Annotated in this window: 59 protein-coding genes (1 of these 59 running past the window's edge); 26 read left to right on the top strand and 33 right to left on the bottom strand. The window is 45.7% G+C overall.

Annotated elements, in window-relative coordinates; genetic code table 11:
* A protein-coding gene (locus QUA54_RS25135; RefSeq protein ID WP_333416771.1) for an NACHT domain-containing NTPase crosses the window boundary here: on the bottom strand, positions 1 to 1563 show its 5' portion. 306 nt of this gene lie to the left of the window's left edge; 1563 of the gene's 1869 nt are visible here — the first part of the coding sequence; the start codon lies at positions 1561 to 1563; its stop codon lies off the left edge, out of view.
* Between the two features lie 205 nt (positions 1564 to 1768).
* Here QUA54_RS25135 and QUA54_RS25130 point away from each other — a divergent pair, with 205 nt between their 5' ends.
* The 6 genes from QUA54_RS25130 (at position 1769) to QUA54_RS25105 (ending at position 7401) form a co-directional block, all read left to right on the top strand.
* On the top strand, positions 1769 to 2524 hold the full coding sequence (locus tag QUA54_RS25130; RefSeq protein WP_333416770.1) for an ISAzo13-like element transposase-related protein: 756 nt from the start codon (positions 1769 to 1771) through the stop codon (positions 2522 to 2524).
* Complete coding sequence (locus QUA54_RS25125) at positions 2442 to 3092, top strand: ISAzo13 family transposase (protein WP_333416769.1); 651 nt, start codon at positions 2442 to 2444, stop codon at positions 3090 to 3092. The genes QUA54_RS25130 and QUA54_RS25125 overlap by 83 nt, the downstream gene beginning before the upstream one ends.
* 116 nt (positions 3093 to 3208) lie before the next feature.
* Positions 3209 to 3862, top strand: a complete 654-nt coding sequence (locus QUA54_RS25120) for a hypothetical protein (protein WP_333416768.1) — start codon at positions 3209 to 3211, stop codon at positions 3860 to 3862.
* A 243-nt stretch (positions 3863 to 4105) separates the two neighbouring features.
* Positions 4106 to 5764 carry an ABC transporter substrate-binding protein gene (locus tag QUA54_RS25115; protein ID WP_333416767.1) on the top strand — a complete coding sequence of 553 codons (1659 nt, stop codon included), beginning with the start codon at positions 4106 to 4108 and terminating at the stop codon, positions 5762 to 5764.
* A gap of 65 nt (positions 5765 to 5829) precedes the next feature.
* A complete protein-coding gene (locus tag QUA54_RS25110) occupies positions 5830 to 6381 on the top strand; it encodes an AAA family ATPase (protein WP_333204096.1) in 552 nt (183 codons plus the stop codon).
* Positions 6382 to 6390: 9 nt separating this feature from the next.
* Positions 6391 to 7401 (top strand): ABC transporter permease, encoded by a 1011-nt coding sequence (locus QUA54_RS25105; protein WP_333193258.1) that lies wholly within the window; start codon positions 6391 to 6393, stop codon positions 7399 to 7401.
* An 11-nt stretch (positions 7402 to 7412) separates the two neighbouring features.
* On the opposite strand, the gene QUA54_RS25100 is transcribed toward QUA54_RS25105, so the two are convergent.
* Complete coding sequence (locus QUA54_RS25100; protein WP_172191115.1) at positions 7413 to 7823, bottom strand: hypothetical protein; 411 nt, start codon at positions 7821 to 7823, stop codon at positions 7413 to 7415.
* A gap of 570 nt (positions 7824 to 8393) precedes the next feature.
* Between QUA54_RS25100 and QUA54_RS25095 the strand changes: the two genes are divergently transcribed.
* From QUA54_RS25095 to QUA54_RS25080, 4 genes are all read left to right on the top strand, one after another.
* Positions 8394 to 10262: an efflux RND transporter periplasmic adaptor subunit gene (locus tag QUA54_RS25095; protein ID WP_333416766.1), complete on the top strand. Its 1869-nt coding sequence runs from the start codon at positions 8394 to 8396 to the stop codon at positions 10260 to 10262.
* A 251-nt stretch (positions 10263 to 10513) separates the two neighbouring features.
* On the top strand, positions 10514 to 11731 hold the full coding sequence (locus QUA54_RS25090) for an ABC transporter permease (protein WP_333416765.1): 1218 nt from the start codon (positions 10514 to 10516) through the stop codon (positions 11729 to 11731).
* Between the two features lie 152 nt (positions 11732 to 11883).
* Positions 11884 to 13104: an ABC transporter permease gene (locus tag QUA54_RS25085; RefSeq protein ID WP_172191107.1), complete on the top strand. Its 1221-nt coding sequence runs from the start codon at positions 11884 to 11886 to the stop codon at positions 13102 to 13104.
* 320 nt (positions 13105 to 13424) lie between these two features.
* The gene (locus QUA54_RS25080; protein ID WP_333416764.1) at positions 13425 to 15152 is read left to right on the top strand and encodes a chemotaxis protein CheB; all 1728 of its coding nucleotides are present in this window, start codon (positions 13425 to 13427) and stop codon (positions 15150 to 15152) included.
* 110 nt (positions 15153 to 15262) lie between these two features.
* Here the strand turns inward: QUA54_RS25080 and QUA54_RS25075 are convergent, their stop codons facing one another.
* Positions 15263 to 18274 (bottom strand): glycerol-3-phosphate acyltransferase, encoded by a 3012-nt coding sequence (locus QUA54_RS25075; RefSeq protein WP_333416763.1) that lies wholly within the window; start codon positions 18272 to 18274, stop codon positions 15263 to 15265.
* A gap of 211 nt (positions 18275 to 18485) precedes the next feature.
* Here QUA54_RS25075 and psb35 point away from each other — a divergent pair, with 211 nt between their 5' ends.
* Positions 18486 to 18698 (top strand): photosystem II assembly protein Psb35, encoded by a 213-nt coding sequence (gene psb35 / locus QUA54_RS25070; protein WP_172191125.1) that lies wholly within the window; start codon positions 18486 to 18488, stop codon positions 18696 to 18698.
* Between the two features lie 444 nt (positions 18699 to 19142).
* Here psb35 and QUA54_RS25065 read toward each other — a convergent pair whose 3' ends face one another.
* The 5 genes from QUA54_RS25065 to QUA54_RS25045 form a co-directional block, all read right to left on the bottom strand.
* Positions 19143 to 19358, bottom strand: coding sequence for a hypothetical protein (locus tag QUA54_RS25065; protein ID WP_333416762.1), 216 nt, complete (start codon positions 19356 to 19358; stop codon positions 19143 to 19145).
* 41 nt (positions 19359 to 19399) lie between these two features.
* On the bottom strand, positions 19400 to 19729 hold the full coding sequence (locus tag QUA54_RS25060; protein ID WP_333416761.1) for a hypothetical protein: 330 nt from the start codon (positions 19727 to 19729) through the stop codon (positions 19400 to 19402).
* 130 nt (positions 19730 to 19859) lie between these two features.
* Positions 19860 to 20162: a transposase gene (locus QUA54_RS25055; protein ID WP_333416760.1), complete on the bottom strand. Its 303-nt coding sequence runs from the start codon at positions 20160 to 20162 to the stop codon at positions 19860 to 19862.
* A gap of 1101 nt (positions 20163 to 21263) precedes the next feature.
* Entirely contained in the window at positions 21264 to 21848 is a 585-nt protein-coding gene (locus tag QUA54_RS25050; RefSeq protein WP_333416759.1) for a DUF6658 family protein, read from the bottom strand.
* 500 nt (positions 21849 to 22348) lie between these two features.
* Positions 22349 to 23086, bottom strand: a complete 738-nt coding sequence (locus tag QUA54_RS25045) for a DUF2993 domain-containing protein (RefSeq protein ID WP_333416758.1) — start codon at positions 23084 to 23086, stop codon at positions 22349 to 22351.
* A gap of 273 nt (positions 23087 to 23359) precedes the next feature.
* On the opposite strand from QUA54_RS25045, the gene QUA54_RS25040 reads away from it, so the two are divergent.
* The 5 genes from QUA54_RS25040 to QUA54_RS25020 all read left to right on the top strand — a co-directional run bounded on the left by QUA54_RS25040 (position 23360) and on the right by QUA54_RS25020 (position 27962).
* Positions 23360 to 24772, top strand: coding sequence for a DICT sensory domain-containing protein (locus tag QUA54_RS25040; RefSeq protein ID WP_333416757.1), 1413 nt, complete (start codon positions 23360 to 23362; stop codon positions 24770 to 24772).
* Between the two features lie 108 nt (positions 24773 to 24880).
* Positions 24881 to 25474 (top strand): pentapeptide repeat-containing protein, encoded by a 594-nt coding sequence (locus QUA54_RS25035; protein ID WP_333416756.1) that lies wholly within the window; start codon positions 24881 to 24883, stop codon positions 25472 to 25474.
* A 127-nt stretch (positions 25475 to 25601) separates the two neighbouring features.
* Positions 25602 to 26357: a DUF2993 domain-containing protein gene (locus QUA54_RS25030; RefSeq protein ID WP_333416755.1), complete on the top strand. Its 756-nt coding sequence runs from the start codon at positions 25602 to 25604 to the stop codon at positions 26355 to 26357.
* Between the two features lie 669 nt (positions 26358 to 27026).
* Positions 27027 to 27317 carry a DUF1816 domain-containing protein gene (locus QUA54_RS25025; protein WP_333416754.1) on the top strand — a complete coding sequence of 97 codons (291 nt, stop codon included), beginning with the start codon at positions 27027 to 27029 and terminating at the stop codon, positions 27315 to 27317.
* A gap of 369 nt (positions 27318 to 27686) precedes the next feature.
* A complete protein-coding gene (locus QUA54_RS25020; RefSeq protein ID WP_333416753.1) occupies positions 27687 to 27962 on the top strand; it encodes a DUF1816 domain-containing protein in 276 nt (91 codons plus the stop codon).
* Between the two features lie 162 nt (positions 27963 to 28124).
* Here QUA54_RS25020 and QUA54_RS25015 read toward each other — a convergent pair whose 3' ends face one another.
* From QUA54_RS25015 to QUA54_RS24995, 5 genes are all read right to left on the bottom strand, one after another.
* A complete protein-coding gene (locus QUA54_RS25015; RefSeq protein WP_333416752.1) occupies positions 28125 to 29135 on the bottom strand; it encodes a J domain-containing protein in 1011 nt (336 codons plus the stop codon).
* A gap of 131 nt (positions 29136 to 29266) precedes the next feature.
* Positions 29267 to 29437: a hypothetical protein gene (locus tag QUA54_RS25010; protein ID WP_333416751.1), complete on the bottom strand. Its 171-nt coding sequence runs from the start codon at positions 29435 to 29437 to the stop codon at positions 29267 to 29269.
* Positions 29438 to 29470: 33 nt separating this feature from the next.
* Positions 29471 to 29701, bottom strand: a complete 231-nt coding sequence (locus QUA54_RS25005; protein ID WP_333416750.1) for a hypothetical protein — start codon at positions 29699 to 29701, stop codon at positions 29471 to 29473.
* A gap of 715 nt (positions 29702 to 30416) precedes the next feature.
* Positions 30417 to 31706, bottom strand: a complete 1290-nt coding sequence (locus tag QUA54_RS25000) for a glucose-1-phosphate adenylyltransferase (RefSeq protein ID WP_172190067.1) — start codon at positions 31704 to 31706, stop codon at positions 30417 to 30419.
* A gap of 300 nt (positions 31707 to 32006) precedes the next feature.
* Positions 32007 to 32207, bottom strand: a complete 201-nt coding sequence (locus QUA54_RS24995; protein WP_333416749.1) for a hypothetical protein — start codon at positions 32205 to 32207, stop codon at positions 32007 to 32009.
* Positions 32208 to 32409: 202 nt separating this feature from the next.
* Between QUA54_RS24995 and QUA54_RS24990 the strand changes: the two genes are divergently transcribed.
* Complete coding sequence (locus QUA54_RS24990; protein ID WP_333416748.1) at positions 32410 to 33876, top strand: glycoside hydrolase family 13 protein; 1467 nt, start codon at positions 32410 to 32412, stop codon at positions 33874 to 33876.
* Positions 33877 to 34009: 133 nt separating this feature from the next.
* Here QUA54_RS24990 and QUA54_RS24985 read toward each other — a convergent pair whose 3' ends face one another.
* The gene (locus QUA54_RS24985; protein ID WP_333416747.1) at positions 34010 to 34423 is read right to left on the bottom strand and encodes a fasciclin domain-containing protein; all 414 of its coding nucleotides are present in this window, start codon (positions 34421 to 34423) and stop codon (positions 34010 to 34012) included.
* A 165-nt stretch (positions 34424 to 34588) separates the two neighbouring features.
* Positions 34589 to 35014: a DUF2358 domain-containing protein gene (locus QUA54_RS24980; RefSeq protein ID WP_333416774.1), complete on the bottom strand. Its 426-nt coding sequence runs from the start codon at positions 35012 to 35014 to the stop codon at positions 34589 to 34591.
* 58 nt (positions 35015 to 35072) lie between these two features.
* Between QUA54_RS24980 and QUA54_RS24975 the strand changes: the two genes are divergently transcribed.
* Together QUA54_RS24975 and QUA54_RS24970 are read left to right on the top strand one after the other, a co-directional pair.
* Complete coding sequence (locus QUA54_RS24975; protein WP_281363560.1) at positions 35073 to 35207, top strand: hypothetical protein; 135 nt, start codon at positions 35073 to 35075, stop codon at positions 35205 to 35207.
* Positions 35204 to 35647 carry a hypothetical protein gene (locus tag QUA54_RS24970; RefSeq protein WP_333416746.1) on the top strand — a complete coding sequence of 148 codons (444 nt, stop codon included), beginning with the start codon at positions 35204 to 35206 and terminating at the stop codon, positions 35645 to 35647. The genes QUA54_RS24975 and QUA54_RS24970 overlap by 4 nt, the downstream gene beginning before the upstream one ends.
* Before the next feature lie 62 nt (positions 35648 to 35709).
* Here QUA54_RS24970 and QUA54_RS24965 read toward each other — a convergent pair whose 3' ends face one another.
* Genes QUA54_RS24965 through QUA54_RS24955 form a run of 3 tightly spaced genes read right to left on the bottom strand, consistent with a single transcriptional unit; the run spans position 35710 to position 38783 of the window.
* Positions 35710 to 36333 carry an Eco29kI family restriction endonuclease gene (locus QUA54_RS24965; protein ID WP_333416745.1) on the bottom strand — a complete coding sequence of 208 codons (624 nt, stop codon included), beginning with the start codon at positions 36331 to 36333 and terminating at the stop codon, positions 35710 to 35712.
* A gap of 38 nt (positions 36334 to 36371) precedes the next feature.
* On the bottom strand, positions 36372 to 37562 hold the full coding sequence (locus QUA54_RS24960; protein ID WP_333416744.1) for a DNA cytosine methyltransferase: 1191 nt from the start codon (positions 37560 to 37562) through the stop codon (positions 36372 to 36374).
* Between the two features lie 36 nt (positions 37563 to 37598).
* The gene (locus QUA54_RS24955; protein ID WP_333416743.1) at positions 37599 to 38783 is read right to left on the bottom strand and encodes a histidinol-phosphate transaminase; all 1185 of its coding nucleotides are present in this window, start codon (positions 38781 to 38783) and stop codon (positions 37599 to 37601) included.
* A gap of 183 nt (positions 38784 to 38966) precedes the next feature.
* Between QUA54_RS24955 and QUA54_RS24950 the strand changes: the two genes are divergently transcribed.
* Positions 38967 to 39251 (top strand): WGxxGxxG family protein, encoded by a 285-nt coding sequence (locus QUA54_RS24950; RefSeq protein WP_333301120.1) that lies wholly within the window; start codon positions 38967 to 38969, stop codon positions 39249 to 39251.
* 176 nt (positions 39252 to 39427) lie between these two features.
* Here the strand turns inward: QUA54_RS24950 and QUA54_RS24945 are convergent, their stop codons facing one another.
* The 9 genes from QUA54_RS24945 to QUA54_RS24905 all read right to left on the bottom strand — a co-directional run bounded on the left by QUA54_RS24945 (position 39428) and on the right by QUA54_RS24905 (position 46784).
* Positions 39428 to 40135: an ROK family protein gene (locus QUA54_RS24945; protein ID WP_172190058.1), complete on the bottom strand. Its 708-nt coding sequence runs from the start codon at positions 40133 to 40135 to the stop codon at positions 39428 to 39430.
* 32 nt (positions 40136 to 40167) lie between these two features.
* Entirely contained in the window at positions 40168 to 40860 is a 693-nt protein-coding gene (locus tag QUA54_RS24940; protein WP_333416742.1) for a YqiA/YcfP family alpha/beta fold hydrolase, read from the bottom strand.
* 354 nt (positions 40861 to 41214) lie between these two features.
* A complete protein-coding gene (locus tag QUA54_RS24935) occupies positions 41215 to 41700 on the bottom strand; it encodes a Spy/CpxP family protein refolding chaperone (RefSeq protein WP_172190056.1) in 486 nt (161 codons plus the stop codon).
* Between the two features lie 19 nt (positions 41701 to 41719).
* Entirely contained in the window at positions 41720 to 42166 is a 447-nt protein-coding gene (locus QUA54_RS24930; RefSeq protein WP_333416741.1) for a hypothetical protein, read from the bottom strand.
* Positions 42163 to 42753 (bottom strand): sigma-70 family RNA polymerase sigma factor, encoded by a 591-nt coding sequence (locus QUA54_RS24925; RefSeq protein ID WP_333416740.1) that lies wholly within the window; start codon positions 42751 to 42753, stop codon positions 42163 to 42165. Before QUA54_RS24925 ends, QUA54_RS24930 begins: the two co-directional genes overlap by 4 nt.
* A gap of 406 nt (positions 42754 to 43159) precedes the next feature.
* Positions 43160 to 43696 (bottom strand): opioid growth factor receptor-related protein, encoded by a 537-nt coding sequence (locus QUA54_RS24920; protein ID WP_333416739.1) that lies wholly within the window; start codon positions 43694 to 43696, stop codon positions 43160 to 43162.
* Between the two features lie 184 nt (positions 43697 to 43880).
* Positions 43881 to 45224: a glutathione-disulfide reductase gene (gene gor / locus QUA54_RS24915; protein ID WP_333416738.1), complete on the bottom strand. Its 1344-nt coding sequence runs from the start codon at positions 45222 to 45224 to the stop codon at positions 43881 to 43883.
* A gap of 183 nt (positions 45225 to 45407) precedes the next feature.
* Entirely contained in the window at positions 45408 to 46247 is an 840-nt protein-coding gene (locus QUA54_RS24910) for a DUF4231 domain-containing protein (RefSeq protein WP_333416737.1), read from the bottom strand.
* A 273-nt stretch (positions 46248 to 46520) separates the two neighbouring features.
* Entirely contained in the window at positions 46521 to 46784 is a 264-nt protein-coding gene (locus tag QUA54_RS24905; RefSeq protein WP_333416736.1) for a hypothetical protein, read from the bottom strand.
* 9 nt (positions 46785 to 46793) lie between these two features.
* Here QUA54_RS24905 and QUA54_RS24900 point away from each other — a divergent pair, with 9 nt between their 5' ends.
* Entirely contained in the window at positions 46794 to 47558 is a 765-nt protein-coding gene (locus QUA54_RS24900) for an ABC transporter ATP-binding protein (protein WP_333192977.1), read from the top strand.
* Positions 47559 to 47729: 171 nt separating this feature from the next.
* Here QUA54_RS24900 and QUA54_RS24895 read toward each other — a convergent pair whose 3' ends face one another.
* The 3 genes from QUA54_RS24895 to tadA all read right to left on the bottom strand — a co-directional run bounded on the left by QUA54_RS24895 (position 47730) and on the right by tadA (position 49799).
* Positions 47730 to 48110 (bottom strand): hypothetical protein, encoded by a 381-nt coding sequence (locus QUA54_RS24895; RefSeq protein WP_172190047.1) that lies wholly within the window; start codon positions 48108 to 48110, stop codon positions 47730 to 47732.
* 175 nt (positions 48111 to 48285) lie between these two features.
* Positions 48286 to 49011, bottom strand: coding sequence for a lysophospholipid acyltransferase family protein (locus tag QUA54_RS24890; protein WP_333416735.1), 726 nt, complete (start codon positions 49009 to 49011; stop codon positions 48286 to 48288).
* A gap of 287 nt (positions 49012 to 49298) precedes the next feature.
* The gene (gene tadA, locus QUA54_RS24885) at positions 49299 to 49799 is read right to left on the bottom strand and encodes a tRNA adenosine(34) deaminase TadA (protein ID WP_172190043.1); all 501 of its coding nucleotides are present in this window, start codon (positions 49797 to 49799) and stop codon (positions 49299 to 49301) included.
* A gap of 79 nt (positions 49800 to 49878) precedes the next feature.
* On the opposite strand from tadA, the gene QUA54_RS24880 reads away from it, so the two are divergent.
* Positions 49879 to 50475 (top strand): TerB family tellurite resistance protein, encoded by a 597-nt coding sequence (locus QUA54_RS24880; protein ID WP_333416734.1) that lies wholly within the window; start codon positions 49879 to 49881, stop codon positions 50473 to 50475.
* A 305-nt stretch (positions 50476 to 50780) separates the two neighbouring features.
* The gene (gene menB, locus QUA54_RS24875) at positions 50781 to 51614 is read left to right on the top strand and encodes a 1,4-dihydroxy-2-naphthoyl-CoA synthase (RefSeq protein WP_172190039.1); all 834 of its coding nucleotides are present in this window, start codon (positions 50781 to 50783) and stop codon (positions 51612 to 51614) included.
* 232 nt (positions 51615 to 51846) lie between these two features.
* Here the strand turns inward: menB and QUA54_RS24870 are convergent, their stop codons facing one another.
* On the bottom strand, positions 51847 to 52146 hold the full coding sequence (locus QUA54_RS24870; protein WP_333416733.1) for a hypothetical protein: 300 nt from the start codon (positions 52144 to 52146) through the stop codon (positions 51847 to 51849).
* Between the two features lie 513 nt (positions 52147 to 52659).
* Here QUA54_RS24870 and QUA54_RS24865 point away from each other — a divergent pair.
* From QUA54_RS24865 to QUA54_RS24855, 3 genes are all read left to right on the top strand, one after another.
* A complete protein-coding gene (locus QUA54_RS24865; RefSeq protein ID WP_333416732.1) occupies positions 52660 to 53883 on the top strand; it encodes a hypothetical protein in 1224 nt (407 codons plus the stop codon).
* A 269-nt stretch (positions 53884 to 54152) separates the two neighbouring features.
* Complete coding sequence (locus QUA54_RS24860; RefSeq protein WP_172190033.1) at positions 54153 to 54857, top strand: PspA/IM30 family protein; 705 nt, start codon at positions 54153 to 54155, stop codon at positions 54855 to 54857.
* A 299-nt stretch (positions 54858 to 55156) separates the two neighbouring features.
* Positions 55157 to 55939: a PspA/IM30 family protein gene (locus tag QUA54_RS24855; protein WP_333192968.1), complete on the top strand. Its 783-nt coding sequence runs from the start codon at positions 55157 to 55159 to the stop codon at positions 55937 to 55939.
* A 118-nt stretch (positions 55940 to 56057) separates the two neighbouring features.
* Here QUA54_RS24855 and QUA54_RS24850 read toward each other — a convergent pair whose 3' ends face one another.
* Together QUA54_RS24850 and QUA54_RS24845 are read right to left on the bottom strand one after the other, a co-directional pair.
* Positions 56058 to 56324 (bottom strand): transposase, encoded by a 267-nt coding sequence (locus QUA54_RS24850; RefSeq protein WP_333416772.1) that lies wholly within the window; start codon positions 56322 to 56324, stop codon positions 56058 to 56060.
* A gap of 45 nt (positions 56325 to 56369) precedes the next feature.
* On the bottom strand, positions 56370 to 56636 hold the full coding sequence (locus tag QUA54_RS24845) for a transposase (RefSeq protein ID WP_333416731.1): 267 nt from the start codon (positions 56634 to 56636) through the stop codon (positions 56370 to 56372).
* Positions 56637 to 56912 lie beyond the last annotated feature (276 nt).

The raw sequence follows: 56912 nt of genomic DNA, 5'->3' as shown, positions 1-56912 counted from the left end.
AGTAATATGGCTGACCAATTTTTGCCAATCTGCACGCTTAACAAACTTTTTCGCTGTGAAATACTCTTGAAATGTCAAATGAGAAAAAGAGTAGATTTTCTGCGCCCGTTCCACCAATAATCCATGTTGCGCCTCAATGGACTTCAAAACCGTCTCACTATCCAGTTGCAACGCCTCCGGGTCGTTTTGAGCATCGGGCCGATTGCGGATGTAATCAGAAATGTACTGTTCTAGCTGTTTCTGTTTAAAGAAATAGTCTCCCCGCTCAAAGGTAGTTAGGGCAATTTGACTGAGTAAATCTTTCTTGTGCTGCAATGATAAATTTTTATAAATCTGGTCTCGCTCTATGTTTCGCGTTTCATCCCATCGTTTCAGCAGGATATCTACTCCTTCTTCATAAAGTTCTGAACGTAAGCCGGGAAATTTGGCTGATTCTTCAAACACCAAACATAACAGCGTTAGCAGTAACGGATTTGTTGCCAGTTCTCGAATCCGGTTGTTTTTCCTAAGCTGTTGAATAAATTCCTCTGCTTTCGCTGATTCCTTAGCTTGAAACCATTTTCGGGCAAAGGTATCAATCTGCTCGTCATCAAAATCTGCGACTTCAACCTCTGTAAACTTCTCAAAAGTATAATCTTTTGCTGCAAGCCGGCAAGTTATTACTAACCGATTGGTGCGAAACTTGTCAGAAAAATCGCGAACTTGCTTGATGACACGGTTGTTATATTCATCTTTTACTTCATCCAAACCATCCAGTAAAACCATTGTTTTACCGTGCTTCAATAGAAGAACAGCTATTTGTTCATCCGAGACATCACAATCAGAAAGTATCTGGGTGATGTATTCCAGTAAGCTAGGTTTTCCTTCTGTTTCTGCAAACTGCTTGAGCGTGATAAAAATAGGAAGGCGATCAGATTGAAATTTACCTCGATCGCACTGGATTGCTAAATGCTTCACAAATGTGGTTTTTCCTGATCCTGGCTTACCCAGCACCATCAATTTTGAGTATTTCTCAACCGCTTCTAGTCCTGGTATTGTCTCAGTTACTTGGCCAAGTCCAAAGCGATCGAAGTTTTTCGGGTCAAAGTCTTGTCGAAGTTCATCAATTTCGCGCCGCCGATGACTGGTAATTTTTTCCAGAATATTGACGTTGGTGTAGAGGTCACTTACGTCAATGGGTTGCGACATGGTGAGCGATCGCATTGTACCGCACTGGTCATGAATCATCTCGCGACAATTCTGGCGCACCTCTTGCACCAAGTCATTTAACTCATCCTCTGACAGGTTAGAAGTTGGAGAGTCCGAAGCCTTGCATTTACGATATTCAGCAGTCAGAAAATTGAGCAAGCGACCATATTTACCTGAGCCTTTACCGTTGATACTGAACTTTTTGTAAACGTGGCTCATGCGATTGGTAAACGCACTGTTGCTGATATGGAGTTCAGTTGCTATATCTAACTCTGTCTTGTTACTGCTAAACCAGATTACAAAAGCATCCTTTTGCTCTGGCGAAAGCGCATACTTACGAGCCATCTCAATTAAAAAGTCACGCGGCATTGACATTGACTAACCTCTCTATTACCTGACCACGAACTCAGTATCTTCTATCTAGCCTTCAATCACAGTTAGGGCTGCTCTTATATTACTTATTGTGGAGCAAAAATGCTATTCAATAGCAGGCTGAAACTGAAGATTGTATATATGTCAGCCTAAGGAATGAAAATTTAATAACACAAGCAAGGTAGAATAAACAAATGAGTGAATATCAATGTACTTGACATTTCATTTTTATGGTCAAAAGTTCTACTTAGTCGATGTTCACCTTGTTTCTTTTGCTAATAATTGGTGGGTTGGTCTCAGTCATTTTCTTGTTGGTAAATTTATGTATTACTCCTCTGAAATTACTGCTCAGATGCGGAAACTTTATCAATCTTTGTCCGAAAAAGATCGACGAAGATATGCAGCAATAGAAGCCCTAAAAATTGGGGATGGTGGAATTAGTTACATATCCCGAATTTTGGCAGCAGACAGAAATACAATAGCCAAAGGCATTAAAGAATTAAAAAGTGAATCAGACACTACTTTTAATCAACACAGAATTCGTCGAAAAGGAGGAGGAAGAAAAACTAGCGAGTCTCTCATACCTGGTTTGAATGAAACTTTTTTAGAAGTCTTAAAAATGTATACAGCAGGCAGCCCAATGGATGAGAAAATTAAATGGACTAATCTCACTCAACAAGAAATAGTTGAAGGTCTGAAAGTTCATGGCATAACAGTCAGCGTAACGGTTGTTCAAAAATTATTAAAAAAGCACGGATATGTAAAACGTCAAGCTCAAAAAAAACAAACAACAGGAATAACAAAGAATCGTAACGAACAATTTAAAAATCTTGCCAAAATTACTGAAGAGTATGAATTACAGGGAAATCCTATCCGACCGTATGGATACCAAAAAAAAGGAATTTATTGGAAATTTATATCGCTCAGGAACTTTGTATACTACCGAAACCGTTACCACACTTGACCATGACTTTTTCAGTTTGGCTGATGGCAAAATAGTGCCTCATGGAATTTATGATGTGCAAAATAACCGAGGGTATCTAACCCTAGGTATTAGTAAAGATACGAGTGAATTTGCTTGTGAAGCAATTAAATCATGGTGGATAAATTACGGAATCTTTCTCTACCCTCAAGCCCATTCAATTTTGATTAAATGTGATGGAGGTGGTAGTAATAATTCCAATCATTATATCTTTAAATCGGACTTACAAAAATTAGTTAATGAGCTAAATATAGAAATTAGAATAGCACATTACCCTCCCTATACATCCAAGTACAATCCAATTGAGCATCGCTTATTTCCTCATGTAACGAGAGCTTGTCAAGGAGTGATTTTTACCAGCATTGAGTTGGTCAAAGAACTTCTGGAAAAAACCCACACAAAAACTGGACTTTCTGTGGTAGTAAATGTACTCGATAAAGTTTATAAAACTGGTCGAAAAGTAGCTGAGGGATTTAAGGAGACCATGAAAATTATTTTTGATGAATATTTGCCAAAATGGAATTACCGTGCTGTTCCGACAATTGAGTAGATAGTGAAGTTATTAAATTTTCATTCCTAAGTCAGTCTAAGTCAGCCTCAACGTGAGAGATATCTCCAAAGCTAAATTGCGAAATTGAATTTAGCAATTTTTGGGATATTCTGATCGTGAAAAGAACCAGGGCTAATGGACGGTTTGACTACCAAGATGAAAATGGAATTTTGCTACCAGCAGTTACCACGATACTTAAGGCTACACAGCCGCTTGAGTCTGTAGCTGCTCTTTCTAATTGGCGCAAGAAAGTAGGGAACACAGAAGCAAATCGCATTGCTGTAACCAGCCGTCGCCGGGGAGAACTATTGCATCAGTGGGTTAAGGATTATTTGCAAGGCTTATCTCCCACTGCTTCCAGCCTAATTCAGCCCTATTGTTATAGCGTTCAGCCTGTACTGGAGAAACTTAGCGATATCCAGTTGGTCGAGATAGTTGTGCCAAATTATGTGGAAGGATACGCCGGAAAAGTTGATTTAGTTGCCCGTTATCAAGGTGTTCCATGCACTATTGAGTGGACGACTGCTGAAGAACCTAAACTGCGAGTAGAAAAACTCTACGACAAGCCTTTACAGTTAGTTGCTTATGGTGGGGCAATTAATCGATGCTATGGTGAGACTCTGTTTGGTAATAAAATTGTTAATGCTTTGATTGTTGTGGCTCTTCCCAATGAAGATGCGGAAATATTTGTGTTGGAACGCGAACAATTGCTGGAATACTGGCAGAAGTGGTTGAAACGGCTAAAGTTTTTTGGAGAAAAAGCTACTTGATAGGTTCTGAAATAGTTAAGATAGAACTGGAGTTGGCCTGTTCTATTCCTCACTATGTTTAGGGTCTTGTTTTTGGGCGGATGCTGTGACTTAGCCGCTAGTGCTTGTGACAGTTGCGTAAGTCCTGATAGAATTTATTAAATTAACCGCAGAGAGCGCAGAGTTCGCAGAGGGAAGAGCCGGGGAGAATTACCATTTTATTATTACATGAGTACAATTTAGTATTAAACAGGAGCTATTGAGATGAGATTGTTAAAATCCTGGCGTTTAGTTTTATTAGGTTTAGTTTTTGGGATGGCTGTAATTCTCTCAAATTGCAGCACTACCTCAAACACCGTTAGCAATAATTCTCCAACTCCGACAACTCCTGCCGCAGTACCACCGGGAGCTTTAGTCTACGGTGCGGGTGGGCAGCCGGTCAATCTGGAACCGGGAAATATTACGGATGGCAATTCGGTGATTGTTATTGACCAAATTTACAATCGCTTGACTGATTTCAAACCGGGAACTGTGGAACTTGAGCCGAGTCTCGCTACTGAATGGTCAAGTTCTACAGATAGCAAAACTTGGACTTTTAAATTGCGCTCCGGGGTAAAGTTTCACGACGGCACAAAATTTGATGCGGAAGCTGTTAAGTTTAATGTGGATCGCTGGTGGGATGCGAAAAATCCTAACGGTTATCGAGAATCGGGCAAGACTTATCAAATTTGGAAAGATTTTTTTGGTGGCTTTAAGGGAGATAAAACTTCCCTGGTAAAAGATGTGGCAGTTGTTGATAAGTCTACAATTAAGTTTGTTTTAAATCAACCTTTTGCTGCTTTTCCCTCGGCGATTGGGTCTGGTTATTTCGGGATGGCGAGTCCGGCGGCGGTGAAAAAAGCGGGTGCTAAATACGGCACTCCGGGGTCGTTGGCGGTGGGTACGGGGCCTTTTGTGTTTAAGGAATGGCGATCGGGCGAGCGCATTGTTTTGGATAAAAATCCTAATTATTGGAAAAATGGCACGCCAAAAGCCAATCAATTGGTAATTCGTTTTGTTGACGATCCGGCGGCGAGATTGGCTCAATTGAGAGCGGGTCAACTTGATTTTACTGTGGATTTAACCCCGGATCAATTGAAAGAGGTTCAAGCAGATACTAATTTAGAAACAGTTGTACGACCTTCTTTTAATGTCGGTTATTTAGCCTTAAATCCCAGTTACGAACCTTTATCAAAACCGGAAGTGAGGCGGGCGATCGCCCAAACAATTAACAAGCCAGCAATAGTCCAAGCTTTCTGGGGAGAACTCGGAAAACACGACTCGGAATTTATCCCGCCTGCGCTGAATTGGGCAGAGTCCGATCGAGTTAAAGATTATGAATTTAACCCGCAGCAAGCTAAAGCAATGCTCGCCAAAGCCGGTTATCCGAACGGTTTTGATTTGGATTTGTGGTATATGCCCGTCAGCCGTCCCTATTTTCCCACGCCGAAGCCGATTGCTGAGGCTTTTGCGGCGGATTTGAGCGCGATCGGGATTCGGGTCAAATTGCTGACAAAGGATTGGTCTGCTTATTTAGCCGATCGGCTAAAACCTCCGGGCTTTCAAGCTTTTATGATGGGTTGGATTGGAGATTACGGCGATCCAGACAATTTTTATTATCCTCACTTCGGGCCTGGTTCCACGGGCGATTTGGGAAATTGGAAAAATCCGAAAGTTCTGGAACTTTTGGATCGGGGGAGGGCGAGTGGGGATAAAGCAACTAGGGCGAAAATTTATGCGGAAGTTAGCGAGATTTTGCATGGGGAAGCTGTGCGTTTGCCGATCGTACATTCGCAGCCGCTTTTAGGGAAACGCAAGAATATTCAAGGTTGGATTCCGAGTCCTTTGGGGTCGGAGTCTTTTGAGGAAATAAGCAAAAATTGAGAGTTTAGATCGAGACACCTCTCCGGGGTTATCATACTTTACATGAATTTAACTTAACAAACAGTATGGAGAGCAATCAGCAACCTGCAAATCATCAGCCACAAATTATTTTGATTACTGGGAACATGGCTGCCGGAAAATCAAGTGTCGCCCAATCACTTGCCGAACGGTTGCCCAAAAGTGTCCACCTTCGCGGCGATATCTTTCGTCGCATGATTGTGAACGGACAGGCGGAAATGGCGTTAAATTTGTCAGCAGAGGCATATCAGCAGCTTCAACTGCGGTATCACCTGGCAGCAATGGCAGCGCGACACTATCTCCAGGCTGGTTTTACGGTCGTTTATCAAGACATCATCATTGGTTCGGCACTGGCTGAGGTACTTGCCACTTTCCACGATGTGCCGTTGTCCGCGATCGTTCTGTGTCCCAAGGCAGAAGTTGTAGCGGCACGGGATGCAGCAAGAACGAAAACCGGATATGCCAACGAAACAATGGTTTATGCCTTCGATCGCATTCTCCGTACCGAAACTCCTCGCCTTGGCTACTGGCTGGATTCAACCAATCTAACGGTAGAAGAAACGGTCGATCGAATTTTGGCAAATTTGCAAGGTGAATGAGATCAACTGATGTTTCAATATATTGTTAAACGTTTGCTGGGACTCTTGCCAGTCCTTTTCGGAATCACTCTGCTCGTATTTATATTTTTGCATTTGATACCGGGAGATCCAGCTACAGTGCTTTTGGGAGAACGGGGAACTCCCGAACAGGTGGAAATATTGAGAGCGAGATTAGGTTTGAATCAGCCTTTACCTTTGCAATATTTGGCTTTTTTATGGAGTTTGCTCCGCTTTGATTTGGGAAATAGCATTATTAGCGGTATCCCGATAATTGATGAAATTAGAAGTCGCTGGCCTGCTACTTTTGAATTGTCTGTGGTGGCGATGTTGGTGGCACTTATTATCGGAATTCCGGCGGGGATTTTGGCTGCTGTTCGGAAAAATAGCTGGCTGGACAATTTTGCGATGAGTGGTTCGTTAATTGGCGTATCTTTGCCGGTGTATTGGTTGGGATTGATGTTGATTTATTTGTTTGCTGTTTATCTGAAATGGCTGCCTCCAAGCGGGCGGATTAGTGTAGATTTGGGATTCGGTTTTAAGTCGATTACGGGTGTTTATGTTTTGGATTCTTTGCTGAGGTGGGATTTTGTTGCTTTACGGGATGCGATCGCCCATTTAATCCTTCCAGCTTTGACTTTAGGAACTATTCCTCTGGCTATTATCGCTCGCATCACTCGTTCTGCGATGCTGGAAGTGCTTTCTCAAGATTACATCCGCACTGCGAGGGCGAAAGGATTGCCGGAATATTGGGTGATTTTGAAACACGCTTTGAAAAATGCGTTTTTGCCGATCGTTACAACTATCGGTTTGCAGTTCGGCACTCTTTTAGGTGGCGCTATTCTGACTGAAACGATTTTCTCGTGGCCGGGAATTGGTTCTTGGATTTACACTGGTATTCTGACGCGGGATTACCCAATTGTCCAAGGAGGAGTAATTTTTGTGGCTGTAACTTTTGTACTGATTAATCTGGCGGTTGATATTTCCTATGCTTTTTTCGATCCGAGAATTCAGTACCGTTAATGAAAAGGAAATCAGACACGAAATGCTTGTTTAACATCCGGCCGCAATAGGTAGTAAATGCTAGCCGCTGCAAAACCCAAAGTTAAAAAATTGACTGCTGTACCGCCGCTACCCAACATTTTGACAATTTGCGCGATGGTGGCGATGATGTGGACAATTAAGGTTCCTGTCCAAGCCCATTTTTTGAGTTGAAACAAACCCCAAGCTAAGAGTAAGGAGAGGAGGCCTAAAATAAAACTGAGCGCCGCAAAAATTGCAATGAAGCTGCCGATTACAGTGCCAACTTTCGCCCCGCCGACTGCCGCACCGAGACCGCCAAAAAGGCCGGCAAAAAGTAAGATGAACAAGCCGTCAAGGAGGCTGAATACGCCGCTAATTAGCTGCAAAATTGCCAAAACTGTAACGCTTTGAGGACGATTCATTGTTTTGATTTTCCATTTTTAACGGATTTGAAAAATATTTTAACCTGTTGTGGTCACAGGGCGGATATGGATTCAGGATTTACGCACCGCTACCTGGGAAACCGGGTTTCTGCGCGGATTCTTAGCGGGCAAACCTGTTATTTTTCGCAGAAGCCGGGTTTATGAGAGTAAGCGTCTTAATATTGTGCCATTATGAGCTTAGCACTGGCAGAGTCCGCTGCGATCGCTAACGCGAGTTCGCAATGACCTAATGACGGTCGATCGCCCGCTGTCCGATCCGCCTTTGTCGCTGGTGAGGAGCGCGCTTCTAGATCCCAAAAATGATATTATTTACTAAAATATATTTTTATTTGCCAGCAGCCAGGAGTGATTCTGTTTAGACCCACCTCTTTTAGCTGAAAAAACTTAACATTATTTAACAAGTTGCAAAGATTAGCTATAATTGTTTACAGGTGCTGGTTGGGGAACTTTTTTAAGTTCACCCGATCGGATGAGTCTGAAAGACGATGCCAAGCATCAGCAAAAATTTTACCTTTAAGGTAATCCTGAGATTAAATTAGGTGAGTCGGTATGATCGTTAGCCCTAAAAAGGAAACTGCTCAGGTCAAGGTGGAAGATACTCAGACTGTAGACACCAAGGCCGCAGAGACCAAAATTGCAGATAAAAAAACCGCCCAAAAGCAGTCTCCAAAGAAACCCGCGCGCAAACCGCAGCGGTGGGCGATTGGGTTGGTTGCAGCCGGGTTGCTAGCTGTACCGACCACTATATATGTAGCAAAAAGTCGATCGCAGCCCAAAGTAGATGCGATCGCCACTATGACAGTGCCGGTGGAAGCGCAAAACCTCACGGTGCGGATCACGTCCAGCGGGACGGTGCAGCCGGTACAGCGCGTGAATCTCAGCCCCAAAGGCTCGGGGCGCATAGCAGAATTGTTTGTAGAACAGGGCGATAAAGTCGAAGCAGGACAAATCGTTGCCCGCATGGAAAGCCGCGATGTAGAAGCTCAACTAGCTCAAGCTAAAGCCCGCGAAGCCAGCGCGCGAGCCAAACTCGCCCAAATCGAAGCCGGGAATCGATCGGAAGACATCGCCAGCGCCCGAGCGCGCTTAGATCAAGCCGAGGCCAGTCTCGCGCAACTCCAAGCCGGCAGCCGCGTTGAAGAAGTTGCAGGAGCCAGAGCTCGCTTGCAGCAAACTCAAGCAGGCTTGCAGCGACTGCGAGCCGGCAGCCGCGTGGAAGAAGTCAGCCAAGCGCGAGCTCGTTTAGCCCAAGCTCAAGCTCGTTTAGCAGATGCTCAAACCGGCAGTGTCAAACAAGAAATAGCCCAAGCACAAACGCAAATTGACTCGAGTAAAGCCCAAGCCGAACTAACCGCTCAACGGGTGGAACGCAATCGCCCGCTAGTGGAAGAAGGTGCTCTGGCTAAAGATAAACTCGATGAACTTATCAAAGAAAATCGCACTGCCCAAGCTAAATTAATAGAATCCCAAAGACGCCTGCAACAACTGCAAGAAAATCGGCTGTCGCAAATTCAGCAACTGCAAGCTGCTGTGCAAGTCGAGCAGCAAGCATTGAACCAATTGCAAAACGGCACGCGATCGGAAGAAATTGCCAAAGCCGAAGCAGAAGTTGCCGAAGCTAAAAGCAAATTAGCGCAAGTAGAAAACGGCAACCGTCCAGAAGAAATCGCCAAAGCCGAAGCAGCAGTTGCTGAAGCTAGAAGCCAATTGACCGCACAAGAAAACGGTTCTCGCCCGGAAGAAATAGCTCAAGCTCAAGCTGAATTAGCCGAAGCTCAAGCTCAAGTCCGCTTTCAAGAAGTGCAGTTAGAAGATACGAAAGTTCGCGCTCCTTTTGCTGGAATTATTACCCAAAGATACGCCATCCAAGGAGCTTTTGTAACTCCCGCAACTTCGGCATCGGAAGCTACTTCGGCAACTTCGACATCGATTGTCGCTTTAGCTAGAGATGTGGAAGTTTTGGCGAAAGTCCCGGAGGCTGATATCAGTCAAATTAAACCGGGTCAAGAAGTTGAAATAGTCGCCGATGCTTATCCAGATAAAGTGTTTAAAGGCCGCGTTAAGTTAATTGCGCCGGAAGCTGTTAAGGAACGGGATGTGACGCTATTTCAAGTGCGAGTTGCCATTGATACGGGCAAAGAGTCGCTGCAATCGGGGATGAATGTAGATTTGAGATTTGTCGGTCAAAAGCTGAGCAATGCTTTAGTTGTCCCTACGGTGGCAATTGTCACTAATAAAGGTCAAACGGGTGTGCTAGTTCCTGATGAGAAACAACAGCCGAAGTTTAAGCCTGTTACGGTTGGATCGACTATTGGCAACAAGATTCAGATTTTAGAGGGTGCAAAAGCGGGCGATCGCGTTTTTACCGAACTTCCTCAAGGTAAAAAGCTGGAGGATATTATCAAGAATCAGAAATAGGGCATAGGGCATAGGGCATGGGGCATTATTGATGTCGATCGCTCTAGGGTGTTTTCAAAGCCGGAGATCCCCCCTAACCCCCCTTAATAAGGGGGGGACAAGAGTATTCAAAGTCCCCCTTATTAAGGGGGATTTAGGGGGATCGAGACTTGACTACAAGCGAGATTTATTATGGGTTTAAATATTAAGTTGAGACCAATAATCCCAATTCCCTAATCTAAAATCTAAAATCTAAAATCTAAAATCGAATTATGGATATTGTTGAAAGCGTCAAAATGGCTGTCACAACTTTGATGGCCAACAAGCTTCGCAGCACCTTGACGATGTTAGGAATTATCATCGGCAATGCTTCGGTCATTTCGATGATCGGTATCGGGGAAGGAGCTCAAACATTTATCGAGGGACAAGTTAACTCTCTGGGTTCAAACTTGCTATTTATTATTCCCGGAAGTCCTGAAGCGCAAAGCCGCCCGGTGATTCCGCCCCAAACTTTAGTAGTGGAAGATGCAGAGGCGATCGCATCTCAAGTTCCTTCTGTCCAAGAAGTCGCACCAACTCTCAATGACAGTCAACTCGTTACCTACCGCAACAAAAATGTCTCATCTTCGATTGTGGGAACTACCCCAGAATTTCTGACAGTCAGAAGCTTTGATGTTGGTCAAGGTCGTTTTTTAAGCAAATTAGATTTAGAAAGAGAAGAAAATGTAGTAGCTTTAGGTTCAGAAGCAGCAGAACAATTATTTGGCAATACACAGGCAGTTGGTCAATACATTCGCATCAAAAACTCGACTTTTCAAGTGATTGGGGTCATGCAGGCAAAAGGTTCTAGTTTTGGCGACAATCAAGATATGAACGTTTATTTACCGCTGACAACAATGGCAAATCGCATCGTAGGCAGATCGTCTCCCTACGGTACAAAAGTAACATTTATTTCGGTTGCCATCAAGGATGAAACTATGATGCAAGCTGCGCAATTTCAAATAGAAAATTTGCTCAGATTGCGTCATAAAATTACTAAAGAGGATGATTTTACTGTTCGCAATCAGAAAGATTTAATGAATACTTTGGGCAGTATTACTGGTGCTTTGACGTTGATGTTGGCTTTCGTGGCGGCAATTTCGCTGTTTGTTGGCGGCATCGGGATTATGAATATCATGCTGGTTTCTGTTACCGAACGTACCAAAGAAATTGGATTGAGAAAGGCGATCGGAGCTTCTCAGCAAGATATCCTGATTCAGTTTATGATCGAGTCTGTGATTTTGTCAGCAGCAGGTGGGGCGATCGGTACTGGATTCGGTATCGGCGGCGTGCTTTTAGTCGCTGCTTTTACTCCTCTGCAAGCTAGTGTTTCCCTAGTGGCGATCGCACTTGCCGTCGGTGTTTCCGGCAGTATCGGCTTATTTTTCGGCATAGTACCTGCAAAACAAGCTGCTAAATTAGACCCGATTGTGGCATTGAGAAGTGCTTAATTAGTTTGTTGACGGTTGACTGTTGACGGTTGACTGTTGACGGTTGACTGTTGACGGTTGACTGTTGACTGTTGACTGTTGATTGTTGACTGTTGACTGTTGACTGTTGACTGTTATAAAAATAACTCATAACTAATAACTCATAACAAAGTATGAATTTTATTGAAAGCGTCAAAATGGCCGGCCAAACCCTGCTAGCAAACAAAATTCGCAGCAGTTTAACAATGATCGGGATGATTGTCGGCAACGCCTCAGTAATTGCAATGATTGGCATTGGAGAAGGAGCTCAAAAATTTGTAGCAGGACAAGTTCAATCCCTCGGTACAAACGTATTAATCGTGAGGCCGGGAGTACCGAACGCTAGGCGAAGTACGATCTCAAGTGCGCCTCAAACTCTCGTACTGCCTGACGCTAAAGCGATCGCAACTCAAGTCCCCTCCGTTCAAGGCGTGTCAGCAGAACTTAACAGTTCCGAAATAGTTCGCTACAGCAACAAAAATGTTTCGGCTCTAATTTTTGGCACGATTCCAGAATTTCTAGAAGTCAGAAGCTTTGAAATGGCAAAAGGGCAGTTTTTGACAGAACTAGATGTTAAGCAAAGTAACCAAGTTGTGGTTCTCGGTTCAGAATTAGCGGAGAAACTTTTTGGCAATACAAATCCCTTGGGCGAACAGGTGCGTATCCAAAATGTCAGCCTCAAAGTAATTGGAGTATTGGCACCCAAAGGGACATCTTTTGGTACGAATTACGATAACTCGGCCGCAGTGCCGATCGCCACAATGGCAAACCGCATTGTCGGGCGGAAATCTCCCTACGGTTTAGCTGTTACCTCGATGTATATTTCTATTAAAGATGAGTTGCAAATGGACGCGGCTCAATTTCAGGTAGAAAACTTGCTGAGACTGCGGCACAAAGTTACCACCGAAGATGACTTTACAGTGAGAAATCAAAAAGATTTAATGGCAACAATGGGTGCGATTTCTGGGGCTCTGACACTGATGTTAACTGCTGTTGCCAGCATTTCCCTATTAGTAGGCGGCATTGGGATTATGAACATTATGCTGGTGTCTGTCAGCGAACGCACTCAGGAAATCGGGCTTAGAAAGGCGATCGGCGCATCCCAACAAGATATCTTATTTCAATTTATTGTCGAAGCTGTAATTTTATCCGCCGCCGGAGGGATAGTCGGTACTTGCGTAGGTATCGGCGGTATCTTGCTTGTAGGTAATTTCACGCCCTTGCAAGCTGGTATTTCGCCTGTGGCGATCGCCCTTGCTGTCAGTGTATCCGGTGCAGTCGGCCTCTTTTTCGGCGTTGTCCCCGCCCGCCAAGCCTCCAAACTCGACCCGATCGCAGCTTTGAGAAGTGCTTAATCAATATATACTTACTCAGTTACACAATCTGCGCCTTTTATGCTGGTAAAAATTATCTTGCTTTAAATATAAAAAAAACAGTTTTTTTATAAAAAATCACCAACGTTGCAGTATCTAATGCAGTTTTAATGTCTGTATTATTACGCACATTCAAAGCGCAAAACTTCATAAAAAGCCCGTTAAATATGAAATAAAGCTTGGTTGTGGCGTTTACTTATCAACCAGAAAGTTTAATACTATTAAATCAGGGGTAAACACACCTAAGCATCTACAGACGTTACGAATCTTTGTGCTTTAATCAAAATATCCAATAAAGAAACATGGCATCCCTCACCCCTAGTCCTAAATTTGACTATCTTGAAGGAACCACCCAACCAGACAGATTTAACGGATTGGATGGCAACGACATAATTTATGCCAACAGCGGAGACGACTATATCGAAGGCGATGTAGGCAAAGACAAAATCTGCGGCGATCGAGGCAACGATACTATCACCGGCGGTGCAGACGACGACATCCTCTGGGGAGGCAAAGGCAGCGACCTAATTAATGGCGATTCCGGCAACGATATCATCTACGCGGGCGCAGGTAGCGATACCGTGAGCGGCGGCACAGGCGATGATATATTTGCCATTGCTAAAGGCAGCGGCGGTCAAACTATAGCTGTCGCCGACTACATCGCCGACTTCGGCAACGGCAATGACAAAATTCGATTGCTAGACGGCCTGAGCTTTGAAGATTTAAACATCCAGCAAGGCATCGGCGCTAACAGCAACAGCACCTTAATTCAAGACAAACTCACGGGCGAATATTTAGCAGTATTGACCGGAGTCAACAGCAACGCGATCGACCGCAACAACTTCACAAATCAGCTATCGGGAAACCCTGTCATTGAGTGGAACGGAGTCATGCTGAATGCAGTGCGGACAGGCAACACCGCGCCTCCCCTCGCCTCCCGCAACATGGCAATGGTTCACGCAGCCATTTACGATGCTGTTAACTCCATCAGCAAAAAATACAGCCCTTACCGGGTCAACATAGATGCACCAGCAGGCACATCAGCAGAAGCTGCCACCGCCGCAGCCGCCCACCGCGTCTTAGTCAGCGTCTACCCAGCGCAAACAGCCACATTCGACGAAGCATACGCATCGTCTTTAGCTAAAATTACCGACGGCAAAGCCAAACAAGACGGGATTGCCCTCGGACAGCAAGTTGCCGACCAAATTATCAGTTCGCGGAGTACAGATGGCATCGCGAAAGTAGTGCAGTACACCCCCAAAACCGACCCAGGTAGTTGGGTGCCGACTCCCCCTGCCCTTGCCGCCGCGCTGGCGCCACAGTGGGCAGAAGTTACTCCCTTTGCCATGACTAGCGGTTCTCAGTTCCGCCCGCCCAGCCCGCCCGCGCTTGACAGCGCCAACTACGCAGAGGAAGTTAACTATGTCAAAGAAATCGGCAAAAGTGACAGCCTCACCCGGACTCCCGACCAAACAGCCATCGCCAAATTCTGGGCCAACGGCGCAGGTACGTTTACCCCTCCGGGTCACTGGAACCAAATCGCCCAAGATGCCTCGGCCCTGGCAGGTAACTCCCTGGAAGATAACGCCCGCTTGTTTGCCCTGCTGAATATTGCCGAAGCCGATGCAGCTATTAGTTGCTGGGATGCCAAGTATCAGTACAACTTTTGGCGGCCGGTTACAGCTATTCGCCAAGCTGACACGGACAACAACCCGAACACGACGGCCGACCCCCTGTGGACTCCGCTGATAACTACTCCGCCGTTCCCTGAGTACACGTCTGGCCACAGTACCTTTAGCGGTGCGGCAGATGCAGTGATGAGTTCTGTGTTTGGTTCGGATTTTGGCTTTGCAGATAGAGGAGACAGGACAGTCAACAGTTTGCGAACCTACGAGAACTTCAGCGAAGCGGCCGACGAATCTGGCATTAGTCGCCTTTACGGAGGCATTCATTTCATGAGTGCTAACGTTAATGGTTTGAGTGTGGGTAGAAATGTCGGGAACTATGTTGTTCAGAATTTCTTAGTCTAAGAAAGTAGGACTCGGAGATACAGCAGATTCCACGTTTATGAAGCTAGCGGTAGGGACACGGCACTGCCGTGTCCCTACCTACAAACAAGTTTTTACATTTTTCTTTCCGTTTATTCCAGCAGTTCTACGGTGCCGAGATACCCGTCTACTCGGACTTTTTGACCGTCTCGCAAGCGAGTTGTAGCTTCAGAAATATTCATAACTGCGGGAATTTTGTACTCGCGAGCGATAATTGCTCCGTGAGACAATTGGCCGCCAACTTCGGCGATAATTGCTGTTGCTCCTAATAGCAGCGGTGCCCAACCTGCATCGGTGTAAGGAACTACTGCGATCGCATTTTCTCCTAAATCTGTACTCGCGGTGCGGCAAATCTTGACAAAGCCTTCGACACGGCCAATACTTGCGGGAATTCCCTGGATGATATTAGTTGCGGATGTTGCAGGTTCGATCGACCTTTTTTGAGAATTTGGCAGCAAATTGCCGTAGACTACAGGGGGAATCGGACGATCGCGATCGGCTAACAGGCGATCGCGCCTTTGGCTAATTGTCTCCTGAAAAGAAACACTCGCGCCGCTGCGAATCCACTGCTGAATTTCCCCAAATTCCAGATAAAAAATATCCCCGCTTGCCTGAAACACCTGCATTGCCAATCCGCAAGCTTCTATCTCTAAAAAAGTCCAGCGCAGGTGAGCCAACAACCGTGCGTAAATTTCGCTAATTTCGTTTTTGACGAGCGCTCTTTCCTGACATTTATCTAGCCGCCACTTTTGCCCAAAAGTCAAGTCTAATTTACGCTTTTCGACTAAATTAATTTCGGCTTTTTGAGCCATAGTTATTAGCAGTTTTTGGTAAATTTCCGGCTGTTCTCGCCAAGTGGGAACAGCGATATCCGTTCCTACTTCGCTCAAATATCCGTAAATATCAAGCCACTTTTCAAAATCTGCTTGTAAAGCCGGAGTTTCCGCAAATGTCTGTGCTAAATTTGCGATTGAAACTGTTCCTTCAGACTGCGAAAAAGCAGCTTGCCACAATTTATAAGCCAACTGCTGCAAAGCTCGTACAGAAGCAATTTCAGGAGCGCTGTCATTGTTGAGCCACTCATCGGAAACGCGAAAAATTGCCTTGCGAATAGCCAGCCCGATCGGCCCTAATATATTGTAGTAAGTAATCGGTTTCAGCCACTCCTGAATTTGCTCCGCTCTCTCCAACAATTCCGTTAAATCCGTTGCCGAACATCTCACTTCTTTCTCCAGACTTTGCAATGCCGGGAGGAAAATAGAAGTACGATCGACCTCAAAATCTGCATTGAGCGCCCTCTCCCGCTGCACCAGACGCCACAAACCAGGCAAATTTGGCAAAATCTTCCCCAAAGGCGGCTTGCCCATCTTTTGCCCTCTCAGCAAAAATTCCAAACCCTGTTCCGGCAATCCCATCATCCGAAAAATTTCGCCCAACAAAGTCGCATTAAAATAGGCGTGAGAACCCAGCAAAGTTGCTGTTTCATTAAAGTTTAAGCCGATCGCGCGATCGCCCAAAACCACCTGAAAAATCTCTCCCCACACCCCGCAAGTCAGCGGCCGGTTAATCGACCAAGTTAGGGGGCGGATTGCACCGGGAATCACTTCGGCTGCAATAGTTCGCGTCCAAAACGGCTGTAAATTTGTAATCGGGCGGCTTTGCACAATCCAAACTTCTTTCCCGTCCCAACTCCACTCAATATCCTGCGGGATTCCGTGAAAAAAAGCTTCGATTGCTTGCGCTTGTTTCACCAATTCTGCTAAAAGGGATTGAGCAATAATTGAATTACTTTTAAGTTCTGTTAATTTTTTTTCTAATGATTCAGATTTACTAAAATCAATTTCTAAATGAACCGGAGTACATTGGCCGCCGACCACAGATTCTGCTCCTCCCGGTAAAGCTTCTATAATTACCTGGGAACCACCATCTAAAGGATTGCGACTGAACATGACTCCCGCAAACTGGCTGTCAATATAAGGCTGAATTAATACAGCCATTTGCGTGTCTGGCAAGTGTCGCTGTCGGCGGTAAGCCACAGCTTCGGAAGTCCAATAAGACTGGCGACAGCGATTAATTGCATCAAGCAATTCTGCTTGAGTTGAAACAGGCCCAATGGTTTGATATTGTCCAGCCGCTGAACTAAGATCCCCGTCTTCTCCTGCAGCAGAAGAGCGAACAATTATGCGATCGGGGATTTGTGCTTTGATGTTTTGGATTAAAGCATCAGGAATTGATAAATGCTCGGTATTTATCTTTTCCCCTCTTCCTTCTTCCTTCTTTCTTCTTCCTTCTTCCTTCTTCCTTCTTCCTTCTTCCTTCTTCCTTCTTCCTTCTTCCTTCTTGGTTCCATCCGTTACATCCGTTACATAATCCGTTGCCGAACTTCCTTCTTCCTTGGATGACAATATAAAACCAGCAGGTACGTTAAAACCGGCGCGTTTCAGTTGAGACAATTTAGCAGCTTTATCGCCGCAGATTGCAGCATCTAACGAGTCATCAAGAGAAAACAATTGATCGGATTTAGATAAAGCCATATCATCACCCTGACTGAAATTAATTGCTGCTAACAAAACAGCTAATCCTGCTGCTGCTAAAAATTCGGACACTGATTGTCGCCACACCCAAACCCAGATTGGGGTACACAGACACCCGCAACGGGAAGCAAACAGTCTCGCCCGATCGCCCTCACCCCACCACCGCTGTGCCAAACCCCACACCAGCAGCCCCCAAATGCCCGATGAAACAGCCACCGGCGGCGAAAATACCAAAAGACCCCAAACAGCGTTGGTCACGCCTCCACCTCGGGCGATCGCATATCTGCCCGCAACTAGCGGAATTAACAGGGCGATCGCGATCGCAGGTGCATCTGGAAACCAAAATCGCCCCGCCAACACTGGCACAATACCCCTGGCAATTTCCGCCAACACCGCAGCAATTCCCGCTAATTTCCCCCCGTGAATGAAAGCTGCCGACACGCCCACATTCCCCGTGCCCAGCCCCCTCAAATCTCGGCGGCTAAACACTCGCACCGCCCATCCCGTTAGCGGTAAAGCACCCAGGCTGAAACTAGCAGCCAACAGCAATGCTATTGTCCCCAACGGCATAAAATCAGCTCTCCTATTTTCAACCTCTAACCATTATGGCGGCAATTCTGTCACTTTTTCTGTCTTCAGATATATCAACAAAACGGCATTAGCACTTAAGATAATGTAAAGGTAGAGTAGATAAGGATTTAGCCTAATGATAGATATCAGCTTGACCACTCCCATGGCAGTTCTTGTTGCACCCATCAAGCGAGTAATGATCGATCTGCTGATGCAGCAGCCAGTGCCGGAATCAAGTGTCAGCTTGACCGCTCCAATAGCAGTTCTTGGTGTTGGCTTTGTTGCCGCAGTTACGATCGGCTCCATCGCCTGGTACAACTCCAAGCGACCCCCCGGTTGGGAAGCCAAAGAACGCCCTGATTTTGTACCGAAAGTTGATAAAGACGATTTGATTGCCGATGTTTCTGAGTCAAAGAAAAAATAGAACCAAGCTGTTTTAGAGCGAAAAAAGCTTTAAGAGGAATAGGAATTACCCTTGCATATCTATGCCGTAGGGTGCGCCTCGGCGCGCCTTACCCTATGTATAAAGGCTTTGACTGAGTAGTTTTAATTGACCAGAAAGCACTAATATCAAGAAAGGGAGCGATCGCTGGGGGGATGAGCGATCTATCCCTTTCTTGACATTGATGCAAGATATCATTTCCCACAAAGTGCAAGCTGTTAGCCCGGGATTTAAATTCGGCAGGCACTGACTTCTAAGTGAAAAGCCTAAAAATACCGATGTTTTATTAAAAATAGAAAAATTTTGGTAAATCTCATAATTTAGAATAAATTGGACATCCTAATTTTAGCTGTTCTTGAAAAGCAAGCGATTGATTTAATCATAGGAATTTAGACCTTGACTACAGCTTTGGAGTTATCTTGAGATTCAGCGTCTGATGAGCGAGTTAGGAGAATTCGTTTCTTTGAATTGGATGAAGTAGTGCGATCGCCTCCACCGATAAAATCTCCGCTTGTGTTTTGACGATTCCAAAACGATGACTTCCAGCCCTATCAGATTTATGAGATCCTGATATTCTTGCTTGACTGTCTCAATGTCATCCTGACTTAATCTACCATTCTCAGCAAATTGCAACATTACCACCCAGGCTTCCCGTGTTTCTTTAATTTCTTCTAGCTTCAGATTTACTTCATTTTCTGCCAGTATCCGCCCCGCCCATTCTCTTTTTTGGCATGAAAGTTATTTTCATCGTCTTCCCATTTGAAATATCGTTCCAGGCACTTCAGTTTGGTATCAATATTGCCGAATGTATCGGGATTGGCACGGATAATTTTTTCCATCGTTCGCTTGGCGGCTTCCGAATTGCAGTTTGACAAGAACAGGAGGGGGATTGAGAAATAGACTGGTGGAATGAAACGGCTCAGGTTCCGAATGTTCTGCTCTTGCAACTTGCTGTTGGGAATACAGCGGTTCCTGCTGTTATGAAGTACAGTAGCAACAATTAGCTTTCCCAATTTCTTAAATGTTGAGGATTCATTAAGTTCAGGGCAACTGCAATTATTTGATCGATCATGATGGACGTGGTAGTTGGAGCGAACATACGCAAAAAAGATTTTAGTTGCGACAACCTTGCGTTCTATTGGGTTAAAATAGGCGAGAGTATGGGGATAAACAAATAATACTGGCTCCTACAGATTCAATCATTGGCTTGATTGATGCTAATTTATGGGCGGGTAAATTATCCATCACTACTACCGCTCCTTTCCATAATTGAGGACATAAAAAATGCTGAATAAATATAGCAAATGCCTGTCCATCCATTGCATCATTCATTGTCATCAACGCCAACACTTTATTCATACTAATTGCGCCAATAGCTGTGAATGAGAGCACCCCGATAAAATGCTTTTTTTTGGTATGCTCTTGTCCCGCGCTGTGAACGGACATGAGTTCTGCTCAGTCGAGCGTAGAATACCAGTTTCATCCAAAAATACGCTCATTTTTCGGATCGATATCTTTGATCTTTTCCCAATACTCGACTCTTAATTTTTGGACTCTTTCAGTCCCGGCTTGGCTACGGCGCCATGTTTTTTTTTACGATTGAGTCCTAATTTCTCTTTGGCGACACATTGCCGTCCGACTCACCCAATTTCCCGTCTTAATAGCAAATAATTCACATAGCTCTACCAAAGTAGCATCTTGATGCTCAGGCACCAGTATTCTGATGATTGCTTCAGCATTTGTTAGGTGACTGAATCGTGGTTTCCCCCTCTGTTTAGGTTGTAAATCTCCCTCGGTTTGTTGTTGTTTTACCAGTTTTTGAACGAGACTTTTGCTGACACCAAACGTGAGGGCTACTTTCCTCGCTTGACACCTTTTGGGCAAAATGTGCTATAACTATTTTTTTTCTAGAGCGAGGGAATATGTTTTCATTAGTTTTGAATACAAGATGATATTTTGTTATTATTTATTGTACCATTCTACAGTGGGAAGCGCTGTATTTCGCTCTTGTAATAAAAACTCGGTTATTTTATAAAAAGCTCTCCAATTATGTAGGAGCTATCTGGTATTTGATCCATCTTTACAACACTCCTTTACGCCTAAAAGTGTTTAGCCTTTTTCCTGCCTATGCAGAAAAACCCAAAAATTTAAATTTGGTAACGGAACTTTCCTTGGCATCTTCAGCTAATTTACTCTTAACAAATGTCGAGGTTAGCACAGTTGCTAGCAGAAGCCGCTCACGAAAGCAACAACCCCGTCAGTTTTATGTATGGTAAAATAGTTAAGTTTAATCAATATGTTTTAGATTTATGTTTTAGATTTATTCAACCCGCTCGAAATTTACCAGAAATACTCTTCCGAATTCGCAACCTAAATTTTATAAAATGTAAAAGATCTTGAGCTAGATTTTATGAAAAAAACATAAATGTCCTAAATCTTGTTGAGCAGATAGGAAGTCTAAAAGCGTTTATCTAGTTTCAATAAGTAATATTATTTACGTAGGGGCTAATTTCAGATAGCCCCTACATCATCTTTAGTCCCAGCGACTTATTTTTGCAGCGGATTGAGTTTCGTAACTGAGCTTTCCTTGGCATCTTCAGCGCTATCTTTGAGGAAACCAGAAGCATCCTTAAAGGCGGCGCCTACTCTCTCTAAAATATTGGCATCGGGATCGCTGCGGTCGAATACAGGTTGAGCCTTAACTGGCTGTCCGTCTGGCGCTTCTAAGAGAGCTTTATCTCCGCCGAGTTCGGAGTCGAACTTGTCAGTTTCCATCGGTGCAGAGCCCGGATAAAGCAGCTTTGAGGAATTAGATTCAGCGGTAGTCGAGGCCAGGAGCCGATCGCCCATAATCGACAAATCAGCCCGATTCTTTTCTGCTTGAGCAGGCGACTGATTTACTTTAGGATCGGTGGATGTTTTATAATTCGTGTATCCATCACCGCCAGCCTTGTGAGGGTTATTCATTCCTCCAGCTTGAACGGGAGGATTCTCAGGCCGGGCACCTCGAACATCGCCGGCATTGCAAGCGGTGCTGGTAAACAGCAGCAAACCTGCCATAAATACAGTCAAAAATTGAGTCAAAAATTGACCGATACCCAGTCTTTTAAAAAAAGCAGTTACAGTGTTCACAAAATTTTTCCAATTTTTTACTACTACTTATTAAGAGTAAAAATAAACTGCCCATACCTGCCTCTAACGGCGGTGATATTTTGCTGCGGATTGCTATCGTTTTTTTTATAACTTTAGAGGGATTTAAAAAGTGCGATCGCCTTCGAGAGATTATTTTTGGTTGGACTTACGCGCGGGTATCTAGAAACCCGGCTTTTTTACCGGGTTTCTAGAGTAATTTTGGTTGAGAAACTCGCGTACCAGACGGACAAGAAAAGGGCGGAGGTAGTTTCAAAGCATAGTTTTCGGGTGCGTGCGTTCCAATAATTGCTAGATGTCACAAGCTTTTCGGTTTTTGACCCCGCCCACAAACGCATACTTGCAAACGACTCAGGTCGTGAAAATCTAACAATTTTAGACTCTTGTTCAAGAGACCAGATTCATCTGTGGAGTAAATCTAACCTCTAAAATCTCCTATCCACTGACGCGCCCTACCAGCGACTAACCTCAGAACGCTACTGCTATTCAGGGAATTTTTCGACTTTCGCTTCAGCTTGCAAAGTCAGCAAACCAGCTTCCACATTTAGTTGCTGAATTCGCAGGGACATTCCCTCAAGTTCAAAATTTCGCAAGTTTAAAACTTCACCAGCTTTGTCCGCCAAAGCTTCAGTTAACTCCGGCGAAAATTCCTTGTTTTCGGGATACTCGACATCCTGGAGAGAAATTGCCCAACCGCCCGCTGCGATCTCAGGTTTTGCTGTGAAATAAATCTTTTCCGTGGAGGCCGTTTCCCGCACCGATACCTCAGCATTTAAAGCGATTTTTCCGGTTAGCAATTGGCACTCAATAGTTTTAACGTCTATTGTCCGCAGTTGTCCGTCAACAGTAACTTTTAAGTTTTTCAGTTTCCTGCTGATGTATTCGGAATTAAAAGCGCGGTTGATATCGCTTTCTGTTAAAACGGCGCGCGCCCCACCGAATGCAGGCCCGTTCAGTTCAATTTTGCCAAACATAGCTGTGAGGGGATTGACAGCAATATCCTTGACGTGAATTTGCAATTCTTCCACGCGCAAATCTTGTTGCATTACCAATCCTTTGCCCTCAACGGCAACGGCCTCTACTTCTCCCTGGGCTAGCTGACCCGCATCGGTGTTGACTGTGACAGACAAAGTTTCCGATTCGTCTAATTTGCTAGCAATAGCAATCTCGGCCACTTTGTCGATCGCCTGTTCCCCTAAACTCCTATTTTCTTGAAGCACGCTCAGAATTCCTAATAATATTGTTTAAAAATAGTAGTTAATACTTAATTGAGTTAGCGTCTTCCTCTCGGCAGGTTTCCGGTCTTAAAAAAACTCAGCCAAAGACAGAGGGTTTCTACAAAATTGCTAAAATTAGTAAAGTGCGCATTGCGCACTCTACATTGACTCGGTTGCTAAGCGGTGAAAAATCAAAAAGTCGGATTTTTGCCAAAAGTTTTTTCCATAAGTTCGATCGCCCGCTACAATAAATAACAGCCGGCACCGCTTTTTGCAATGAATTCAGAATCAACTCTCGCCAGACTACAAGCTACACTTCCCGACGGAAAACTGCCTTCTAGCTACGGGGTATACTTCAAAAACACCCTAGTAGCCCTGTGTCACGCCCTAGAAGACCACATTTTGCAAACCAGCGGCGGGGACAAGATAGAACTCAAACCCCTAGTTTTGGTGGCGTTTCAGCAGGGTAAATGGTATTTACAGGAAGCCGATCGCTACCTAGATATTGCTAATGCCTCTCGGCGCGTTGTCATCGCAGCAGTAGCCGACAGCGGTTTCGCTACCCACAAAACCGGGCAATTAGAAAATGTATCTTTAATAAATCTCGATGAGAGCGACCCTTTAATCCAAGAATGGAATTTAATCATCCTCGCCCCGACATACAAAGCAATGGTGCTTTGCCGCGAACTTTCAGACCAGGAATACTTGCCAGAAGGCAAGCCCGAAGTAGATACAGAACGAAAGTTCTACGGTTTGTGGTCGTTTGACCAGTCTTTGGTGTCGGCTGCTGCAGAAATTTTTATAGAACAGACGCGACATTACAACTCGCCCCTGGCCGACAGTTTGCTGGAAATGCACCACGAAATCCTGGCAACTAAAGGCCCGCCCTTGGCCGACATTAGCGGCGTCGTATCGCGGATCGTCACTTACCTGCAAAGTTCTCAGCAGCAAATGGTGGCAATTAACCGCCAAACCCGCGAGTTGTGGGAATTGGAAGGTCAAGCTTTGCGGGTCAGCCGGAATTTGAACGCTAACAAACTTCAAGCTTTTCTGCGGATGGCCCAGCGCGTAGACGAACGCGATACCGCAAACCCCACAGCGTCTTTGCAGGTGGCGGCTTTGTCGGAAACTTTGGGTCAACTGCTGGATTTGCCGGCTTTGCAGTTGCGCAGGCTGCGGCTGGCTGGATTGCTGTTTCGAGTCGGCTTAATTTCGGCCCCGAATGAGGTGTTCGATCGCACTCCCGATGCTTTTGACCCAGCAACTCTAGCATTTTGGCGCGATCGCAGTTTCATCGGTTCCCAACTGCTCCAAGCAATGCCGGAGTTAGCACCTGTCGCGGAAATTGTCAAGCACCAACTCGAATATTGGGACGGCAGCGGCAGGCCAGAGGGTTTGCGAGCCGAAACAATACCCGTTGCTTCGCGGATTTTGGGGTTGGTCGCTCATTTTCAAGAATTGACTCAACCGCGTGGCGATCGTCCGGCTTTGAGTTTGAGCGAAGCTTTAGAAGAGTGCCGCGAACTGTGCGGCATTCGCTTCGATCCGGCTTTGGTGGAAACTCTCAGCAACGTCGTCAGGCTGGCAGAAATGGGTTTGATGGAGTTACCAACTCGCCCGAGTCAACTGCCGAATGTATGGTTGGAGGATTTGGGCGATCGAACGACCGCGGCCGCTCCGGCATTATAAAATAACTCGACTGTTGACTGTTGACTGTTGACTGTTGACTGTTGACTGTTGACTGTTGACTGTTGAGTGTTAACCAACAACTGACAACCAACAACTGACAACTGACTAATGACTAATGACCTCGAAGCCATACGCAAAGGCAAAATTCTGATGTTGGCCGGCACTGATTTAGCCGGCAAAGACTTAGCGGGAGCCGATCTCGCCGGTGCTGACTTATCTCAAGCCAACTTGAGTGGAGCTAATCTCGCCGGCGCTAACTTGCAGCGGGCCGTATTGCGAGCCAACCTCCGCGGCGCTGACTTGACCGGCGCTGACTTGCGAGGCGCTGATTTTCGGAATGCCGATTTGCGGGGAGCTGCCTTCGCTAACGCTTTAGTCCGCGACGCAAGTTTTGGGGGTGCTTTTTTGACGGGGGCATCCATCGGCAATTTGGATTTGAGCGGTGTCGATTTTCGCTGCGCCGATTTGCGGGGCGCGAATTTGGCTCGGGCAATTTTGTACTCCGCCGATTTGAGCCATGCCAATTTGTCGGGCGCTGATTTGTCGGGAGCTGACTTGGAAGAAGCGATCCTGAATGGAGCCGTACTGCGCGGCGCTAACCTGACGGGGGCTAATTTGCTTTGCGCCACGATCGAACAAACCGTTTGGGATGGGGCGTTGCTCGATCGCGCCTGTCTCCAAGGCACCCCCCTGAGCCTTTAAATTTCAACAATGTTGTTTTGAAGACAGACAAAAAACAAGATCTGCTTATGAAGTGAATAAGCACAAGCGATTTTTACATTTCTTAATATAGGGTTATAATGGCGACTGTAGATGAGCAAACGAATAAATGGTAGCAGCTTTGTTTAGCAGTACATCCTTTCAAGGTCAAAGTGGCGATCGCCTTGTTAGTAAAGTAGCAGGAGCTGCGATCGCAGCCTTATTCAAGCGTTCTGAAAAGGCCGAAGCCAACATCCGAGTCGAACCAGTAGCCAAACTCTTGCAGGGAAGCATCGACGGTTTCGACTTCATTGGCAAAGGTATGTTGATGTACAACGGCCTGCGCATAGAAGTGATGGAACTCTACCTGCAAGCACTCTCCATTGATTTTGGGGCGATTTTTGCAGGTCAAGTGAAATTGCGGCAGCCTACCCAGGCAAATATGCGAGTAGTCTTAACTCGATCGGATTTAACCACTTCATTCAATACACCTTTTGTAGTTGAAAAACTCCAGAAGCTGATGTATCAAGAGCAATCTCTGCACTTTCAAAACACTGAAGTCAGCTTCGGAGCCGACAAATCCATTCGGCTTAAGTCCGAAATTACCGTAGGCGATGCCAGCGAACCTGTCAACATAGATATTACAGCTCAATTGCAAGTAGAAGACCGCCGCAAAATCCAATTTGTCAGCGTTACTTACGGCGGTGACGGGCAAGCAGTAGACTTGGGTCAAGCTATAATTGCCCACGTAAATAACTTGCTAGACTTAGACAAATTTGCCTTAGAGGGCACTCAACTGCGGGTTGACCGCTGCCGAGTTCAGAACGACGAGCTGGTTTTCTACGGTTGGGCTGGTATCGAACAGTTCCCCAAAGGCAAGCGCTAAACCTCAGCCTGCTGAGGTGGGCCAATCAGATTTGTTTGAGGAATTTTATAGCTTAACAACAAAACCCGCCTGCGCGGGTTTTGGTATTTTAGCGACTTATAAGCTTTGGCGCTGCTCGCGTAAGGTCGCGCTATAGGCTGTCTCACAAAAATTGGGTACATCGAAACCTGTGTTGCCAAGTTCTTAAGCCATAAGTCACTGTCAGCTATACGCGAAGCAATCGCCTAGACTATATAGCCTGCCTCACAAAAATTGGATACACAGAAACCTGTGTTGCCAAGGTTCTTAAGTTTGATTTCATAGCTCATCTGGCCAAGAAATTCTATATATTCCGGCGTATTTCCCGAAGTAAGCTGTCGCGCATTTAATCGATCGACTACTGCGTACTTAAACTCTTGTGGGGTCGCCACTCCTAGCCCACCATCAAGCTTCAATTTAAATGCAAAATAGTTGATTCACTGGGATTCTATTCTCCCCTCAAAATCAGCACTCTGGTTGATGCGATCGCACAAATTACCTTGGTAAAATTAGATTGTCCTAAACGCATAAACCGGGTTTGAGGGACTAAACTCTGGTAAAGGGCGATCGCCAGGAGTTGAACAACCCGGTTGAGGAGAGTCGCGAGGGCGTAAGTCCTATGAGAAAATAAATAACCCCAAAAGAGGAAAAATGCTCGGATTTTATTTATTTTGTATCTACGTCGCAGTCTTGTCCGTGTTTAGTGGACCCAGCCCCCGCCGCCCCGAGAAATGGTGGGTAGAAATTGTCACAGATTTGCCTCACTGTACCTACTATTTTGGCCCCTTCGACACCGACAAAGAAGCCACCAGCAATACTCCAGGCTACATCGAAGACCTCGAAAGCGAGGGAGCCAAAAGAGTTAGCATCCGCATCAAAAAGTGTCAGCCTACGGAACTCACGATTTGCGACGGTGAATTCTCAGAGGGAATAGCGGCTTAAGAATTTTGAGAGTCCAGACGGCAGAAACCGGGTTTTTTGACCAAAATACTCCCTCTATCGCGAGGGAGATCGGTTAAACAACCCGGTTTATGAGCGTCAATAGTGTGTAAGTTCTGTTTGAGTTTTTCATTAAGTGAAGCCTCAACAATAATATTAAGCATCATCTTGTCCTAGTCCTTACCTTGCGGACTTTGTATTTGTAGTGGTGGCTTAAAACTCGGCATCTTCTCCACCAAAAAGCAGAGTTTACCCACCATTAACTGCCAAAAATTATCGGGATCAAATCAGCACTGAGGACGAGCCGATCGCTCCCGTTGCATTGATAAATTTATATCAGTAAAAACTACTTAAATATTCCCAGAGGTACATATGTTTGAAATCTCTATGTTGGGTATGTTTTTCACTGCTTTTTGGCTGCTCGCTCAACCTACTAGCAGCACTCGACGCGACGAATGGTGGGTAGAAGTTGATACAGATTCGCCAAAGCGTACCTATTACTTTGGGCCCTATGACAGCAGACAGGAAGCTTCTGACAGATCGACCGGCTACATCCGAGACCTGGAGAACAAAGGAGCTAAAAAAATTAGCATCAACATCAAACAAGGTAGCCAACCTACTCAGCTAAGAGCTAGTGAAGAGTCTTGAGAAGGTTGGAAACTGCAAATTACGGGCGAAGAAAATTTGACTTGTTAACAGGGGTTTTTTTCAATGAGATCGCGCTTGCATACTGTAGGGACACAACAATGCTGTGTCCCTGGGGAATATTGAAGAAATGGTATTATTTGCGTCCGAGAAATGCACGTTTTTTCAAAGCACCATCTGATTGAGATTACTGCGAGGATTAAAAGTACGATTTGCTTGGATTTTCTCGTAGCACTCGCGTTCGACAGTGCTGAGTTCTTTCGGCGGCACGATCGCAATTTTTACCAACAAATCAGTCCGCTCGTTTTTCTTCGGTTTCGGCCATCCTTTCCCACGCAAGCGCAAAGACTGACCCGATCGCATCCCGGCTGGAAATTTTACAGTGATGGGACCTTCAGGCGCCGGCACTTCAATAGAAGCTCCCAACACCGCTTCGTCGGGAGTTATCGGCACTTCGCAGACCAAATTCTCTCCCTCAAACTGGAAGAAAGCGTGAGGCAAAACTTCTAACTTTAGGTACAAATCTCCCTGCTGCTTCGTGTACGGGTCAACTTGACCTTTGCCTTTTATCCGAATTTTGCTGCCGGTTTTCACTCCAGCAGGAATCGAAACTTCGCCTGTGGCGACACGCTTGGAAGTACCCCGAAATGCTTCCCCCAAAGTCAGGGAAATGGCGACCTCGGTGTCGAGAGAGCTTCCTGCGGTGCGGTTTTCGTACCCCGCGAAATCTTCAAATCCGCCAAAACCGGTGGGCCCGCCGCTGCTGGTGCGGTAGTTGCTGTAATTCCACTTGCCGTTGCGCCCACTACCCGCACTGCTACCTGCGCGGCCTAGCAAGGCATTGATAAATTCGTCAAAACTGCCGTACTCGCTGAAGTCAACCCCGCCAAAGTCTACATTCGTAGTGCCCCCGCCCGGCCATCCGCCTGGAGTTGTGGCAGCTTGCTTCCAGTATTGACCGTATTGGTCGTATTTTGTGCGTTTTTCAGGGTCTGAGAGCACTTCGTAAGCTTCGTTTACTTCTTTAAAACGAGCTTCGGCTTCTTTGTTCCCAGGGTTCATGTCCGGGTGATATTTCCGGGCTAGTTTGCGGAAAGTTTTTTTAATTTCATCAGAGCTAGCAGTTTTGTTGAGTCCCAAAATAGCGTAATAGTCTTTAAAATCTGTTGCAGCCATTAAGCAATCCCTCTTTATTAGTTGTTAGTTGTTAGTTGTTAGAAAGAATAAATCCCCAATTAGCAGGATGGCGAATTAGCTGGATGCCAGCGGCTAAAGTGCCTGCGGCATCTCATTCAAATTATAGGTTATCAAAGGTTTGGACTCGATCGAGTTCGGTTGTTGCTTGGCGTTCGATCGCAATTTCCGCACTCCGCTGCTGTTTGAGATTTTATAGCATTCGGCTCTCTCGTGCTGAAGGCAGCCGGAGCAGCCGGCTCTGTTATGCTTTCGGCATTCGACAAGAAAAACAATGGTTTCATCAATTAAGAACGTCCTCACCCTACGGGCGGTTACTATACCTTTGAGCTTTTAGACGGTGAAACTATTGCCACGATCAGTTTTGAGGAGTTGTGCGCCTTGGGGCTTTCCGGAGGCGGCGAGAGCTTTAGGCTGCCACCCGGTTGAAACGAACCGGGGAAAGCTGCTGCTGTTGATGGCGCGAGGCTAGGAGGGTTGACTGGCGCGGACGATCGCACTTTTTTTGTGGCGCGGTGCGATCGAACTTGTCGATATGAGCTTTTCACCCCATGCAAATCCTAGAAAGTTCTCATCAGCAACTCTGGTCGAATCTGCTGCCTGAATTATCGCGAACTTCTACCCTAAAACGCGCAGTAATTCCACAATCTTTCGAGATATTTTTCCCTCACCTCAGAGCGGTGTTATACGATCTTATTTTTTTACTATCTGAATACATTTAAGTCAAAGTAATATAACATAATCTCTCCGCTGTCTGTTAACTAGAACACACACTTTTAAAAAAATTAAGATAGGATAGTAGAGCGATAAGTTTTTAACGCTACGAGAGTGCTAACATTATGAATTATTTGCTAAGTTGGCCTTGCGGCTGCTGCGACGATTGGAAAGATTGTTCCGAGAGTTGTGTTGTACTAAGAAACGGGCAACGCATTTGTCAGTCGTGCTACGATCGCAAATACAAGAATCAGAAGCAATTCGCCAGACGCCGGCGAGCGAACATATCTGTATCACCGCAGGCCCTAACATAGACTATCCCTTATTAATGTGCAATGCTTTGAATAAAGCGAAGTATTTCGACAACCTAAATCAGCGGTTTCCATTAATAATAAGATAAAAAATTTTAATTTCGTCATCAGTCATCAGTCATCGGTCATTGGTTATCTGTCACTAATTTAGTTATTTATCATCTGTTACTTGAAAAGCAGGTAACAGATTTTAATTTAAAAAACTAATGACTGACGACTAATGACTAATGACTAATAACTAAATGATAGTTCCATCAGGAATCGTGGCATTTTTCAGGACTACGATAATGCCGCTGCGGATGTAAAAACCAAGGTTTTCGCGGTTGGCTTCTTCCACTCGGTCTTTATTAATTATTTGAACATTGTGGCCGATGCGGGCATTTTTATCCACAATCGCACGGCGAATTGTAGTATCTGCACCGATACCGAGGGCGACTCCGCCGTTGTCTAAACTAGAATGCCGTTCGGCGTCTGGTTCGTAGAAGTCAGCACCCATGACCAGGGTATCTTGAATCGTACATCCAGCTTCAATGCGCGATCGAACTCCCAGCACAGAATGGTCGATCCGACACTGTTTGAGAATGCAGCCTTCAGCAATAATCGATTCTGTCACGTGAGTATCTAAAAGCTTAGTCGGCGGCAAGAAACGCGGGCGAGTGTAAATCGGCGCCTTTTCATCGTAGAAACTGAAAGGAGGCTGAGGCTGTTTTGTCAGAGCCAAGTTAGCATCGTAAAAAGCCTCAATGGTTCCGATATCTTCCCAGTAATCGTCAAACAAATAAGCTTGAACGTTGTGCTCTTTTGCATTATTCGGAATAATCTCTTTACCAAAATCAGTTTGGTTTGGAGATTCTTTCAGGAGTTTAATCAGAACTTCTTTTTTGAAGACGTAAATCCCCATCGAAGCAATGTAAGGACTTTCCTGAGCCTGCTGCGCTGTCAGTCCCAGTTTAGTAGTATCCACCTGCATTTGTTTGAGCGCATCGCCTTTTGGCTTTTCGCTGAAAGAAACAATGCGGCCGCTGTCGTCGATTTTCATCAAACCAAAATCCGAGGCTCGCTTCTCGTCCATTGGCAAAACCGAGAGGGTGATATCGGCGTTGGTTTCGCGGTGTCTGTGCACAAACTTCTGGTAGTCCATGCGGTAGAGGTGGTCGCCTGAAAGAATCAAGTATTCGTCAACGTCCCACTCTTCTAGCAGCCAGAGATATTGGCGAACTGCGTCGGCTGTCCCTTGAAACCAGTTGGGATTTTCCTGAGTTTGCTGGGCGGCGAGCACCTCGGCAAATCCGTCGGTAAAGCCGGTAAACTGGTAGGTGCGAGCGATATGGCGGTTGAGGGATGCCGAGTTGAATTGGGTGAGGACGTAGATTTTGAGTATTTCCGAGTTGATGCAGTTGCTGACAGGAATATCGATGAGGCGATATTTCCCTGCGAGGGGAACTGCGGGTTTGGCTCGCAGTTTGGTTAGGGGGTAAAGGCGGGTGCCTACACCGCCACCGAGGATGATGGCTAAGACTTTTTTCAAGGAACTTTCTCCCTAGGGTCGATGAACTCTCCAAGTACAGTGTCGGATGGTGAGGGCTTCTTGACAAGGGGGGGGAGCAAGGAAGTTATCAGTTATGAGTTATGAGTCGAGTCGCTAACGCAGAAACCGGGTTGTTTAATCCAAATACTTTTTCAAACCATCAATAAGAGTTAAAAAACCCGGTTTATGAGAGTGGGAGTGCGTTCGGGACTGGAGTTATGAGTTTTGAGTTGTGAGTTAAAATACCCATCAATAAATAACGGCAGTTTAACAAAAGAATAAGGTTCGGGGTTTGGGCTTTTAATTACAAGTTTCTCGGGTTAATTCTCCCTTCTGGCAATTTCTCCATCCAGGCTCATCGCGCTGCTGTTCTTTTTCAAGGCTGGTCTCGCACCGCGCCCGCTGATGCTCTGTTTGGGCCCGCTGGCGTCCTTGTTCTGCTTGGGTTCGACCTCGTTCTTGTTGCTGGCTTTCCTGTTGTGTGAGTTTGTCCGATTCCACAGCAGTCAGGAAGCGCCGCCCGCCGGGACAATAAATTTCTAGGTAGAGTCTGTTTTAAATCTGAGATTGACTGCAAATTTGTGTAAGCTTTTACAATTTGTCGATCGACAAAATTGGATTAAATGTCTATTCTCTACCAAAAGCTAGATCCCCTAGAAACCTCTGCTACTGTAGCCTAAGCCCTAAAAGCTAAAAAAAGTGTATGCAAATTCAAACGCCGGACTGGGTTAAACACGCGGTATTCTACCAAATATTCCCCGATCGCTTCGCCAAAAGCAAACAGCCTCGCAAACGCCTGCTGCAAAACTTCATGTGGGAAGAATGGCACGAAATCCCCACTCTCCAAGGCTACAAAGGCGGGGACTTGTGGGGCGTGATGGAAGAGCTAGACTACTTGCAAGACTTAGGTATTAACGCAATTTACTTCACCCCCATATTTCAGTCGGCCAGCAATCACCGCTACCACACCCACGACTACTATCAAGTCGATCCGATGTTGGGCGGAAATCCGGCTTTTAAAGAGCTTCTAGATGCCGCTCACGATCGCAACATCAAAATTGTCCTCGACGGCGTATTCAACCACGCCAGCCGGGGATTTTTCTTCTTTCACGACATCCTCGAAAACGGCCCCCATTCTCCTTGGCTGGATTGGTTTAAAATTGAAGGCTGGCCGCTATCCGCCTACGACGGCAATTTTCCTGCTAACTATGCCGGTTGGGACGGGAATCGAGCACTTCCTGAATTCAATCACGACAATCCAGAAGTGCGAGAATACATCATGGAAATCGCCGAATATTGGATTAAATTCGGCATCGACGGCTGGAGGCTGGACGTTCCTTTTGAAATTAAAACTCCGGGATTTTGGCAGGAATTTCGAGAACGAGTTAAAGCAGTTAATCCCGAAGCTTACATTGTCGGCGAAGTCTGGGAAGATGCGAGAGAATGGCTCGACGGCAGTCAATTTGACGGGGTGATGAATTATCTTTTTGCTGCGCCAACTATTGCTTTTGCAGCGGGCGACAGGGTAGATTTAGCTCAAATTGAAGGTCGTTCTTACCATCCCTATCCGCCACTTTTTGCTAAAGAGTACGGCGACAAAATTCAGCAGGTTTTGGAACTGTACCCGTGGCCGATACAGCTAACTCAACTTAACTTGTTGGCCAGTCACGATACAGCTAGGTTGCTCTCAATTGCTGGGGGCGATAAAGCTAGCGTCGAACTTGCTACTTTGCTACTGTTAACTTTTCCCGGAGCTCCTAGCATTTACTACGGCGATGAAGTTGGTTTGCCCGGTGCTCTAGATCCCGATTCTCGCCGCGGTTTTCCCTTACAAGCTAGCTGGGAACTGGATGTTTTAGATTACCACAAGCAGTTGATAGCTTTGCGCCACAAATACGCTGCCCTCCGCACTGGAGCTTACCAAATTCTGTTTGCTGAGGGAACGGTTTACGTTTTTGTGAGAATTCTGGGGGATGAAGAAATAGTTGTTGCTGTCAATGTCGCGACAGAAGAAGCTAATATTAGCTTTGAGGTAGCTAATTTGAAATCTCCTCACGATAAGTTGCTGTTTGGGAAAGGCGATTTTGTTTGGAAAGGTGAAGGGGAAACTCGACATTTAGAATTGATGCTGCCGGCGCGATCGGGCTTGATTTTAGGTTCGGGTAAGTAGTTTAAAATGTAGGGTAATGTACTCCGGACGCACCCGACATTTATCGGTGATTTTCCCCGCTCATCCTAAATTTATTATAGACGTAAGGTGCGCATTGCGCACCTTACATTTATAGGTAAAAGCACAAGTTTTATTATGCTGCAACCATTGCTGGTAGTAGCACCGCATCAATGATATGAATGACGCCATTGTCGGCAAGAATATCTGAAGTGAGAACTTTAGCATCATTCACTTTAATGCCGTCAGAAGTATCAATCCCCACCACAGAACCTTCCACTGTTTCAGCAGAACTTAACTCAAGCAAGTTCTCAGTTAGAACCTCGCCAAACAGAATGTGATAGGTCAGAATTTTCTGGAGCTTGGGTATGTCTTCCAACCAAGAGGCAATAGTGTTCGTAGGAATTTTGGCAAATGCCTCGTCAGTTGGTGCTAAGACGGTGTAGGGGCCCGGACTTTGCAATAAATCTAACAAACCAGCCGCTTCAATAACAGTTACGAGCGTTCTGAAAGAGCCGGCATTGGTGGCAGTCTCGACAATATCAGCCATGATGTTTTTCGGGAGTGCAAAGAGCAGAAAATGAATCAGAGGCGACAATCATTTTAGCACTTTACAAATAGCAGAAAAAGAATCTGAGGGATGATGATCATTTTAGACATTATAAGTTACTTGGGTTGCCGGCCCAGATGGTGCGGCCCGATCGACCTTTTTGACTTATCCTGGGCTCGCATCCTCCCCCTTGCGGAAAAACTGCTTTAAAATCTCTCCGGGTTCTCTGTCCCAGGTGTCGATATGTTCGTAAATTAAGCCGTCTTCATCCAGTTTATAAGTAGAGTAGCCGTTAAAAAAAATCCGAGCTTTCCAGGGAACCCGCAGGACGCCGCGAACAGTCCAATTTGCCACAATAGTATCAGGGGCAGTCTGACTTACGTCGTGCAGGTCGAAGTAAATCTCGCTAAAGAATAGCTGTCCGTGGAATCGCAAAGTCCAAAAGATAATGCGATAGTTGATTTTTCCTTTAAATTTGTTAACAGGGTCTTGAAAATAAACATCTTTTGTGTATATGTCGTAGGAGATGTCTTTTTCAAAAAGCGTCGGGAGATCCGCTTTCAGGGTGTCTACTGCTTGTTCTACCTGCATTTGATATTCGATCGCGCTCACGCTACCACCTTGTGACAGTATTAATTTATAACTTTAAATGAATAATCTCGATCGCTGGAGTATCGCAGATTTGATACTTCATCCAGTTCTGATTTTAACTCTAGCGATATTATCCGCGCCGGCTTTTCTGCTGACCCGGACTTGCGACATCGACACCTTGGCACAGATTTGACAGAACACCCCCACTCCTCTGACATTCTCGCAGAAATCAACAGCGGCAAGCTGTTGATGGTAGATAGCCGTCGCCGGAACGGTCTAATTTTGATTAAACGCTTCCACGCGGAGTTTGCCGGGCCTGGGGCTGCCGTTGGGGGTGCTTTTGATGTTGACTCTCAGCAGGCGATTCCCGTGGGCGATTTTTGTTTGGTTTGCCCTCAATCTCCCGAAGAAAGACAGAAAGCTTTTGGAATTCGGCGGCATTGGGTGCGGTTAACGGAACAGTTAACGGCAAAGCCGGCAGCTTTGGAACGGGCACAAATGATTTTAACTCAGTTTGAACAATATTTTGATGGGGAAACAGTAGCACAAATTCCCGATGAACCTTTTGCACTTTTAGTAGGCGTATTTCCCCAAACTATGCGCGCGGCGCGACAAGAAAATGATCGAGGATGAAAATATTTTATCTATTTCCTAATTCTAGCCTGTGGCTGCAAACTATCGAATCAGATACCAAATTAAGGACACCCTAACTCTTCTATCATCCGCTGACAATGCTGTGTTATACTAACCGACAAAGCATCAATATCGAGCGGAGTATTTCCTACAGGAAGCTTGGTGGCAAAAGTGCGACCGATGTGCAATCTATCCCACACAGAACGTTTTTGCCCTGCTCGCCCACTTCCAGGGTCATGTATCCCGAATCCCGATATTTCTCTATTCCAAACAGGGCTGAAGTGACGGATCAACACTGCTTCTCCCCATGAAACTAAATCGATTTCCATCGGCGCGATTTTGAAGGCAAAATCCTCAATTTTTAGATTGTCTACAGCTTCGATAGATTTTCTATGCTCTGACAAGCGTCCGTAAAGAGTGTTGCCAATAGTTGTACGCCCCGTCCGACGACCGCCCGGAGCTGCTTTACCTACATAGATTGGCAGACAGCACTTACTCAAGTTTGCCTGTTTAATAAGGTTATACATTGAGAAGTCGCCCTGGTAGTACAGCAAATATGCTCCGCAATATTGGATCAAATCCTCCCTGACACGATCCAGTTCGTGAAGATTATAACAATTTTGCCTGCCACAGAAAGCGATTAAGTTTTCTTGTAAATCTGGCGGAACTCTAAATACTTCGAGCATGGAGTAAATTCTCAAATCTAAAATCTCAAATTCATTGACTACACTCTCGCTGTTCTAACTGTCTCCAGCCGCGATCTAATGCTAGAGGCAATAACTTCTGCCAAAGCGACTGGTACAGCATTCCCCAACTGCTTCATAGTTTCTGTCCAACTGTGAGGAAAGAAGTATTCGTCAGGGAAAGTTTGCAGTCTAGCAGCTTCGCGAAGCGTAAAGTAACGCACCTGTCCCGTGGGATCAACTAACATATTTTCTCCTCCAGGGACCCCGTGAACTCCTGCTTTTAAAGTTTTAGCTGGTTCATCTAACAAGCTGCCCGTATGGCCTGGATACTTTCTGGCTCCCGGTATAAAAATGTGATTTAGTACGCTGTTTTGGCTTTCTTTATTGCCTTCTTGTGGTAAGTCCGAAATGGCATCCCGCACAGTACGCCAAGGCTGTTTTTGAGGTGGAAACAAGTTGAACTGAAGATTGAATATGCGCGAGGAAAGCTTGCTAGGTATGTCTGGACGATCGCTTTTAGAGATTTGATTGCGCTCCCAATAATTGCCAGTCACCCATTGCTCCCAATGCAAGGCTTCCTGAGAACAAGTCGGTTCAGGAAAAGACCACTCTAATCCTAAATCCGATCGAAAACCTACAATAAAAACCCTTTCGCGCTTTTGGGGAACGCCGTAGTCTGCCGCGTTGAGTAAGCGAAACACTACACGGTATGATAGTCCGTCACCACGACCGGCGGTATGATGCTGTTCTAACCGGGACAGGTGATGGGGCCAATCCTCATCCAGCCTTTGTACAACTTCTGGATAAGTGAGTTGTAGGACAATATACTCAAAATATTTAGTGAAGGAGGAACGCAATAAACCTTTAACATTTTCGATAACAAATGCGTTGGGTTTGAGTTCTCGCACGGCCCGAAAAAATTGCGGAAACATATTTCGCTCGTCCTCACTCCCGGAGTGTTTTCCTCCTACAGAAAAAGGCTGACACGGCGGTCCTCCAGTTAGGAGGTCTACCCCCTCTTTGAGTTCTAAGGATGTAAAATCGAATTTAGCGATATCTGTCTCAAAAACAGACCAGTTTGAAATCGCTTTTACACCCCGCCGCTGATTTTCTCGAATTGTCTCGCAGGCATTTTTGTCCAGCTCGATAACTGCTTTGTGACAAAAGCCTGCTTGTGATACGCCTATTGCTAAGCCTCCTGCTCCGCTGAATAGTTCTACAGAGTTCATTATTAGCATTTTATTGAGCAACGGTGGATATTAATTTTAATCTAAAATCGCTGCGATTCGATCGGCTGTCCGCTGATTTTCCTCCGGGCTACCCACCGTAATTCGCAAACCTCCCCCAGTATGCCTAATTAAAGTACCTCCCTCTTTTAGCTGCTGCATAATTTGTTTGTGTTCCTCTTCGGCAGATTCGCCCTCACCGACTTTTGCCCGCAGGTAAACGAAGTTAGCCGCACTCGGCCAAACTAGCAATTTTTGATGCTGAGTTAGCGCTGCAATTAATTTGGCTCTTTCTGATAGAGTTTCGGGAATAGTTGCTAGCAATAACTGCCGCTGCGCTAGGGCTAACTCGGCTGCGGTTTGCGAGAAACTGGGAAGGTTGTAGGGGAGGCGAATTTTTTCTAAGGCGGCTGCGAGTTCGGGATGGGCGATCGCATATCCGACTCTCATTGATGCTAGTCGAAATGCTTTGGAAAATGTCCGCAGAATTATCCAATTCGGGTGCTGGTGCAATCTGTCTGCTAAAGTATTTTGGCTGAATTCAAAATAAGCTTCGTCAATTACTACTAATATCTGTTCCGGCAAGCTTGACAACCATTCTATTTCATCAGTTGTTAAAGCATTGGCTGTGGGGGAATTGGGATGAACGACAAAGACGGCCCGCACGGGGGGATTTTGATTTTGGTCTATCGCCCTTTTAGCCGCCTCGATATCGATTTCAAAATTCTCCTCTTTCCGCTGAACACTCACAACGGGAATGCCGAGGGTTTGGGCGATTATTCCATACATCGAAAAGGTGGGATTCGCTACCAAAATAGAGCCTTGCCCGCCTAAACAAGTAGCTATTAAGAGCGATCGAATTAGTTCGTCGGAACCGTTGCCTACAGAAATATTGTCGCCTGTAATGGCGGTTTTTGGCAGTGTAACGCCCCCTAGCCCCCCCTTGTTAAGGGGGGGGACATTTAGGGATTCATTGACGTATTGGGCGATCGCCTCTTTGAGTGCTGCGTGGCCTCCGTCGGGATAGCGATTTGTTTCAATTAACTGCTGGTAAGTCCAAGCTAGCTTTTTTTTTAATTCCTCGGGCAAGTCGTAGGGGCATTCGTTGGTATCGAGGCGATCGACGATCGCACTTTCCGAGTGCGCTGGTTCTCCTGACGCGCCGCCCGGATGTGGAGTGTATGCGGTAAGTTCGGCTAAATCTTTTCGGATAAATGGCAGCATGGTATAATTTACGACTTTTTATTTTAGATAATTTGCTTACAAGCATCTGAACTTAGCATAAAGCTTGTTCTATCTCGAAAGCAAGAGGAGAGGGGGAATTTAGTTTCTGTCGATCGATTGATGCGTCGGCTGCGGCAAATTGATTATTTTAATAAAGTAACTGCTGATATTTGGAGACCGAGTATGAAAGTCAAGCCTTCCGATATATCTAAAAATACCGCGGCTACCCTGATAGCTTTGAGTTTGGCTGTTCTCCCTTCAGCTATGCCTGCCTCAGCTCAAACGGAGTCTGCTCCCGCCCAGAACAATACTGATTCTAATGGAGTTGTTCTAGACAGAACTCCTTTTCAAGAAAGCAAAAACGACAACAATCATTGGGGTGCTTTGGGTTTGTTGGGAATCCTCGGTTTAGCGAATCTGTTTCGCAAGGATGAACCCAAACGCTACCGCGATCCGATGGGAGAATAATTTTTTAAATGGCGATCCTCTTCGAGGGCGACGCTAACGCACCAGCCAAAAATCCACTCAAATCTCCTGGATGCAGAAACCGGTTTTTTTTACTAAAATACTCGATTTTGGTCTTCAATCATGGTAAAAAACCCGGTTTCTTTGATAGAGATGGGCACTTTTCCCACCCCGCTTATTCAATCGCGCCACAAAGCAATTCCGCCTAACAAACCGCTGACATTCGGTACTATTTTAACCTGCGGCGGTAACTCAACAGCAATCTTTTTAGTATTGCCACCGCCGATGTAAATGCGATCGCAGTTAAAGAGATTTTGCAGAGAGGCGATCGCTTTTTCTAGACGGCGATTCCATCTTTTGGAACCGACTGTATCTAATGCCGATCGCCCTAATTGCTGTTCGTAAGTTTCCCCTTTGCGAAACGGGTGATGTCCCAATTCTAGATTTGGCACCAAGATACCATCGACAAATAAGGCAGAACCGAAACCGGTGCCAAGGGTAATTACTAATTCTACCCCCGTCCCAGCAATTGCTCCCAATCCTTGAATATCGGCATCGTTAGCCACTCGCACAGGTTTTCCCAAGCGATCTTTGAGGGTAGTTTGTAGGTCAAAATCTATCCAAGACGGATCTAAATTCACTGCGGTTTTGATGATGCCACCAGAGACGACGCCGGGAAAACCTACTGATACTCGGTCAAATTCCCCTTGTCCGCTGGCTAAAGAGGCGATCGCCTCTAGTACGGGTTCCGGTTTCGGCGGTTGAGGCGTTTCTAAACGGCTGCGTTCGGTTTGGGGTTGGCCTTCCTCGTCCAAAACCATAACTTTGATGCCGCTTCCGCCAATGTCAACGGCTAACGTGCGAGTCGATCGATCTTGTTCACTCATTTGATTGTTGAGACTTGGAAGTTGGTCAAATTTTAATTTTTGAATTGGCAAAACTTTTGAATCGCTTCCCAAATTTCCGCTAGGACATTGCCCAAAGCATGATCGTCTTCTAATTCGATTAATTGCACCCAGGGACGGTTAGCGGCAAAATTTCTGCTAGCTTGAATCGGTATTATTGTATCATGCTTGCCGTGAAGAATTAACGTAGGGACTGACCGCATTAATTTTTGTTCAGGGTATTGAGCCATATCTGCCAAAAACTGATAATTAAGCGGCAGATGACGCTGTTCGCCGTAGTGGTAAACCGGCAAATATTTCTCAGACTGCCACTTTTCTAACTGTTGCTGTCCCAACAGTGGCAGCCAGTGGGAGATAAATTCAAAAGCCGGCGCTAACAAAACTATTTGCTTTACTGACAATTGTCGCTGGGCCAACCAAGCCGCTGTCAGTCCCCCAAAACTAGACCCTATTATGGTGACTCCTCCTATATTTTTTACATTGTCTGTGGGAGATTGGGAGGATTGGGTTTGCAAAAATTCTGTTTCTATTTGGTTTAATTGGCGGGTGAGAGTGAGTCCCGAAAAATCGTTTTGATTGAGATCGGGAGTTTTTAGGTCAATTCCTAGGTAAGAAAAGCGATCTCGGAAATATCTAGCCTTAGCTGAATTGGGACTTGAAGCAAATCCGTGTAAATAAATGTAACTCGAATCGTGCTGTAGATTCATCCAAAAAATTTTATGAGACTTCCCAACTAACTATTTTAAGTTATTATGAGCTATTAAATAAACAAGTTAAAACACTAACTTAAACAAAATATATACTGATATTCTGAAAATATCAAGGACTTGCAGGGATTTAAATTAGACCATTTGAGACTGTTTCTAAAAAAGTAAAGCACTCGCCTAGACTTGAAAATGCTGCGCTTTGAGACCGCTTTTCCCAAGAGAGAAAGCCATCCCATAAATTACAGACAAGCTGCCTTTCTCGCTGCCTGCATTTATTGATTTCTACTTGCTTACAACAATGAATCGCAGAGTGCGTATTGCACACCCTGCGATTCACTCAAAACTACTCGTCAATTACTGCGGTTTTTGACCGTTTTGCATCCTGTTTCTAGCCGTTTGTCGGCGCTGCTGCATCAGTTGAGCTAATTGGCTGCGCTGTTCGGGCGTGAGCAGTTCTCGCATTGCCAGTGTACTTTCAAATTGTACCTCTTCCAACTGCTGCCTCAATCCGATTATTTGACGGTGTTTTTCGCGTATTTCGCTAGCATTTGCCGTGCCGGACATCATCGTTTCCAATTCTTGTCTGGCTTGGCGGACTGCTTGCATCCGCTGGGAAACTTGGTCTTTGTAACGATCGCGAACTGCCTGCATTTGCTGCTTTTGGTCGGCGCTTAAATTAAGTTTCTCGAACATCCCCCCTTCCTTGCCGGCAGGTCGATTTGGTCGCTGATTTTGGGCAATTGTTCCCGCTTCTAGGGGATTGGGAACTGCTATTGCTGCGGCTGTGCTGCCGAGAGTCAGCATTAAAACGGCTAGGGCAGAAATGCGACGAATTGACATGAAAATTACCTCTTTGAGATTAGTTATTTGTTGGCGGTTCGCTGTCAGCGGAAACAGGGAAATTAAACCACTCTGTTTGCGGCCGATTGGTCATATTTTCTTGAGGAGAATCCTGGAGTACACCCTCCCAGTTATTGACTAAAAATGCTTCTAACTGAGCTGTTTCCTCATCTGGCAATTGTGCAGTCTCAAACGAACGGTAGCCAGACCAAAAAACTAGCAAACTAGCAGCAATCGCCGAGGACAATGCCCACTTAGAAACAGAGGATATTTTTAACCTGTTATCTGACTTAGCTGGCGCACTTAATTGCGTTTTTGTGTGGTGGGTTTCAGAGAAAACGATCGCCTGATTACTTTCTATTGCTGCTAGAAGTTTTTGCTCTAAATCTGGTGCAGCTTCAGGAATATTTGGGCGATTTTGCTTCAAGAAATTAACTAAATCTTGGTCGCTGCTTGGGTTATTCATAGCTCGCTGACACCTTCTTTTTGCAAAAATTGCCGCACAGCATTTCTGGCATAAAACACGCGAGATTTGACAGTCCCTGCGGGTAGTCCCAAAATTTGGGCTACTTCTTTTTGCGGGATGTCTTCTAAGTCGTGCAGCACCAAAACGCTGCGGTGTTCAAAGCTCAATTGATCCAGTCCCCGCTGCACTAAATCTTGATAGTGCAACTGCATCAAGTCTGAGGTACGATCTGTGACAACAATCCGATCCATTTGTTCTTGATTTTTGAGTTTGGAATCAAAAGAATGCTGCTTAGCAAATGCTTGTCTTTGGTCAGAAGCCACATTCCAAGTGATTCGATAAAGCCAAGTAGAAAAGTTGTCTTGGTGCTTGAGTTTTGGCAATCCTTTCCACACTCGCAGGAATACTTCTTGCGTTAAGTCGTCAAGCAGTGAGGGCCCGCAGAGTTGGTAAAGGGTTGACCTGACTTTGTTTTGGTAGCGTTGGTAAAGGTGGCGAAAGCAGGTGCGATCGCCCTTTAAACATTGAGCAACTAAGTCCGAGTCGGAACAGTCATCGGTTAAAACATTGGCTGACACACCTAACACCTGTGAAGTCTCCCCCACCTGTTCGTTATCTGAAGTGTTTAGACAGGACGATCTGGAAAAAGGTTCAAATCATTTAAAATATTATTTTGAGCATGAATCCGCTTGGGGTGTAAAACTGCACCAATGTCAGCTACAGCCAAAATGCGTGTTCTACAAAAAATTAATTTTCTTGTGGGTGAGTTTCTAGCCCATAACAGGCTTTCGGGCCTGTTCGACAAAAATTAAGTTTTTTTGTGGGCCGTAGGGTTGGCTATAGCGATAATTCTAAAATATTGATTCTAACTGATATCTTGCACCATTATCAACTACCTGTTTAGGGACGGGCAAGATGCCCGTTCCACAAAACTAAATTTTATTGTGGAACGGGCATCTTGCCCGTTCTTAACAATGGTGCAAGATGTGAGTTCTAACTATTTACAGCTTTTTTCCAATAAGTATAAGTTTTTAAACCAATACTTGCTTTGTCTTCGTTATAAATCTCATCTAAACATTTGAAAAGAGCTAAAGCGTAATTTTTTAATCCCAACTCTGTCAAACTTGTGAGAATCCTCGTCAGCCGCAGGTAGTTGTGATTAAATTGTTCAATCCACTCTCTTTTTCTTGACAAATATTCCTCGGATTTGGCAATTACAATTTCTGCGTTTTCCCCTTCGCGGCATTCCAACCCGTAAAACGCCAGCATGACTTTGAACGAATGGAGTAAGCGATTTCTCAACTCTTCACTTATTCTAAAAGCTTGAATTACCTCATCATTTAAAGTAGGAGCACTGGAATTAAAGCGACTCTTTTCTCTCAGCGGAAACAGCCATTGAATGTAATTGTGCACGGATTCCAGCTTCTGGTAATCCCACGACCAAATATCCTCGATCGCCCGACCTTGTGAATCAGGCTGCTGACCGAGATAGAATGCTAAAATTTTGTTTTGTTTGGTTGAATTACTCATTAATAAGTTGTTTTCTATCTAAATTGTATTTTTGGGCGGGCGGGACGCCCACCCCACAACCAGAAAATTAAATTTTTGTGTGGAACAGGCATCCTGCCTGTTCTTCAAAATAGTTTTCTTGAGTCGGTTTTAACCGACTTTAGCTATTAGCCAGGGACTTAAGTCCCTGGCGGCTTCGCCCGCTTTACCGCAAAGTAACAAACTCTTCAGCCGTGGACGGGTGAATGCCAATAGTCGCGTCGAAGTCTTTCTTCGTAGCTCCCATATTAACAGCGATCGCCATTCCTTGAATAATCTCGCCCGCGTCTTTCCCCACCATGTGCACGCCCAAAACTCTGTCAGTATTAGTTTCAACAACTAACTTGACAAAAGTCTTTTCATCTGCACCTGTCAAAGAATGAAACATCGGTTTAAACTTGGCTGTATAGCACTTAATTGATTCGGGAAACTTAGCTTTAGCCTCCTCTTCTGTTAAGCCAACTGTAGCTGCTTCCGGCTGGGAAAATACTGCTGAGGCAACATTTTCGTGACTGATAGATCTGGGGTTATTACCAAATTCAGTATCGGCAAAAGCACGACCTTCAGCGATCGCAATTGGCGTTAAATTGATGCGGTTGGTGCAATCTCCGACTGCAAAAATGTGCGGCTGGCTGGTGCGGCTGTCTTTGGTAACTGCGATCGCACCTTGATCGGTTTCTACTCCCGCGTTTTCTAAACCCAATTTTTCCAAGTTTGGCAAGCGCCCGGTAGCGGACAAAAGCGCGTCTACTATTAGCGTTCCTTCGGATTTTCCCGACAGCGTTAATTTTAAACCTTCTGGGGTTTTCTCAATGTGATTGATCGAGCTTTCTGTCAAAAATTCAACTCCGTGCTTAGTCATTCCTTCTTGCACGTTAGCGCGAATTTCTTCGTCGAAGTAGTGCAGAATTCGATCGCGCCGGATGATTTGAGTTACTTGGCTTCCCAATCCGTTCATAATGCAAGCAAATTCGACGCCGATGTAGCCGCCACCCCAAATTGCCAACCGTTTTGGTTGCTCTTTTAGCAGGAAGATTTCGCGGGAGGTAATCGCGTGTTCTATGCCTATAATTGGGACTCTTTGCGCTTCTCCGCCGACTGCAATTAAGATTTTGGCTGCGGTAAATTTTTTGTCACCAACTTCGACGGTGTGGGGGTCGATAAATTTGGCGTATCCTGAAATTAATTCTACTCCGGCTTTTTCGAGAAAGCTGATGTGCAGTTTGCTGAGTCGGCGCACTTCTGCGTCTACTGTGGTGACGAGTTTTTCCCAATCGAAGCTGCTTTCTACTGGACTCCAGCCGTAGCCGATCGCATCTTCGTAAAGGTGCGAAAATGTTGAGGCGTAAACCATTAGTTTTTTGGGAACACAGCCGCGAATTACGCAGGTTCCGCCTACTAAATCATTTTCGGCGATCGCCACTTTTGCTCCGTAGGATGCTGCTCGCTTGGAACTCGCCAATCCGCCGGAACCTGCACCTATCACAAACAAGTCGTAATCGTATGTCATAATTGTGTTACCAACAATCTCCAACTTCCCAAGTTTACGCTTAACTTTTCTTAATCATAGCTCAAAAATTTTGCTTTTGAGGAGCACTTTTGATAACTACATTTTGAGAACTACATACAGAGCTAATTGAGGGAGCAGGTAGCATCACTCAACCCTACCTGCTTACTGGTATTGTCAGCTTCGTTAACTCTGCTGCTGTGACTCGGTAGATTGAGCTGGCTCTGTATTCTGCTCCTTTGACGCTGTTTCATCTGGTTTTTGGATTTGCTTGAGATGAATCTCATTCACCTGATTGATAAAGTTTTCTATTGCCATTTTTGTCATTTGTTGATTTTGGGCTTCGTCGGCTACATCATAGCAACGATAAGCTGGAGTCACTCCTAATACAAATTTCTCCTGTTCCGCTTCTAACAATTCCACAGTCGTGTTAGCAGAAATCCAATTCTCCTGAAAAGGAAAGGAGGTAACTATACTGGCGACTATGGAGGCGACAGCGGGACAAATTACGGGGAGCCACTTGAGCAACGATTGACCTGGTTCCAATTTGTCTACCAATACTAAAATTGGTGTGACTCCCGATAAAACAACGGTTGCCAATTGGAAAGTATAGTAAATATTTCTCGAAGTCTCTCTAGTGTTTTTATAGTCGTCAATCAACTCCTGGCAATATCGTAAAGCCTTTTCTCTCACCGGGGTAATCGGATTGTTATCCGAAACATCATTCGGGTTTAATAGATAATTATATAGTTGAGCTTTTTTTCGGATATCTAACTGATTAGCACTATTCCGAAAGTTGCGATCTAATTGTCTATTGGTCAGGAACAGAAAAATAAAACTAGATAGAAAAACAGCTCCCAAAATAACGATAAGTTGGTTGTCTAGAAAAACTCTGGTAAGGATGCCTGCACCCACAAAAGCGGCCAGGGATAAATACTCAACTATTTTCAAGAAAGATAAAATTTGTGGACTCGATGAGACTGTATTAGAAATCTCGGTCTGGTTGGTATCGGTATAATTAGTCATTGCTTTGTAATCTGTTTGGCGATCGGATACAAGTTTAGCCTATTGGGGTTTCTATTCCACCCAAGCCCTGTCAACCTGGTGAAGAAGACCCTCAAACCCATGAAAATTGGTGGCGGGCGATCGTTAAATCTGATTCTTTTAACAGGTGATTACCAACAATAGTTCGGACAGTTTTTAATTGGCAAACCTAGAATAAGGGTTCAAGACCATTGGGCAATCGAGCTACCAACGGAAAATCGTGGGTTTCAGACTGCGAACTAAAAACAGTCCGAACTATTGTACCAAAATAAAAGCAGATGAACTAATCACTGGCTTGTTGTTAGACTTAGAGATGGTTATCTTTGAATAGTCCATGCGATCGCCTCTACTTGAGTTGGTAGATTTTTTTTCCACTCCGACTGTACCTCCACGTCGGGTCAAAGTATTCACTATGACTTGAAGATAGAGATTCTGTTCGTTAACATCGAAACAGCCGTCACCCCGAACGCGAATACTGATGGGAAGTGTTAGCTTAGTAGTTAGTTGTGTCGATCGCACAGAAAAAAAATGCCTGAACTACAAACCGATACATACCAAGACCTCGACCCGCAAGTCCTCTCAAAGCCCGTTGTTGTCGGTCTGGAAGAGGTAACAAAAGTTTACGGAATTGGCGACCTCGAAGTTCGCGCCTTAAACGGCGTCAGCTTGACGGTAAGACAAGGAGAATATTGCTCGATTATGGGCGCATCGGGATCGGGCAAATCTACAGCTATGAATATTATCGGCTGTCTCGATCGACCTACGAGCGGCAGTTACTATTTAGACGGCGTAGATGTCGCCCAAATGCCCGAAGCAGAATTAGCCGGAATTCGCAATTTAAAATTGGGGTTTGTATTCCAACAATTTCACCTGTTGCCTCAATTGACCGCCTTAGAAAATGTCATGTTACCGATGGTTTATGCCGGCATTCCCGCATCAGAAAGACGCGAACGGGGAGTAGATGCTTTAACAAAAGTTGGTCTGGAAAGTCGGCTGCAAAACAGACCGAATCAACTATCAGGAGGACAGCAGCAGCGGGTGGCCATCGCCCGGGCTATCGTCAACCGTCCCGTGTTGTTGCTGGCTGACGAACCTACAGGTGCATTGGATACAAAAACTACTCAAGAAGTAATGGATATTTTTACCGAATTCAACGAAAGCGGCATGACTGTGGTTATGGTAACGCACGAACCGGAAGTGGCGCGCCAAACTCGCCGCGTTGTCTGGTTCCGAGACGGTAAAGTTATTCACAATAATCTCAACCCCGAAGAGCTTTCACACGCTGTATTTTAGTATAATAGTCGCCGAAAATTCGGCGATTTCAATCGCTTTTTGTCAAACTTTCGTCCCTCTCGCTTGAGACTGAAGAATGAAGAGGGTATTAGTCGTCATAGCGAGGAATTTACCTATTAGACAGGGGTTTTCAACCCCTGGCGGACTAATAGACAAACGCCACATATCTGCTTAATGAAAAGCACTCGGAAAAGCTTCCCAAACTCGATCTACAAATTCTCTAAGTTGCCGAGAAGCGATCGCACCATCCTTTTTTTCAGAGTCCAGAGACTGCAACTGACTCAACAGCGAAATTACCTCGGTATCCAGCGCCGCCCGAAACAAACTCCCCGGCCACAGCAAATCAGCACCATCCCGCAAATCGGATAAAGTGTATTCTTCCGACCATTGCGCCGATAAATCCTGCCCTGACAGTAATACAACTAACATTAAAGGGCGCACCCAACAAACTTGACGTGCCTCAACCACTTGGATAACCTCTGAATGCAGGCACGCATTTCCACATTCTAAACTGACAATTTGACCCGGCTTAAAGTTCAAAGCACAATCCATTAATGCTCACACTTAATACAGACATAAGAAAGCAGCGAAATAAGTGCTGCATCTCTCGACAGCACCAGAAAACATTATATCATAATTCCTTCTTCCTTATTCCTTATTCCTTCTTCCTGACATCCGCTACATCCGTTACATCCGTTACAGAATCCGTTGCCGAACTTCCTTCTTCTCAACATTCATCAAGATTTTTAAGAGCCTTTTCGAGTTGGGCCGTCAACAATGGTGCTTCTTTTTTACCGCCGCCATTGGCATAATCCGCCACGGAAATCGGAGAACCGATCGCAATTTTCACCTCAGAACCCCATTGAGGAATGCGCGGGCGATAGCGGATACTCATCGGTACAATTTTCACCCCTAAACCCGGTTTGCTCAACTCTGCTTGAATTGCCAAACGCGCCAATCCAGGCTTGATCGGGTGAACTTCGCCATCCTGAAAAATGCCGCCTTCGGGAAAAATCACCAACATCTGCTTGTCGAGGAGTAGTTCCACGCCGTAACGAAGACTGCTAATTGCTGGATGCTTGATATCCACAGCAAACCCTCCCAAATTTCTGATGAACCAACCTTGGAGTCCTTTCACTTCATCAGCAGTTACCATGAACCGCAAATCGCGTCCAGTCACCATCTGTCCGGTTGAATAGGGCATCATCAGGGCATCCCATCTGGAACGGTGCGTAGGGGCTAAGATGACAGGCCCGTCTTTCGGCAAGTGCTCCTGTCCGGTTACCTCAATCTTGCCAAAATGAAACGGTAGGACAATATAGTGACCTAGCGGATAGAGCAAGGAGGTTAACCAAGGAGAAACGCGAGAGGTATTAAATACTACCTTGGCAGGCATTGGCTTCACTAGAGATGATGTACTGGACTCAACGGCGATCGTGGCGGTGTGGCGCATAGCAATTAAGCTGCTTTATCGAGATCTAAAGTCTAAAGTAAGTTGTTGGACAAATCTTTAGTTTTTGGATCGGGACAGTTTTGCTATTGGCATTGTGCCGATCGAGCGATCGCGCCCGCAAGAGATAATCTCTAACAGGTAAAACCTCAGCCAACCGGACAGCATTAATTAATACAGACCAGTCGGCCACCTCGAAAGCTTGAGCGGGCAATTACGGATCTATTATTTCAGTTAAAGGGTCAATTGCGATTAAACATCGTTCATAAGAGAGTAAAAAATTTTACCTGTTAATTTTTCCGGCGCGCTTCAAACCAAGAAAGCAACCGATCGCGGCAAACAGACTCCATAATACCGCCGAGCACCTCCAAGCGGTGACACGAATGCGCGCTATCGGGAATATTAGCAGCAGTCCGAATCGTTCCAGTTTTCGGGTCATCTGCTCCGTATACCAGCAGGCCAATCCGAGCTTGGACGATCGCACCAGCGCACATCGGGCAAGGCTCCAGCGTGACGTAGAGCGTGCATTGATTAAGATGCCAGTCTTGCAAAACTTGCCCGGCCGCCCGCAAAGCCAAGATTTCAGCGTGAGCAGTCGGATCGCAGTCTCGCTCTCGTCGATTTTGCGCTTCGGCAATCAATTTGCCAGTACCGTCAACAATTGCAGCACCCACGGGTACTTCACCAGCATCACCCGCTGCTTGTGCCAGTTCCACAGCCCTAGCCATCCAGCGTTTGTGAATAAAATAAGTAGTATCACTAATAGACAACGGCTCAGTTTTAGAATTCACGTCATACCTACGTAACAGAAAAAACTTAAGATCGAGAAAGAAAATTACATTACAGCTTAAGAGAGAGTCATTTTTAATTATGGACACCACCACAATCACCAGTGAAGTTGTTGAGCTGTTGTGTCGCATTAGCCGGCAAAAGCTCCGGGAACAAGATATCACTCCTTTGGTAGTCTTTCTGACTGCTCTGATTTCGATCCTGCGCGGAGTGATGATTATTGACAGGACGATCGCAGTTGAAGAAGAAGAACGGCTGCAAAAGACTCTCAAAGCCTTTGCCAGCGGCGACCCCGATCGGATAGAACTAATTCAGCGCCTTGTCAAAGGAGTATCCAAACAGCAGGTTTACTTCAACCCCACGGAATTGCTAACCCTGACAGCTTTGTTCTCAGAATCAGAAAAGCTGTTGCTCATCGGTTCTGGCTACGAAATGTCAGCGGCAGACGGACACATCGACCTGCGGGAGCAAATGTACTTACAGTCGATGGGAAATCGGCTCGGCCTCGACTCCAGACACATTGCAGTCCTAGATACTTTATTTACTAAAGAAGGAACCCTCGACTCAGAAGCTTTTGGCGAAGTTCAAGCTTTACTCGATCCCAGCGAATTCGAGTCCCGCGATCCGGTATTTGCGAAAGCAGCAAAGCACCTGCTGGCTCTTTTACTGCGCAAATAATGCAGCGCATATAAATTTTTGCGCAGTAAAAGTCGTGAGAGGAGTTCGAGGATTGGACGCTTTTTCCATTTGAGACGGGACTTGCGCGCTCTTACCCTCAAAAACCGGGTTGTTTAACCGCTACCAAGAGCGCTGCACGGCGTATGCTGGTGAAAAACCTGGTTTCTGCCTAAGTCCCGCTTTATTTTTTTGCAAGAGTCGATCGACCCTTGTATCCCATTGAACCGAATCAATCTAAAATCTAAAAGCGACTTGTCGCTGCCTTGATAGACCCAGTTTGGTCTCAAATCTAAAATTGATTGATTATGCAAATTGAATGGCAAACCGCCAAAACCTACGAAGACATTCTATATCACAAAAGCGGCGGCACCGCCAAAATTACCATCAATCGACCTCACAAAAGGAACGCTTTCCGTCCCAAAACCGTGCAGGAACTGTGCGATGCCTTTACTGATGCCCGCGAAGACACAAAAATCGGCGTTGTCCTTTTCACCGGTGCGGGGCCTCATACAGACGGCAAATACGCCTTTTGTGCCGGCGGCGACCAAAGCGTGCGCGGTGCGGCGGGATATGTAGACGAAGGTGGCATACCCCGCTTGAACGTGCTCGACTTGCAGAAGTTGATTCGATCGATGCCCAAAGTTGTCATTGCTTTAGTTGCAGGCTACGCAATAGGAGGGGGCCACGTTCTACACTTAATTTGCGACTTGACGATCGCTGCTGACAATGCTATTTTCGGACAGACCGGCCCAAAAGTCGGCAGTTTCGACGGTGGTTTCGGAGCTAGCTATCTCGCCAGAGTTGTCGGCCAGAAAAAAGCCCGAGAAATTTGGTTTTTGTGTCGCCAGTACAGCGCGCAGCAAGCCCTAGAAATGGGTTTAGTCAACAGCGTCGTGCCCGTCGAACAACTAGAACTAGAAGGGATGCAGTGGGCTGCGGAAATTCTAGAAAAAAGTCCGATCGCGATTCGCTGTTTGAAATCTGCTTTTAATGCCGACTGCGACGGTCAAGCCGGTTTGCAAGAACTGGCGGGAAATGCCACTTTGCTGTACTATATGACGCAGGAAGGCGCCGAAGGCAAACAAGCCTTTTTAGAAAAACGGCAACCTGATTTTAGTCAATATCCTTGGCTGCCATAGTTGGATGGAGAAATCGGTTTTTTTATGCGCTCATATTAAAGTAAATACTGCTGATTTTTATGAGTTAGTAAAGCCAAATGCACCCGATCGCCCAAAAGTGTGAGTATTGATACCAGTTCCCAAAAAAAATGAAACTGCTTTGCCAGATCCAAACCATGATACTTATCGGTGATTCCCCAATCGAAAATCGAAAATCGAAAATAATGGTATGAGCAGCAGGGCAGCCGACTAACTAGACCGATACTGCTGCCGATTTTTCGGTTAACGTTGTGCCTGTAAGCTGGCAGGCATTGCGCTCGGAAAGAGTGACGGTGGCATCCTGCAGCGTCAGAGTCGATTCTTGCCACAGTCCAATTTCTTCTATGTTTTCCCAAGATGACCTAAAAGGCGAAACCGCTAAAGCACAAGCTTTCCAGTGACTTTGAACCGGCCCGCCCAGTAAAGCGCAAACACCCCCGCGTCTGCCCTCAGGGGTATAATGACGGCAGTGACCACAAGCTGAAGTTAAAGGTGAAGTTAAGGAGGTTTGCATAAAAGTTCTTAGGGAAATCATTTTCATCTCTAATTCTCCTTTGCAGAGCTAGCCTGCCTTAGAGCATCCCAGCCTTTATTCTGTCTGGGTTGTAGCGATCCCCGGAGCATAATTAAATTTTATAATTTATTTATAATCTTGTTATATTTAGAAACAATTGCCTCAGTCTTGGCTCATTGTATAGGTAAAAACACAGATTAAAAGTTTATAAAGCGGTCAGGGATCAATAAAAAGTACAAATGCCGAACGAGTATGAGAGGTTATAAACAAGCGGTATATCCGGATACAGAAAGCTGCTTCGAGTCTCGCTAAGCAGCCTCCGGGACACAGAAACAATTAAGTTTTAAAATTAAAATCAAAAGATAGCTGCTAGCGATCGACAGCAGGCGATCCGGCCCCTGTTGCATTGACGCTAAAACTAGCTAATCATAAAATAGGCAAGTTTTCAAGCTTCTTGTTTATATCTACAATCAAAACATTAAAATCAATTCAGAGGCGGTAGGAGTTTTGCTAATGAGTAAGCGTTCTTCGGTTGAATCCCCAAATCATCAATCCTCTTCAACCCCAATCAAGCCTGCTTTGCAAGCAGTCCTGGGGAGTCTGGATGTAAACCTAGAAGCAGAACTGACAACATACAGAAGGCACAGGCGGCGAGCCGAACAGTGGGTGTCCCCATCAGTTCGTACTGGCAAGCAAACAGCCACAACCGAGCAACAGCTAGCCCAAAATTTGCCCCTGGAGGCCGCGGAGGAAACCCAGCAGCCGCTGTCCCTGCCCCTATCCCTTGCCGGCATCCAGGGCGATGCCCCGCTAGCAACTACCAGGGGCGGCACAAAATTATCTAGCAGTGCCTTCGCACCCAACAATTATCTCGAATCAAGCGAAAAACTGATCGAAAGTTTGGACGAGTCAAAAGCCGAGCCTGCCGTCGAACGCAGTTTAGCAGCCAGTCTGTTAACTCCCTTGGGACTGAGTTCGATGCTGCTGTTTCTGCTGTCGTGCACAGCTTTGGGCTACGCAGTCATGCACCCGTCAAGTGTGGCTAAGATGGCCGGCCTGAACCGTTTTCTCGATCGCGGTGCACCCTCTCCAAGCGACAGTCCCGCCTCTACTGCCATCTCAGATACCAGCACCAAGGAACTGCCAAAAGCTCCAAATCTGGTATCCAAGGAATTTGTCGAGCTAGATTTGAGCACTCTCAGCAATGTCAATCCGACAGCCAGCGCTATTCCTTCCCCGTCGCCAAAAGCCTCAATCCCGCCCAATCCGGCAGCGCCTCCTGGCCCCAGCGCGGCTGTCCCGATTCCGACAGAAGATGGCAACCCCGCCAGAGGGAGAGAACAAGGACTCAACAATATCAGCACGGCTTTGCTTCCCAGTCCCCGCCCCAGCGCCCAGCCAGTGCCGACACTGCCGACACTGCCTCCAACACCTTCCCCAGCCCAGCCAGCCGCCGCATCCCCGGCGACAGCATCCCCAGCGACAGCATCCCCAGCCGCCGCATCCCCGCTGGGAAGGCCGGCACGCGCTGCCGACGGTTTCTATTACGTTGTCACCGATTACACGGATGCAAAATCGCTGCAGCAAGCCAGAACCGCAGTTCCCGATGCCTACGTGCGGAACTTCTCAAAGGGTGTCAAGATCCAAATGGGGGCTTTGAACGATGCTGCCTCAGCAGAACTTTTGGTGAAAGAACTGCAAGCAAAAGGGGTGAAGCCGCAATACTATCAGCCATAAATTAGGCAAAGAGAATTAAACTGAGGATCGGCGAGTAGGTTGGGCCCGCGGCACGAACCCTCGGTTTCGCTTCACCCAACATTCGCTCAGTTTTGATGGGTAACGCTGGCGCCCTACCCATCCTAAAAATAATCATGGCGACCTAACTTAGAGGGAATTAAAATTTCAAAATTAAAAATTAAAAAGACGATTGATGAGTTTTTATTTTTAGTTTTTAATTCTGATTTCTCTGTCTTAATTCTAAAGTTGAAAATCGGGAGACGGGCCTCATGGGATTATTCGATCGCCTTTGGCGAGTGATTCGAGCCAATATTAACAGTTTGGTCGGGGCGGCAGAAGATCCAGAAAAAATTCTGGAACAGGCTGTAATGGATATGCAGGAAGATTTAGTGCAGCTCAGACAAGCTGTGGCAGGGGCGATTGCAGCTCAAAAACGCACCGAACGCCAGTGTTCCCAAGCTGAGTCTACTGCCGCAGAATGGTACCAGCGGGCGCAGCTAGCTTTGCAAAAAGGCGAGGAAAATTTGGCGCGGGAAGCTCTGACGCGCAGGAAATCTTATCAAGAAACGGCAACGGCGATGAAAGCCAGTCTCGGGCAGCAAAACGCTGTTGTGACTCAACTTAAAGACAATATGCGGGCGCTCGAAAGTAAAATTTCCGAGGCAAAATCTAAAAAAGATATGTATATTGCCCGAGCTCGATCGGCTCAAGCATCGGAAAGGCTTCAAGAAATGATGGGCAATCTCAATACAGGCAGCGCTTTGAGCGCGTTTGAACGGATGGAAGAGAAAGTCATGCAGCTAGAATCTCGCTCCGAAGCAATCGCAGAACTCGGAACTAACGATTTAGAAAAGAAGTTTCTCTCTCTCGAAGGTGCCGAGGATGTCGATACTGAGTTGGCGGCGATGAAAGCACAAATGCTTCCGGGCAAAAATACACCCAAATTGCCCTCGGGCGAGCCGCCCGCATCCTGAACCCCACGCAGCAGAACAATAGTTGAGACGAGCAAAAACTTCTCAACAGCCTAGCTAGAGATGGCTCGAAGCCTGTGGGGGAATTCCCGGATCGAAGTTAAACTCAATAGATAGGTGCATGAATAAGCTTGCCTGCACCACTTACTCGATCGCTTTAAACTGGATTTATCTGTCTGCAAAAATTGCCAAAAACTAAATCGCACTAAAAATCTGACAAGAGTGAATTTCACAACTGCGGGCTAGCGCCTAAAGCCTGCTTTCCACCTACTTCGTACACCTCACCCTGGAAAAATAGCATTATGGGATTATTTGACCGCATTAGCCGAGTCGTCAAAGCCAATCTTAACGATCTGGTCAACAAAGCTGAAGACCCGGAAAAGATTTTAGAACAGTCCGTTACGGATATGCAGGAAGACTTGGTGCAGTTGCGTCAAGCCGTTGCCAGTGCGATCGCCACTCAAAAGCGCACTCAGACTCAGTACAATCAAGCTGAGTCTCAGTCTAACCAGTGGCAGCAGCGGGCTCAGCTAGCCCTGCAAAAAGGAGACGAGACTTTGGCCCGGGAAGCGCTGGTGCGCAAAAAGTCTCACGCTGAAACGGCGGCTACTCTGAAAGCCAGTCTGGATCAGCAAGCGGCTCAGGTGGAAAGCCTCAAGCGCAACTTGATCGGTTTGGAGAGCAAGATTTCCGAAGCTAAGACTAAGAAGGATATGCTCAAAGCGAGGATATCCGCTGCTAAGGCTCAGGAACAGCTCAACAATACCATTGGCACCTTGAATACTGGCAGTTCAATGGCGGCTTTCGATCGCATGGAAGAAAAAGTTTTGCAGATAGAAGCACGCGCGGGAGCTTCGGCAGAATTGGCGGCCGGCGGCAGCAATTTAGAGGAACAGTTCCGCTTGCTCGAAAGCGGCGGTGATGTTGACGACGAGTTGGCTCAGATGAAAGCTCAACTGACCGGAGGTTCTGTGTCTCAAGGTAAATTGCCGGCAGCGGGTAAAACTGCTGCTAGCAGCTCGGAGTCGAGTCCGGTGATTGACGCTGAGTTGGAAGAGCTGCGATCGGAACTCAATAAAATGTAGTAATCTGCTTCATAAAACTTACCTAAACTTGTCTAAAGCCATCTTTAGACACAATTTGGAGTTTACTTCCTACGCTGTTGGGTAAACGGCTAATCCCGAGATAAGTAGGCTATCCCCCTCAAGCCGAGGGTTCCCAGTTTAAAATATTCAAACTGGCATTCAAATCACGATCTAAAGATATGCCACAAACAGGACACTCAAAAATCCGAAGACTTAGTGGCATATCTTTTTTACTGCCACAATTAGAACAGGTTTTAGAGCTGGGAAACCATTGGTCTACCAACACTAGACTAGCTCCATACATTTGGCACTTGTAATCGAGTTGACGTTTGAACTCGTAAAACCCTAGATCTGATATTGCTCCAGCTAACTTGTGATTCGCCATCATCCCCCGAACGTTCAAGCTTTCAATCTTGATTAGTTTGAACGTTTAGGCTAAATAAGTTGTTAGCTTGTGAAGGAAATCTAAGCGAATGCGAGCTATCCGCGCAGGTCGCCGACTAATTTTATTGTAGGTTTTGCGCTGGTTTTGGGAACCTTTTACCTGTTTTGATGCTTTGCGTTGCAATTTAGGAAGTTTGGTTTTCGCTTGCTTTAATGGTTTTGGCGCATCAAAGACCTGCTGAGTTGACAGCGTGGCAAAAGATTTAATGCCTGTATCGATCCCTACAGAGTTCTCATGTTGTCGAACTGGCAAACGTTCGGCATCAAAACAGAAAGAAACTTTCCCAGCGACTCCCTTCTTTTGAAATCGTAAAAGTTTGAGAGACGAATCCGCATTCTAATGGTTCATAAATTCGAAAAGTTCCCAAAGTAGGAATCTTGATGGTGTTGCCAGCGATTAGCAGGACTTTTCCACTAGACGAGTCAACAGTGAAAGATTGACCATCTCGTCGGCTAGGGCGTCGGTTCAGTATTAGGAGTTGACAAAAAAAGGAATTTATGAAATTAGCCAGTGCATGAGTTCGAGTCT

This window comes from Microcoleus sp. MOSTC5 (genome assembly GCF_036701825.1).
Lineage (GTDB): Bacteria > Cyanobacteriota > Cyanobacteriia > Cyanobacteriales > Microcoleaceae > Microcoleus > Microcoleus asticus.
The sequence above is the reverse complement of the archived record's forward strand: the minus strand, read 5'-3'. Positions and strand labels throughout refer to the sequence as shown.

Excerpts from the sequence above, each read along its gene's own strand:
- QUA54_RS25130 (WP_333416770.1), top strand. The coding sequence starts at position 1,769 with ATGTACTTGACATTTCATTTTTATGGTCAAAAGTTCTACTTAGTCGAT.
- QUA54_RS25125 (WP_333416769.1), top strand. The coding sequence starts at position 2,442 with ATGGATACCAAAAAAAAGGAATTTATTGGAAATTTATATCGCTCAGGA.
- QUA54_RS25115 (WP_333416767.1), top strand. The coding sequence starts at position 4,106 with ATGAGATTGTTAAAATCCTGGCGTTTAGTTTTATTAGGTTTAGTTTTT.
- QUA54_RS25110 (WP_333204096.1), top strand. The coding sequence starts at position 5,830 with ATGGAGAGCAATCAGCAACCTGCAAATCATCAGCCACAAATTATTTTG.
- QUA54_RS25105 (WP_333193258.1), top strand. The coding sequence starts at position 6,391 with ATGTTTCAATATATTGTTAAACGTTTGCTGGGACTCTTGCCAGTCCTT.
- QUA54_RS25100 (WP_172191115.1), bottom strand. The coding sequence starts at position 7,823 with ATGAATCGTCCTCAAAGCGTTACAGTTTTGGCAATTTTGCAGCTAATT.
- QUA54_RS25095 (WP_333416766.1), top strand. The coding sequence starts at position 8,394 with ATGATCGTTAGCCCTAAAAAGGAAACTGCTCAGGTCAAGGTGGAAGAT.
- QUA54_RS25090 (WP_333416765.1), top strand. The coding sequence starts at position 10,514 with ATGGATATTGTTGAAAGCGTCAAAATGGCTGTCACAACTTTGATGGCC.
- QUA54_RS25085 (WP_172191107.1), top strand. The coding sequence starts at position 11,884 with ATGAATTTTATTGAAAGCGTCAAAATGGCCGGCCAAACCCTGCTAGCA.
- QUA54_RS25080 (WP_333416764.1), top strand. The coding sequence starts at position 13,425 with ATGGCATCCCTCACCCCTAGTCCTAAATTTGACTATCTTGAAGGAACC.
- QUA54_RS25075 (WP_333416763.1), bottom strand. The coding sequence starts at position 18,274 with ATGCCGTTGGGGACAATAGCATTGCTGTTGGCTGCTAGTTTCAGCCTG.
- psb35 (WP_172191125.1), top strand. The coding sequence starts at position 18,486 with ATGCAGCAGCCAGTGCCGGAATCAAGTGTCAGCTTGACCGCTCCAATA.
- QUA54_RS25055 (WP_333416760.1), bottom strand. The coding sequence starts at position 20,162 with ATGTCCGTTCACAGCGCGGGACAAGAGCATACCAAAAAAAAGCATTTT.
- QUA54_RS25040 (WP_333416757.1), top strand. The coding sequence starts at position 23,360 with ATGAATTCAGAATCAACTCTCGCCAGACTACAAGCTACACTTCCCGAC.
- QUA54_RS25035 (WP_333416756.1), top strand. The coding sequence starts at position 24,881 with ATGACTAATGACCTCGAAGCCATACGCAAAGGCAAAATTCTGATGTTG.
- QUA54_RS25030 (WP_333416755.1), top strand. The coding sequence starts at position 25,602 with ATGGTAGCAGCTTTGTTTAGCAGTACATCCTTTCAAGGTCAAAGTGGC.
- QUA54_RS25025 (WP_333416754.1), top strand. The coding sequence starts at position 27,027 with ATGCTCGGATTTTATTTATTTTGTATCTACGTCGCAGTCTTGTCCGTG.
- QUA54_RS25020 (WP_333416753.1), top strand. The coding sequence starts at position 27,687 with ATGTTTGAAATCTCTATGTTGGGTATGTTTTTCACTGCTTTTTGGCTG.
- QUA54_RS25015 (WP_333416752.1), bottom strand. The coding sequence starts at position 29,135 with ATGGCTGCAACAGATTTTAAAGACTATTACGCTATTTTGGGACTCAAC.
- QUA54_RS25010 (WP_333416751.1), bottom strand. The coding sequence starts at position 29,437 with ATGAAACCATTGTTTTTCTTGTCGAATGCCGAAAGCATAACAGAGCCG.
- QUA54_RS24990 (WP_333416748.1), top strand. The coding sequence starts at position 32,410 with ATGCAAATTCAAACGCCGGACTGGGTTAAACACGCGGTATTCTACCAA.
- QUA54_RS24985 (WP_333416747.1), bottom strand. The coding sequence starts at position 34,423 with ATGGCTGATATTGTCGAGACTGCCACCAATGCCGGCTCTTTCAGAACG.
- QUA54_RS24980 (WP_333416774.1), bottom strand. The coding sequence starts at position 35,014 with ATGCAGGTAGAACAAGCAGTAGACACCCTGAAAGCGGATCTCCCGACG.
- QUA54_RS24975 (WP_281363560.1), top strand. The coding sequence starts at position 35,073 with ATGAATAATCTCGATCGCTGGAGTATCGCAGATTTGATACTTCATCCA.
- QUA54_RS24965 (WP_333416745.1), bottom strand. The coding sequence starts at position 36,333 with ATGCTCGAAGTATTTAGAGTTCCGCCAGATTTACAAGAAAACTTAATC.
- QUA54_RS24960 (WP_333416744.1), bottom strand. The coding sequence starts at position 37,562 with ATGAACTCTGTAGAACTATTCAGCGGAGCAGGAGGCTTAGCAATAGGC.
- QUA54_RS24955 (WP_333416743.1), bottom strand. The coding sequence starts at position 38,783 with ATGCTGCCATTTATCCGAAAAGATTTAGCCGAACTTACCGCATACACT.
- QUA54_RS24950 (WP_333301120.1), top strand. The coding sequence starts at position 38,967 with ATGAAAGTCAAGCCTTCCGATATATCTAAAAATACCGCGGCTACCCTG.
- QUA54_RS24945 (WP_172190058.1), bottom strand. The coding sequence starts at position 40,135 with ATGAGTGAACAAGATCGATCGACTCGCACGTTAGCCGTTGACATTGGC.
- QUA54_RS24940 (WP_333416742.1), bottom strand. The coding sequence starts at position 40,860 with ATGAATCTACAGCACGATTCGAGTTACATTTATTTACACGGATTTGCT.
- QUA54_RS24935 (WP_172190056.1), bottom strand. The coding sequence starts at position 41,700 with ATGTCAATTCGTCGCATTTCTGCCCTAGCCGTTTTAATGCTGACTCTC.
- QUA54_RS24930 (WP_333416741.1), bottom strand. The coding sequence starts at position 42,166 with ATGAATAACCCAAGCAGCGACCAAGATTTAGTTAATTTCTTGAAGCAA.
- QUA54_RS24920 (WP_333416739.1), bottom strand. The coding sequence starts at position 43,696 with ATGAGTAATTCAACCAAACAAAACAAAATTTTAGCATTCTATCTCGGT.
- gor (WP_333416738.1), bottom strand. The coding sequence starts at position 45,224 with ATGACATACGATTACGACTTGTTTGTGATAGGTGCAGGTTCCGGCGGA.
- QUA54_RS24910 (WP_333416737.1), bottom strand. The coding sequence starts at position 46,247 with ATGACTAATTATACCGATACCAACCAGACCGAGATTTCTAATACAGTC.
- QUA54_RS24900 (WP_333192977.1), top strand. The coding sequence starts at position 46,794 with ATGCCTGAACTACAAACCGATACATACCAAGACCTCGACCCGCAAGTC.
- QUA54_RS24895 (WP_172190047.1), bottom strand. The coding sequence starts at position 48,110 with ATGGATTGTGCTTTGAACTTTAAGCCGGGTCAAATTGTCAGTTTAGAA.
- QUA54_RS24890 (WP_333416735.1), bottom strand. The coding sequence starts at position 49,011 with ATGCGCCACACCGCCACGATCGCCGTTGAGTCCAGTACATCATCTCTA.
- QUA54_RS24880 (WP_333416734.1), top strand. The coding sequence starts at position 49,879 with ATGGACACCACCACAATCACCAGTGAAGTTGTTGAGCTGTTGTGTCGC.
- menB (WP_172190039.1), top strand. The coding sequence starts at position 50,781 with ATGCAAATTGAATGGCAAACCGCCAAAACCTACGAAGACATTCTATAT.
- QUA54_RS24870 (WP_333416733.1), bottom strand. The coding sequence starts at position 52,146 with ATGCAAACCTCCTTAACTTCACCTTTAACTTCAGCTTGTGGTCACTGC.
- QUA54_RS24865 (WP_333416732.1), top strand. The coding sequence starts at position 52,660 with ATGAGTAAGCGTTCTTCGGTTGAATCCCCAAATCATCAATCCTCTTCA.
- QUA54_RS24860 (WP_172190033.1), top strand. The coding sequence starts at position 54,153 with ATGGGATTATTCGATCGCCTTTGGCGAGTGATTCGAGCCAATATTAAC.
- QUA54_RS24855 (WP_333192968.1), top strand. The coding sequence starts at position 55,157 with ATGGGATTATTTGACCGCATTAGCCGAGTCGTCAAAGCCAATCTTAAC.
- QUA54_RS24850 (WP_333416772.1), bottom strand. The coding sequence starts at position 56,324 with ATGGCGAATCACAAGTTAGCTGGAGCAATATCAGATCTAGGGTTTTAC.